We start from the raw sequence: 57671 nt of genomic DNA, 5'->3' as shown, positions 1-57671 counted from the left end.
TAGATTTCCTTGATGACGGATTCTTTACGGGCGTTGTATTGCATGGTGTGTTCGCCTGCTGCCGTAGCCTGCGCTGCGGCTATCCGTTTTGCTTCTGCGTACAACTGTCGCTCGTTTGGGTGCGCACGCAACCAATCACGGAAAATTCGATGTTTGATTAATTCTGGACTGTCATACCCGAAGACATGCAAGTTGCATGGTGGGTTCGAGCCCCGCAGCACACGATGTCCATACCACCACGGTTCGCGGACAACTAGTTGAAAACCGACTTTTTCGAGCGCCGGAACATAGAGCTGTTCTTCATTTGGATCAGCAACCACCAAATCTATGTCAATGATTGGTTTCGCGGGCAGTTCCTGTATAGATGTCGAACCGACATGCTCAATTGTCAGAGCCCGCCATCCCAAGACGTTTCTGATTTGCGTAGCAAGAAACTGGAATTGCCCTGCCCACTTGTCGTTCCACTCGGCAATCTCAACGCCTTGCAATGGTCCAGCTCCAGGCAGATAAGGAGATTGCCCTTCGGGCGGTGCGGGTTCGTGGAATGAGGTAATTTCGGCAAGTTGTGGCATGACAACTATTATCAACTGTTCTATCGTTCTTAGCATTCAGCTTGCCAAAGATCCTTATTCAAATCTTCAACACAGCACTAGCCGTCATCGCCATGTGCGTTCCTAAATGAAAGACACGCAGCCTCTTCCTGCCAATGGATGATTTCATTACTCATGCATTGAGACGTTTCCACCGGCGCAACTGCCAAACATTCAAAGCGAATCCCTGGGGCGCGATGAGGAATAAAAGTGGCACGGGGCTACATAAGCGGTTCCTGATACCAATAGCCACAGCTCAGTATCGGTCCGGTCCGGCTTGCCATTATCGAGACTAGGGAGAAGTGCCAAAACGTAACTTCCATAAATTCTTCTCTCCCAATTTAATCTTTCCGTGCGATCATGACTTTATGGATCGACGTAGCCTCTGGTCAGAGATCGATACCGAGCGTACCGCCTTGGCTCATCAATTAGCATTCATCGATGCGCCGCAGTGGCGAACCCAATCGCTCTGTACCGAGCTGACAGTTCGGGAAGTGTTGGCACACCTGACCGCCAGCGGCACCTTGTCAGGGACAGCTTGGTTTCTTGGTGTCCTGCGAGCGCGCTTTGATTTTGATCTGCAAGTGGCCGACCGGATCAGCGAACAGCTCGGTTCCACCCCGGACGATACGCTGAAACGTTTTCGTGCAACCATCGGCAGTAGGACCTCTCCCCCGATTCCTAAATTAGCCTTACTCGGAGAAATGATCGTCCACGGCAATGATATTCGGCAACCGCTCGGGTTGCATCATAATCACCGGCAAGAAACCCTTGATGCTTTACTTCGATACTACGCAGGCAGCGACCAAATTGTTGTCGCAAAGAAGAGAATCAAAGGATTGCAATTAGAGAGCCTCGAAAGCGGCATCACCATTGGGCATGGCCTGCCCGTTCGTGGCAGAACTCTGGCACTAATCATGGCGATGACCGGAAGGAAAGCGTACTGCTCCGAGCTGTCCGGAAGCGGAGTTTCTCTACTTGCTTCACGCTGCGACTAATCCGCTTCCTGTACCGATCAGACGCTGCTTTTCCCTGGTCAAAATTCCGCTGTAAAGGTCGCTGGCCGCGACCACCTACGGTACGGATCATCAATCCTTGGTTCAGCGCTTACCTGCCGAAAAGACGTGCGAAAAAGCCCTTGCCCGACTTATTTCCTTGAGCCGCATTCGGGTCGCAAGTACAGCGTGAGTTGCGTGGAACGTTAGCCATAACTTGCTCAACATGCTGCCCGCACCCTGCCCAGGTGGTTTTTTGGCACTTGCTACATTTCACGGCACGACACATTTTATGCTCCCTAAAGTCAATGATTCATCCGTATGCAAACTACTAAATTAGCTCACCTTTAGATACCCTATGGGGTATCGAGAAAATACTACCACAATCAAATAAACCCCCCGGGGTATAGGATGGAAGAAATTTCAACATGACAGGAGCGCGCCATGCAGTTAGAAGCAGAAACTATGAAACCTGCGATCAACAGACTCAAAAGAGCTCAGGGGCAGCTTAACGCTGTGATCAGGATGCTCGAAGAAGGCAGTGACTGCCGTGCAGTCGTTACCCAGCTCTCGGCAGCGTCGAAAGCCATTGACCGCGCGGGCTTCTCTATCATCGCCACCGGTTTAGAAAAATGCCTTGAGTCAGATGATCCCACCGTGGACCGCGCCGAAATGGAAAAGCTCTTCCTCTCATTGGCTTAGTCCTGCAGCAGTGAGCTTCCTGATTTACCTGACATAAGTAGACGTAAAAAGTGCCGGCTTCTTCCCTCAGGAAAACCGGCACTTTCCACTGCAGTTGGCCACTACTGGCAATCGTTACTTACGTCCAAACCCACGCAGTCGTAGCGAGTTGGCCACAACAAGCACGGAGCTTGCAGCCATGGCAGCTCCTGCAATCATCGGATTCAGGAACCCGAGAGCTGCCACCGGGATACCGGCGGTGTTGTAGATGAACGCCCAGAAAAGATTCATCTTGATGGTTCCCAAAGTCTTGCGGGACAGTTCAATGGACTGGGCTACCTGATCGATATCGTTGCCCATAATGGTCACATCCGCGGCCTCAATAGCCACATCAGTGCCGGATCCCATCGCGATGCCCAGGTCAGCCTGAGCCAAGGCAGGAGCATCATTAACACCGTCACCCACCATGGCTACAACCTTGCCTTGCGCTTGGAGCTTACGCACGGCTTCGGCTTTGCCCTCGGGGAAGACATCTGCGAAGACATCTTCGGGTGCAATGCCTACCTTGGCCGCCACGAGTTCGGCCACCGCCCTATTGTCACCGGTGAGCAGCACCGGGCGCAGTCCCAAATCCTTGAGCCTGGCGATAGCCGTCGCAGAGGATTCCTTGATGGTATCGGTCAAGTTGACCAACCCCGCGAAGACCCCGTCAACGCCGACTATGATCGAGGTAGCACCGGCTTGTTGCGCAGCGGCCAGATCCGCATGCTGCCCCTCGGTCAACTCAATACCATTGTCTTTCAACCAGCTGACGCGCCCTGACACCACCGTCTGTCCGTCAACTACCGCGCGAACGCCGCCGCCAGCGGCCGAGCTGAAATCGCTTGATCCCAACAGGTCGCCATCAGCTCTAGCAGCCGCGACAATCGCCTGGGCAATTGGGTGCTCGGAGCTGGACTCGGAAGCACCTGCCAGTGCCAAAACAGTGCTTTCTGCAAACCCGTCAGCCGCGGTGGTGGCGGTGACCGCAAGGTTTCCCTCGGTAACGGTTCCGGTCTTATCCAGCAGAACCGTGTCAACCTTCCGCGTGTCCTCCAGAACTTGCGGACCACGAATCAGGATACCTAGCTGGGCTCCCCGCCCAGTACCAACCAGCAAGCCAATAGGCGTTGCCAGACCCAATGCACAGGGGCAAGCGATAACCAGCACCGCAACAGAGGCAGCAACAGCAGCACCCATATCTCCGGCAACAAGCAACCAGGTCACAAAGGTCCCGAGAGCAATAACCAGCACAATAGGTACGAATACCGAGGAGATCCTGTCCGCCAGCCGGGCAATCGGAGCCTTGCCGGTCTGCGCTTCGGAGACCAAACGTCCCATTTGTGCCAACGTGGTGTCCTGACCCACTCGGGTAGCGCGAATGACTAGCGCACCTGAAGTATTGATCGTAGCTCCGGTGACCGTATCATCCGGGCCAACTTCTACGGGGACCGATTCACCTGTCACCAGCGCGGTATCTACCGCCGAGTGCCCGGAGACCACAAAGCCGTCTGTGGCGATCTTCTCCCCTGGACGCACAATGAATTCATCGCCGGGCACCAGAGTAGCGGCCGAAACCTTCGTTTCCACCCCGTCGCGGATCAGGGTAGCTTCTTTGGCTCCCAGATCCAGCAGCGTTTTTAATGCGTCACCTGCGCGGGCTTTGGCGCGTGCTTCCAGCCACCGTCCAAGCAGTAGGAAAGTCGCTACCACGCCGGCAGTTTCGAAGTACAAGGCATGCTCGCTCATCGGCATGCCGGTGTGGGCGGTGATATTAGGATCTGCAATCAACTGCCACAGCGAATACAAGTAAGCGGCCAGGACACCGATGGACACCAAGGTGTCCATGGTGGAGGCGAAGTGGCGTGCATTGATCGCGGCCGCTCGGTGAAATGGCCAGGCCGACCAGAAAGTGACCGGCGTAGCCAGGACCAGCGCCACCCAACCCCAATGCGGGAATTGGGCACCGGGAATCATGGAAATGACAAAGAGTGGGGTGGTGAAGATGGCAGCTACAATCAGCCGTCTCTTCAGGTCCGCACCGACCGCTGGCGCTGCTTTCGCGGGAATTGGTTCAAGCTGCGCCGGAGGTTCGAAAACGTCTTGATCACCGTCAAGCAGCGTTGGAGCCGATGGCTTCGCGTACTGGTCAACCTTGAGGCTGGCTTTATAACCGGCCGACTCCACAGTTGAGATCAAAGTTTCGTCGCTCACGTCTTGCGGAACGGTGATGCGTGCTGATTCCAACGGCAAGTTGACCAACGCTTCAACGCCTTCTATCTTGCCCAGTTTGCGCTCGACTCGACCCACACACGAGGCACAGGTCATTCCCTGGATGTCCAACTCGACTATGCGCTGGTTGGTGGGGAATGCAGTGTCGTTACTCATGATTCCATTTCTTTCTCACATCTGGCTGCGGCTTAATGCACTGGACCTCGCCCCGCAGGGCCACCCTTAGACGTCAACTGAGACGAGGTTATATCCGGCCTCGGAAATAGCTGCTTCGAATGCAGAATTCTCCACCTGCACCTCGGTAGCAACCGTCGCAGTAGATGTTCCACCAACTACAAGGTCAACCTCGACCGCGCTGACCCCGGCGATTTCCTGCAGCTCTTCAGTGACCGAAGAGACACAGTGCCCACAGGTCAAGCCGTCAATTTTCAAAGTGATGCTGGAGCTCATTGCTTCCTCCGTAAGTTGTATTTTGCTCGTAATTTCTTCGTCTTACGAGTTATAATCCTGGCAACCGGAGACCAACGCTCACCAGCCTGCCTATAACTAGAGAATATACCCCTACTGGGTATATTTCAAGTACCCCCTGAGGGTATAGAGAAGTCGCGAACAACCAATCAGGTCGCATCTGCGAAAACAAGACTAGTTAAAAAGTGCGCAGCAGAGGGATCCCGGCCCATGATCTGGGATCAGTTCTGCCCGTAGCACCTTGGCACGGCTAGAGTGCCAGGTCAAAGCCTTAGCGCTTACCGGTCACCAGATCTGCGAAATGAGCGATCGGTGAAGTCTGCGAACGGCCCTTAGTCTCTTGCCGGTCTGCCAGTCCATAGGCGGCATAGAGTCCTTTAGTGGCAATCCATCGCAAAGGTTCGGGTTCCCACAGTCTCGTTTGATGGTTTACCCACGGCAGCTCAACTAACTCAGATCTCCGTCCTAACACCAAGTCCCGCAAGGTACGGCCCGCAAGATTAGTGGTGGCCACCCCGGTACCAACGTACCCTCCTGCCCAGGCGATGCCGCTGTGTGAATCGAGCCCAACGGTTGCCGCCCAATCACGTGGAACCCCAAGTACCCCGGACCAGGCATGATCGATGCTGGTATGCCGTGTTTGCGGAAAGAGAGTATGCAAAATTTCTTTCAACCCTCTAATGCTCGCTTCTGGTGTCTGTCCATCAAGATCCGTCCGGGAACCATACTTGTATGGAACGCCGCGCCCGCCGATGGCGATTCGGTCATCCGCGGTGCGTTGCGCGTACATGTAAACGTGGGCGAAGTCGCCAAGGACTTCGCCTTGGCTCCAATTGACTTCGTCCCAAAAATTTGTCCCTAGAGGCTCGGTGGCGATCATTGACGAATTCATCGGAAGCCAGAGCCGCTTGCGCCCTTTGAGCCCGGCGGTAAATCCTTCTGTCGCCCGGATGATAAATTCCGCAGCCACCTGACCGCCCGCAAAATCCAGTTGATGGGGTCGAATTTCGGTCACCCGGGTATTCTCATAGATTTCTACACCGAGGGACTCGACTACCCGAGCTAGGCCACTGACGAGTTTTGCCGGCTGAATCCGTGCGGCATGAGGATGCCAAGCAGCACCCAGTGCACCTTCGACACCGATTCTCGCTGTTGCATCATGCTGCGACAGCAGTTGCACATCGGTGTGTTCCCAAGAATTTTCGGTCCTAACAACTTCCCGCAGCCGGGCAAATTGTGCTGCGTTGCAGGCAACTTCGAATTCCCCGCCAAGCAGGATATCTGCCTCTATTTGCTCCGCCCGGCAGATCCGGATCACTTCAGCGACGGTGTGATTCATGGCTAGTTGAAAGTCCGCAGCGGCCTGACGGCCATGGGATTTTAGATATTGTGCGCGCCCACCGGTAATAGTGTTGGTTAACCAGCCGCCGTTTCGCCCCGAGGCGCCATAACCGACGTGCCGTTGTTCCAAAATTGCGATGCGCAGGGAGGGTTCGGCCTGCTTCAAATAGTAAGCGCTCCATAGACCGGTAAATCCACCGCCCACGATGGCTACATCAACGTCAAGTGATTCATTCAGCGTTGGGCGTGCAGCGGGCAACCCGATTTGTTCCCACCAATGGGAAACTTGGCCATTGATCATGTGATTCTTTCGTCCGCAACGGATAAATGAACCACGCTCACTTTATGGTTCTGGAATCACTCTAGAGTCGACCCGGAACTCTGGCAAGGCTCTGGACTATTACTCGGAAAGTTCCACCCTGGCCCCTGGAGCAGGAGCAGTGACCATCAGTGTGGCAACGCCTACCTCATCTCCAAGTTGGGTCATTACCTGCCGGGCATGCTCTGCGTCTCGCACCAGCAACGCGAGGGTTGGGCCCGAACCAGAGACCATTGCGCGCAGCGCTCCCGCGCCTTCGGCGAGGTCTCGCACAGTTCCTAACTCGGGAGCCAAAGCCAACGACGCTTGAGTCAGATCATTGACCAGCAATTGCGACAGCGCTTCGGCATCTGCGGCCATCAGCGCCTTGAGCACCTGTGGATCAATCTCTTGCGGTACCTCAACGTCTTGGCCCGCGCGCAATCGGTCCAGCATCGAGTAAACCCGAGGGGTGGACAAGCCAAAGCTTGCGGGAATCAATACCCACTGGGTTTTTGCTCGGGTGAGCAAGGGGGCCAGCTGGTCGCCGATGCCCAAACCTATAGCGGCCCCGCCCATCAGGGCAAAGGGAACGTCGGCTCCTAGCCGTGCACCCAGTCGTCCAAGCTCCTCACGGTCCAGCCCGGTGCCCCACAATTCATTGCAAGCTACCAATGCGGCTGCCGCATCTGCGGAACCACCGCCCATGCCTCCGGCAATGGGAACGCGTTTGGTGATGTGCAGGTTAGCACCCAAGGTGCACCCGGTATGCTCGCGCAGAAGCTGCGCAGCTTTCCATACGAGGTTGTTAGGGCCCAGCGGGAAGTTATCAGGATCAGAGACCACAGGAGAACCCGGTTCAAGGCTCAGCTGCAACTCGCCGTCTTCACGCAGTGTCGCTTCAATCTGCTCCAGCAGGGAGACCGCCACATAGAGGCTAGCGACCTCGTGGTAGCCGTCTTCACGAGGCGGTCCCACCCGAAAATAACAGTTGATCTTCCCTGGGGCGGTAGTGATGACTCGTTGTTTGACCATTATTATTTTTCGGTCTGTTCTAGGGCCGGCACTGTGTGGGCTGCCCGAGCGATCGAGATAAAGCCTTCAACGTCCAGCTTCTCGCCACGTTCCTTCGGATCGATACCCGCGGCCAGCAAGATCTGTTCCGCGCGAGCACCTGAACCTGCCCAGCCTGACAAAGCAGCACGCAAGGTCTTGCGGCGTTGGGCAAAAGCCGCATCGATAATGGCAAAAACTTCTTTGCGGTCTGGCGCATCAGTGCGGTCTTTATCGCGGGTGAAAGCCACCAGTCCCGAATGAATCTTCGGTGCTGGCCAAAAGACGTTCATGCCAATAACGCCAGCCTTGCGCATGGTGCCATACCAGGCGCCCTTCACCGAGGGGACACCGTAGGTCTTATTACCGGGTGCAGCGCACATTCGGTCTGCAACCTCGTCCTGGACCATCACCAGACCGTGCTTGATGGATTCAAAGTGTTCCATCAGGTGCAGCACCACAGGCACCGCGACGTTATATGGCAAGTTGGCAACCAACGCGGTTGGGTTTCCGGGAAGTTCGCTGATCTTCATGGCATCGTTGAGGATCACCGTTAGGTCTTCCTCACGGCCCGGGCGCATTTCCGCTATGGTCTGTGGCAACCGTTTAGCAAGCGGCGGATCGATCTCGACTGCCACCACCTTTGCGGCGGCGTCCATGATGCCGAGGGTCAACGAACCGAGGCCCGGACCGACCTCAAGAACTGTCTCGTCTGGCGAGACATTCGCGGTGGCTACGATCCTGCGGATCGTGTTTCCATCAATCACAAAGTTCTGCCCGAGAGTTTTAGTGGGACGAATCCCAAGTTCCTCGGCCAGTCGACGGATTTCGGTAGCCCCAAGCAGTGGCAAAGATTCCTTAGACATCACAGCTACAATTCTAGTTCAGTCCGCGAGCACTGCGAACGCGACGCGACGCGCCCACCCCGGTGAGGGTGGACGCGTCGCGTCAAAAGTTATTTCAGGGCTTAGCGCAGTCCAAGCTTGGACGAGCAGTGTGGCCAGTGACCCCATCCGCCGTTAGCGCGTAGCTTCTCTGCGGTTGCAATCTGCTCCTGGGCACTTGCCTGGTGTGGCAACGGCGCGTACTTTGTACCGCCGGCTCCACGCCATGAGGAAGCGGAGAACTGTAGGCCACCGTAGTAACCATTACCGGTGTTGATTGACCAGTTGCCACCCGACTCGCACTTGGCCAAGGCTGCCCATGTGGAGGAGATACTTCCGGTTGGTGCCTTTGACTTAGAATCAGAGCTCTTAGAATCCGACTTCGATTCTTCCTTCTTGGTACCAACCTTGATGATCTCGGCGACCGGTTTCTTGGTGACCTTCGACTTCAGGACTTCTTCCTCGCCCTTTTTGCCGTTTCGAGTTTCTTGGCGAAGAGTGAGTTCTCGTTCACCCTTCTCACCCTCGGTCTTTACCTTGGTCTTGCCCTTTTCAAGCTTCGAATCCTTGACCTTCTCGGTCTCAAAATCGATCTTTCGGGTTTCATCCCAGGTCTTCACCGAAACTTCAATGACCTCGATCTTGGCATCTTCCTCGATCTTGGTGCTGGTCTTCGCGTTCTTATCGGTATCCTTACCGATCTGAACGTTGACCTCATCGTCCTTATCTAGCGTGACCTTCTGTTCGTCAAGTAGTTCCTTGACGGTCTGCGCGGTGGTCGAAATCTTCTGCTTTTTCTTATCCGCAACCAGCGTGATGGCCTTGGGGGTGATGATTTCGATTTCTTCGCTGAGGCTCACAAGCTGAATTTCTTCACCGAGTGAAATCTCAGATTTCGCATCAACCTTCAGTTCGTCCATTACATCCGCCACGGTCATCCCGGTGGTGTGTACAACGCGGTCTGTTCCGTCGATACTGACCTGAACCGACTTATTTCGGTTGATCTCGATGCGCTGGTCATCGGAAAGTTCCGAGTCCGCAGGAACATTCAACTCGTCGCGAGCATCTACACTGATACCTTCTTGCTCAAGGGCAGCCTGCACGGTAGCGGCGCGAGTGGTGAAGCTCTGATCCTGCCCATCGATGGCAACAGTCACGGACTTCTGGCCGGAAATATAAAATACTGCTCCGGCGATAACCACAGCAACAGCTACGGCCTGGGCCAGATATTTGACCCAGCTTTTTTTGAGCAAGTGCATCACGGTAGTGAGGTCTCCATCGTTTGTAGGTTGAACGCCGAGGAGATGATCCCGGTACATCTTGCTCAACCTTGGCGGACAATTCCGCCAATCTAAAATTTGGTGTTGGCTTTGCTCGACCTTCAGACCAAAGGACGTGGTCCGCCGATAGGGCAACTCTTTATAGTGCGAACGACACGAAGGCGCGCTCGCAACTCAACGCATTCTGTTAACCGTAACCGAATTGTAATAATTGGCGCAACCTTTATATGGCCTAAAGCACATCCGGCGGTACTACAATTCTCCGTAAACTGCGCCGGTATTCTGAGAAATCTGCTCACAGAACTGCGCGAGATCCGTCGCTCGGGCCTCAGCCATAAAACGAGTCGTATACGGGATCATGTAACTCGCATTAGGCCTTCCCCTAAATGGGTGAGGGGTCAAAAATGGTGCGTCGGTCTCCACTAGCAGGAGCTGTGGGTCCGCTAAGCGTAAGGCCTCCTGCAGGTCAATCGAGTTTTTGAAGGTAACAGTTCCCGAGAACGACATGTACCACCCGTTGTCATTGCAGATCCGCGCCAATTCTGCGTCACCCGAAAAGCAATGGAAGACCACGCGCTCTGGTAACACCGCATCTTTGAGCACTCGCACTACATCGCTGTGTGCGTCACGGTCATGAATTTGTACGGCATTTCCATGCTCCACCGCAATCCGCAGGTGCTCACGGAAGGAATCTTCCTGAGCTTGGTGACCTTCTTCTCCGGTACGGAAATAGTCCAGGCCGGTCTCACCAATGGCCCGCACCCGCTCTTCAGATGCCAAAGCCTCGATTTGTTCGATTGCGGTTTGAAGTTCTCCAGCCTCGGCAAGTCGGGCAGCATCATTGGGGTGGATAGCAATAGCAGCCAGAACATTTGGATATTCCTTTGCTGCTTGCACCGCAAAGCGTGAGGATTCAACATCGCACCCCACTTGGATCAGCCCTTCGACACCCACCGCAGCCGCAGCATCAAGCGCTTGTTGCACAGTGACGTTGAGCGCACCATCCCGGAAGTCTAAATGAGTGTGGTTATCAATCACTGGATACGGCAAAGGCTCCGGTGCGTCCGGATAGCGGGTGTTCCTTTTATTGCCGCCCTTTTCATTCTTAGGTGAGCGGGTACGGTCATTCAACAGTGTGCTGTCACCCTCCGGGAGCGGACGATAGCCCTCCGGAATTGCCGAAAAATCTGAATCGCTCATCTGCTCACCGATATCTTTCATCAAAATGCTGTCAGTTCTTGGGTCTAATTCTTCCACCACCGCCTTAGCAGCAAAGAATCAATACATTAAGATGCTGTTGGTGGAGAAAAGAACCCCATATGATGTGAACACAAGCTATGGAAATCGCTTGGCGTGTCAACGACAACCTCGGCACGATAAGTTGCCCAGCCAGGAGGATGCGCATGAGTGCCCACCCAACACTGCCCTCAGTTGATTCGACCTTTAGGTCGAATTACCAGCGGATGTTTGATGCAATTCAAGAAGTCATCACCGGCAAACCGGAGGCGATTACGAACACCATCGTGGTGCTGCTTGCCCAGGGCCATCTGCTGCTGGAGGACGTGCCCGGGGTTGGCAAAACGATGCTCGCCAAATCACTGGCGCGTAGTGTTAATGGAAGCGTGCATCGAATTCAGTTCACCCCGGACCTATTACCTAGCGACGTCACCGGAGTTTCGGTGTTCTCCCCGCAGGATCATAAGTTCACTTTTCACCCGGGCCCCATTTTCGCAAATATCGTAATCGCAGACGAGATCAACCGTGCCAACGCCAAGACGCAATCCGCGCTGCTTGAATGCATGGAAGAACAACAGGTAACGGTCGATTCCATCACCCATCCGCTGCAAAAACCATTTATGGTCGTAGCTACGCAAAACCCAATCGATTCCGAAGGAACCTTCGCGTTGCCCGAGGCGCAACGAGACAGATTTATGGGTCGGATTTCATTGGGCTACCCCGACAGGGAAGCGGAAATCTCAATGCTTTCCACCCATCACATCTCCGAACCGCTAGATGCGCTCACCCCAGTTCTCGAACTTGATCAGCTTCATCAGATGATTGAGCAAGTAAAACAGGTTACCGTTACCCAGCGGCTGAGCAGCTATATCGTCGATTTGGGCCGTGCCACCCGTGAACACCCATATATTTCCCTCGGTACATCACCCCGAGCACTCGTGCAGTGGGTTCGAGCCGCAAAATCCCATGCTGCTATTAACGGACGCGACCATGTTCTGCCCGAAGACGTGCGAGCAGTAGCACCGATGATTTTGTCCCACCGTCTGATCCTCACCCGCAGGGCATTATCAGAGGGTGTGGAACCGCTGGCATTGATCCAAGATCTCGTGTCCACTACACCTGTCGGATAGCTGAGTTTTTTCATGGCTCAGATACCACGGTTCGATTCCAAAGACTCACTGTCGTGGGCGCGTACCGTCTCGGCACCACAAAACTTAAAAAAGTTCCGCCTGGACTTACTCACCCGGCGTGGTTGGTGCACCGTATTGGGCGGGGCCGCTCTCATTTTTCTTGCCTACATTCTGGGACGTCACGAAATGATGGCTCTCGGAACCGGGCTCATTGCCTTGGTTCTGGTTAGTTGGTTGTTGGTATTGCGTTTGCGAAATTCTTCCACCCTGACGCGCACGCTGCTCAGCCCAAACCCGGTAGTTGGAGACATCACCAGAGTGCAACTAAGTTGCGCGGATCAGGCCACCGTTCAAGAGGGGCTACCAGAGGAATTCGGACCGGGCCCAGAATTTACCGGTCCCGGTGGAAGCACCTACGAATTGGTCTTCCGCAACCGAGGCTTCCACCTGGTGGGTCCAGCAAAACAGATCTTGGCAGACCCTTTAGGCCTGATCTACGGTCTGGTCGACACCGGTCAGGCCACGCCGATACCCGTCTGTGCCCAAATCCACCCGTTGGAACGCTTTGCCGCACTGGGTGAAAAGATGCTCACCGGCGATGCTCGTTTCTCCCGCAGCACCACCGCCGACTACTACGATGTGGCCACCCGTGAATACCAGCAGGGTGACTCAATTCGCCAGGTGCATTGGAAGGCTACCGCCCGCCAAGGAAAACTCATGGTCCGCCAAGAAAACCATGTGGCCACAGCCCAAGCGCTGTTGGTCTTAGACCGAACCTTTGAACACTGGCACAGCAACGGCGCAGATCTACGGCTAAGCATTCCGCAGGGTGAGAAGCCCGCACTTCAAAGCAGCCGCCGCTTCGAAACAGCATTGAGCCTAGCGTGCAGCATCGGTCAGCGTTACGCGTCCAACGGCTATCAGCTGCTCTTTCGAGATTTGTCCGGCGAGCAACTCTTAGACGCTACCAGCGCCTCACTGTCCGGGGCTTCCGCGCGCAGTGGATTTGAAGACTTTCACTCGGCGAGCGCGCAGATGTCCTTAAGTGCGCCGAGCACCGTCGTCCCAGGAGCTGAGATCTTGGGCGAAGAACTTCGCAAGTTACTGCAGGGATTGCCTGATGAACCGGTCATCATGATTCTTGGGGAAATTCACAGCACGCAGGCTGCTTGGCTAGCAACACTTTCACGGTCGGTCAGACATGTAGAACTATTCCTTCTCGTTTCTCACCCGGAGCGCTACCAAGAAATGCAACATATTCTGTCGCACACCGGTTGGAAGGTGCACTGCCTGGCAGCCAACACAAATATTGACGACTTATGGTCCCGCTCATGAGCGCCACGATCACTGACATTCCTGCTTCGAGCCCACCGCCGAAGGCGAAAGAGCCTGTGGTCCCGGAGGCGACAAATAATCTCACTGCGCGTTTACTTGCTGCCAGCACCTTAGCGCTCGCAATGCTCGCGGGTTTCGCGTCGCTTAGTGGTGTGGTTCAAGGTGCTGCTTGGTTGCAGGCGCTGATTTGGCCGGTCTTTTTAATTCATTTCTGTGCCGGATTGCTCCGTGGGGTGCATCGGGTGCGCTGGCTTGCGCTACCGGTTGCAGTGCTCATTGCTGGTGGTGCGGTATTTTTGCATCCAACCATGCGCACCACCATCCCGGGGTTGGGTATTTTTGATTGGTTCGGCGCGGTGCTTTCCGAGGGCACGTTGCAGTTCTCCACGCAGGTTCCACCGGTTGCTTACTCACGTTATGTCGAGTTTGTACTGTTGCTGCTTGCGGTCTTACTCAGCGTCATAGTGGAGGTTTTGGCGACCTTCAGACGTTTGGCACCGTTAGTGCTCTTACCGATATCTTTTGCACCGGTGATCGCTTCCTTGTTCAAACAAGAGGGCGCCGGGATCGGGTATGTGGTTCTGCTGATACTCGCGCTGCTCGGTTATTTTGCGTTACTCCCCTACATCTTTCCGGCGAAGGGTACGGGCCCCGGGCTTCCTTCCAAACGTCAGTTGAATATTTTGTTGCTCACCGCGATGGTCTGCGCCTTGGTGATGGTACTTAGCAGTGCGTTCATGCCGGGGTTTCGCAAAGGCATGCTCCCTGAAGGTACTCGGCCCTCAGGAGACCTTCTAGCAAGTAACGTCGATCCATTGCTGAATCTCGGACGAGACCTGCGAGCAAATAATGGCTCCGTGGCTTTTAGCTACCTGACGACCTCTAACGAGCCGGTATATCTGCGTACCTCGGTGATCGAGGATCTAAGCGCCACCCGGTGGGAACCGGACGAGGGGCTACTGAAATCGGCTTACTTTGGTGACACCGCCATGGACACGGACTCCGATGTTTTTAACGGCAGCGCACAGGTCACCCAACTACGCTGGAACGACCGGGTGAGCAGTCCGAGTCTGCCGATACCGGATCGAAGTTTTTTCATTTCCGGCATTAATGGCCCGTGGAATTGGACCAAGGAAACTTCTGTGGCGCGACTTGGCGGTGACGCGTTAACAAACACCGAAGAAGTGACTGTCGGGCACACACAAATGAATTTGAGTCCGCAGATCGCGCGTAGCCTTGGCTACTACGGCGACGGCATGCAGTCAGAGATCGATGACGTGTACCTGTCAATGCCAGAAGATTTGGATGGACAGTTCGGCCAGTTACTTCAACGCACTCTCGCGGAGGCTTACGAACCACTCCAGGGACCGCCGACCAATGATTTTGACATTGCCGTTGCGATTCAAGATTTCCTGCGCTCGGCAACTTTTGGGTATTCCGAACGTACTCCCCTACGCGAAGGCTATGACGGAGCCAACCGTCAGGTGGTCAAGGCATTCTTAGAACGCCGTCAAGGCTACTGCGTGCATTTTGCGTCCACGATGGCCCTACTGGCTCGGGCCGCGGGAATCCCCTCACGCATCGTTGTCGGATATGCGCCGGGTGAGCCTACGGGAGAAACACTGGAGGCTGGAGATCTGCCGGGCTTCGCAGGGAACGGACTTCCGTCAGATACAGAGCTGACCAAATTTGAGGTGACCGGGCAGCAGGCCCACGCCTGGCCGGAACTATTCCTGCCAGGTATCGGCTGGGTACCTTTTGAACCTACCCCCGGGCAAGGCCAAGCCCCAGATTATGCCCCGGAGCCCACTTCCAGTCAGCCGCCGGCTGAAGTACCCGAGGAACAGAACCCGACAGGCGCTCCGACCGTGGATGATCCCGAAACCCAAGAAAGCCCGGGAGCCAACGTCGAGGAGCCCATGGCAGATACGGCGCAGGATTATGGTTGGTTTATTTTCGCCGGCCTGCTGATCATCGCGCTTATTCTTGCGGCTATCCCTTGGCAGCGCACACGTTTGCGTCACCGCCGAATAGATCGGGTCAGAGCTGGCGGTCAATCAGCTGCCCAAGCACTATGGGATGAATTGTGTGCGGTCGGTGCCGATACGGGCACCCCCGCTACAGAACATGAATCGGTTGGCGACTACACCAGACGCCTGAGCTCCACTCACCCGCAGCACGGCCAGCAATTGCAACTGCTGAGGTCGGTCATCGAAGCGAGCTTTTACGCTCAGCGGCACCCAGATCCAGAAGATACACCGGCTTTCGTCGAGGCGTTAGCGCAGGTGCGCACACAGTTACACCATGAGCTTCCGCTCGGCAAACGCATGCTGGGCTTCTGTTTCCCTGCGTCATTACGTCAGCGGCGGTTACGTCAGGTGGCGTCGGCTCAAACAGTTCGCTGAGTTATCCAATGTAAAAGCTGTGGCCCCAACATCTAGTCAGATGTTGGGGCCACAGCTTACTGTCCTACCGCTGAGCTCAGCGGTTAGTCTTGCGTTGGTATTACTTTACCGGTGCGTATGGATCGGCAATACCGATGTACTGCACGGTGGTGTATTCGCCCAGTCCTTCGGCGCCGCCTTCGCGGCCCAATCCGGACTGCTTCACGCCACCGAATGGTGCTGCAGCGTTGGAGATGACCCCAGCGTTAAAGCCAACCAGACCAAACTCAATCTGCTCCGAGACGCGGAACATCCGGTTGAAGTCACGCGAGTAAATGTATGATGCCAGACCGTACTCGCTGGCGTTGGCCAGACGAATTGCGTCGGCTTCATCCTTAAACGTGGTCACCGGGGCAACCGGGCCGAAGATCTCCTGTGTGAGGATCTTGGCATCATTAGCCACATTGGCCAACACGGTTGGCTGGTAGAAGTAGCCAGGGCCATCCACCGGGGCGCCACCGGTAACGGCGGTTGCGCCATCGGCGATTGCAGCTTCAACCAGTGCGTGGACTTCGTCGCGTGCCTTTTCCTCAACCAGTGGGCCCACGGTGGAGCTTGGGTCGGTGCCTCGGCCTGGCTTCAGGGTCTTCATAGCTGCTGCGAACTTTGCGGTGAATTCCTCGGCAACGTCCTCGTGCACTAAGAATCGGTTAGCCGCGGTGCAGGCCTCGCCCATGTTGCGCATCTTCGCAGCCATGGCGCCTTCAACCGCTGCGTCGAGGTCTGCATCCTCAAAGACCAGGAATGGTGCGTTACCGCCCAATTCCATCGAGGTGCGCAGAACATTCTCCGTAGCATCCTTCATTAACTGCTTACCCACTGTGGTGGAGCCGGTGAAGGAGACTTTACGCAGACGGCTATCTTTCATCAATGGTCCGGAGATCTTCGAAGCAGAAGCACCCGACACCACGTTGAGCACGCCTGCTGGAAGACCAGCTTCCATCATGGTTGCTGCGAAAAGCTGGGTGGTCAGCGGGGTGAGCTTCGCTGGTTTGAGCACCATGGTGCAACCGGCAGCAATGGCCGGGCCGACCTTGCGAGTTGCCATAGCCAGTGGGAAGTTCCACGGGGTGATTAGCAGGCACGGGCCTACCGGCTTGTGGTGCACCAGAAGCTTATTTTTGCCTTCTGGAGAGGTGATGTAGCGGCCGTAGTGGCGCACGGTCTCTTCGGAGAACCAGCGCAGGAATTCGGCGCCATAGGTAACCTCGCCGCGGGCCTCGGCCAGTGGCTTACCCATTTCAAGGCTCATTAATAGCGCAAAATCATCGGCACGCGAGGTGACCAGGTCAAAACCGCGGCGCAGGATTTCGGCGCGTTCACGTGGCGCGGTCAAAGCCCATTCGGCCTGTACGGCATCTGCCGCGTCCAAAGCAGCTAGCGCGTCTTCACTGGTAGCACTAGCCAGCGTCGCCAGCTTTTCACCGGTGGCAGGGTCCAACACGTCAAAGGTGCTGCCGTCTGAGGAATCTCGCCATTCACCGTTAATAAGTAATCCGGTAGGTACCTTGGCGAGCAGTTCTGCTTCGCGCTCAGCGGTAATCGACATAACGCGGTTCTCCTGAAATTCGTAAATGAAAAAAATCTTCGTTGATCACAACGCTAGTGCTGGATCCAACGGACTGTATATCGCCCGGTGCACTACAACTTGGTTGTTTCATTGTGCATTCAGCCTAAATGATTGCGGCTATTTTTTCGCTTCATGACGTTCGGCAAGGACCGCTTCATACAGCTCGCGCTTCTTCACGCCAGCGGACTCGGCTACTTCAGCGACCGCTTGTTTCATCCGCATCCCTTCGCCAATCAGTGCAGATACCTGAGGAAGTAAATCATCAATGGAAGGAGCTTGAGGAGCAGAAGCTCCCGAAATTACCACCACAATCTCACCGCGCACCCCTTCATCTGCCCAGACTTTGAGTACACCAAGTTCATCGCGGCGCACCTCTTCGAACTTTTTAGTGAGCTCGCGTGCCACGGCGGCCTGGCGTTGGGCGCCGAAAACCTCGACGGCAGAGCCCAAAAATTCAGCGACTCGGTGAGGGGATTCGAAGAACACCATGGTGCGCTCCTCATGCAGCAAGGCGTTCAGACGTTTACGTCGTTCTCCCGCTTTACGCGGCAAGAATCCTTCAAAGGTGAACCGTCCGGTGGGAAGCCCGGAGAGAGCCAACGCGGTTAATACCGCAGAGGGGCCCGGTACCGCCGTCACTCGGATGCCCTCTTGCATTGCCGCTGCCACCAACGGGTATCCCGGATCTGAGACTGCTGGCATGCCGGCATCGGAGACCACAAGCACTGTGGAGCCTTGGCGGGCCAATTCGATGACCTCGCCGAGCTTATGCGCCTCATTGTGTTCATGCAGGCTCATTACTCGCCCTGAGGGTTTGATTCCCAGCGCGTGCGCCAAGTGATGGAAGTTGCGAGTGTCCTCCGCGGCGATCACATCTGCGCTTTGCATGATCTCGCGTAGCCGCGGGGATGCATCTGACAAGTTGCCTATTGGGGTGGCGCCCAGGACGATTACGCCCTCTTCGTCTGAATTCTGCACACCCTTTAGCCTACGCGAAGTACCAAAAGCACACATTCTGGTGGTTACGCCGGTAGCATGAACAACGATGAGCACCACTGCAGCAAAGACCCCAGACACCGGCCACGTGCGCTCTGCGCGCGTTGCCTTCACCTTTGAGAGCCTGAAACAACGGTTATTACCGGTGGCAGCACCCTCGGGTGCGTTGATGTGGATTGTGCCGCTGGTGGTGACAATCATCGGCGGCTTGTTGCGGTTCGTGCATCTGTCCCACCCGAATATGTTGATCTTTGACGAGACTTACTATGTCAAGGACGCCTACTCATTGATGCATTTCGGTTATGAAATGGAATGGGTGGACGATAGCAATGACCAGTTTGTTGCAGGAGACCCACAACTCAAAGACACCGCTTCCTTTGTGGTGCACCCGCCCCTAGGTAAATGGCTCATCGCCTTTGGCATGATGGCTTTTGGGGAATTTGACGGGTTTGGTTGGCGTTTTGCCACCGCATTATTTGGTACGCTCGCGGTGCTTTTGACCACACTCTGTGCACGGTTGCTGTTCGGGTCACACCTGTTAGCAGGTATCGCGGGGCTGTTGATCGCTATCGATGGACACTCAATTGTCATGTCGCGCACGGCATTGTTGGACATCTTCTTGATGTTCTTCGTGCTCGCTGCTTTTTACGCACTGCTCAAAGACCGGGTCCACGGGCGTACCCAATTGGCCAAAAAACTCTCGGTTCCTTTAGGGAACCGACCCGATGAATTTTTGCTGGATCTTGGCCCCATGCTTTGGTGGCGGCCGTGGCGTTTAGTCGCAGCTCTCATGCTCGGTGGCGCGGTAGGTATCAAATGGTCGGCCTTAGCCTTCGTTGCGGTGTTCTGTCTCATGGCAGTGTTGTGGGACTTTGGCGCGCGACGTACCGCGGGAATCCAGCGTTGGCAGTCTGCCGCATTCACACGTGATGGTATCTACTCCTTCGTGACCATGATGCCGGTAGTGCTCCTGACCTACCTGGCCACGTGGACCGGGTGGCTGATCACCGCAGGAGGCCGTTACCGCCAGTGGGCCGTGGAAAACCCTGGTGAGGGTGTTACTTGGTTGCCTGCGACGCTGCGTAGCCTCTGGCATTACCATCAGGCAGCATATGACTTCCATTCGGGTCTGAGCTCCGAACATGGTTGGGCTTCGGCCCCGTGGACTTGGTTATTTTCTGGACGCCCCGTACTGATGTATTTCGAGGGCTACGACAACGGCCAAAATGGGTGTGCACTGGATCGCTGCACCGAAGTGATCATGGACATGCCCAACCCGGTGATGTGGTGGGCCTGCACGATCAGCATGATCCTATTAGTTTTCTGGTGGCTTGGTGCCCGCGATTGGCGCGCTGGCGCGCTTCTTTCTAGCGTTGTCGCCGGTTTCCTTCCGTGGCTGATGTACCCCGAACGCACCATGTTTTTCTTCTACACCCTGCCGCTGGTGCCATTTATGGTGCTCGCATTGACCTATATGATTGGCAGGTTCATTCCTCGCAAACCGCGCTCCGACGCGGGCTATCGAACGAGGATCATTTTAGTCGCTGTGTCGTTAGCCTTGCTGTTGCTAGTTTCAGCCTTCTTCTGGTCGGTCTGGTCTGGAGAGCTCACTTCGGATGACTATTACCGCATGCACGTATGGATCCCAAGCTGGGGATAAACCTTCGCGCGACGGTGTCTAGCGCTCTACAGTCGGCGGCCCCTCTTCAGATTTTTAAGAGGGTTCAGGCATTAGTTAACCGTCAGGCATCCGCCTGGCTTCTGCCCTGAAACGAAAGCTACTGTCCTGATGCTTTAGCTGTAGCCTTCCTTCCGTAAAGAACCCCAGCCCATGCTGTCACGCCCTCGGACAGTACGGGACGGGTGCAGAAGCGTTTCTCTAGGTTCTGAAGCTAACGGCTCCGTTGGACAACGGTGGGTTCCGACAGTTTTAGTAGACCAGGCACAGGCTCTGACGAGAAGAATCAAATAGCCTCCGCAGTTGAAGCTGCGCTGTTCCTCCCCCGGTATACAACTGGTGAGGCACCGACCGGTACAGCTAACCGAAAGCACCACACCAGTCACCGGCAACCAATCGCATTGGACTCGTGGAGCCCTAGAACATCCACTATCCGGAGACGAATTCACGACAATAGATATCGAAAAATCCTGCGCAAGCTAGCCGTGCCTTCGCCAAACAGCAAGGCTACTCTCGGACTCTGAATCGAGAATCAGGAATTTTAGCGGCGGCGGAAGACCGTAGCATGAACAAAACCTCGGGTCCCGCATCAAACGGAACCCGAGGTTTAGTTGTTTCTCGCTTAGTTGCTTAGTTGCTTAGTTGCTTAGTCCGAAGACCCTAGCTTCTTGGCGTAGACGTGAGCCTTCGCGACGACGTGCCGTTGGCCAGCAGGTAATGAGCACCATGAGCACGGTCAGCACCATCAGCACACCAATAGCCACGGCCGAGTCCATCCAAAATTGTTCTGGGTAGAGTCGAATGAGCGTGTCACTGACGCTGAAGGTCCAAGTCCCTTCGGCGAAGAACAGGCTGTGGAATCCTGAGAAGAAGGTGTTCCACCCGGTAATTGCAAGGGCCGCGACCGCTGCGAAGAGCACCACCGTCACGATAGCCCCGGCGAACAGTGCACGGCGAACTCCCCCGGCGTATCGGTTAGCTAGGTACACGATGAAAACTATTGCTAAGACAGCAAGCACCGCTCCGATCACATAGCCCAGTCCGATTAAGTTCTTCACGTCTAGCATGTGCTGAACTTCTTGGCTACTGAACATACTTGAACCGGTGGGCAATTTGAGTCCGGACAGGTATTCAGGACCAGCAAAGTTATTGAGGTAGTCCACCCCGTAGCTACCGTAGGTCAACCGTTCGGGGTCTGTGAAGCCAAACCGATCGCTTGGGAAACCGGGACGTGCGTAAGCCATGGCCAAGAATGCCGGGGTGGCGACCAAACGAATCGCCGCGATTAAGGTAAGTACGGGAAAGATGATGGCGAGAAGCACCTGGGCGGTACGCGCCATCGGTGGTTTGGAGTTCAACGCACGTTCCCGGGCGACACGACGCTTTACCGCGGCTTCCGAGGGCACGGACTCGGGGGTGTAATTACCAAAGACGCGAGTACGAGCTTGGGCCACAGCTGCCGAGGAAGTCTCTGGGTTGTCCTTTTGCGGTGCTGCGCTCACCGGAGGGACGCCTTGTTTGGCCTGCGCGACCGGTGCTTTAGCGGTGGCTGCAGGCTTCGAATCTGGCGTAGCCACCTTTTTTTCTGCCTCAATCTCATGCGGAAGTTTGATCGCACGGATGACATCTTCTACAGGTTCCTCAACCTTTGGCTTGGCCGCGCTGGCTGCTACCGGCTTAGAAGGTGCAGGTTTGGTAGCAGCAGGCTTCGCGGCAACAGGCTTCTTCACCGCCGGTTTGGAAGCGGCAGGAGCGGTTGCAGGCTTATCCGCAGCAGGTTTAGCCGGCGCAGCAGCAGGAGCGGTCGCAGGCTTAACCGCAGCAGGTTTGCTGACGGCAGGTTTAGCGGCAACTGGCTTACTGGCAGGTTGAACCGTGGTTGGAGGTGCGGCGGGGCTCGGCTGGGCAACGGTTGCTGCTGATTTATTTTCAGCCGGCTTAGTTTCTGCCGTTTTGGACTGCGCAGGCGTAGCCCCTGTGGGATTCAAAAATGCGGCCTTCGCGGCAGCTGCAGCCTTGGCGGCACGCTCATCTTGAGCAGCCTTAGCCTGTTTTTTGTGCTCTTCTAAACGTGCCGACAATTCCTCGGCCCGCTGGCTCAGTGAGCCTTTACTGGCTTGGTCGCTCGATTCCGAAGGAGTGGCCGCGATGGGCTTATCTGAACCTTCTGGCCCCTTAGCACCGGGGGTGTTCTTCGCCGCCTCAGCCATGAGGAGTCCTCCTGCAAATCGCGCGATTTCTGATTAACATCAATAGACGAAACCTGCAGTACAGGCTCCGCGGTTTCAGCTTATCCAGCAAGCCGTGTCAATCCGCGCATTACCACACCTAAATTAGGACCGTGGTGCGGGAAACGGCTTATTGCACCATTCTCATCCGATTGGTAGGAAGGCAGTCTTTTTCGAGAATTAACGTCGCGGCTTCAAATAGTTCTAGCCGCTTACCGTTCGCTACCGATTTCTTGGCTTAGCGCTCATCGGTTTCAGGTGGAAGCATCGCCAGACGCGGACGCGCATCAAATCGGGTTCCACGTAGCTCACGCGGAGCAGGAGTTTCTGTCGCTTCTCGAGGCTTTCGGTCCTCGCGCACCGCGTTCATCAAGGCATGCAGTTCATCTTCATTTTCAATCACGTCTGGCAACGCGCCACGCAATAAATTCCAGCCACTGGGCACGGTCAATCGGTTAGCGTGCCGAGCACACAAGTCATAACAGTGCGGCTCAGGGTATTGCGCCAACGGGCCAAGCACTGCCGTCGAGTCGGCATAGTTGTAGGTAAGCGTTGCGCGGGCCGATTCACGGCACGCAGGGCGAGAGCAAAGACGAAGACTTTCCACGGCTTCAAGTCTACTCTCGTATCGGTCCCGAGCTCGGTAATCTGGACCCAACGGCCACGTTCGCCAGCACGAACCATTACTCTGGAGCCATGGAGCACAACCAGCACACACCGCCGCAACGTTCACGGCGTAACCGGCATGGCCGTGGACGGCGAGGTCCGCTGATGCCCATGCATTTACCGGCCTATCGAACTCGTCCTGAACGCTTCGATGACGCGGTGATGGCCAGCGCGCAACGCTTGGGTGAACGCTGGGGCAGCAAACTTGCAATCATCGATTTTCGTATCATTCCGGTGCCGGGCGAAAAAGTGATGACGCAGGCGGCGGCCGTCGGAGACCGGATGCCGTTGTCTTCAGCTCGCCCAGCCACCGCGCAACGCCGAGCGCGGATATCCGTTTACCGGTTGCCCTTAGAGCAAGCCAGTCACAATCACACGGAACTAGTCGACCTCGTACACCAGTGTGTGGTGCACGAGGTCGCTAATTTGTGGATGCTGACGCCCCACGATGTTGATCCCGAATATTTTCCCAAAGACCCGGATTTTTAGTTTGTTCAGCCTCCGACGTTGACCACAATGCCGTCACGACCGGCATTTGCCGGTGGCATCGCGGCCCAAGCCAGCGAACGATCCGAACCGAAAATCAACTGACCGATGTAGGCGTTGGCATCTGATGAGAAGATCACCGCTTGGGCGTCTGCGCTGACATCCTTGGGCTTGAAGACCATGCTCTGCCCGGTCTTGACCGTGAGTTTGGTTGGTTTGGACAGCTTGCCATCCTTATCAACAACAACTGCCTCTACCGAAGCATCGGCCGTTGGGGCCGCAATACTAAATTCACCGGTACCGTTGGCCGAAATCGGTGCGACCTGCGTGCCAGCAAGTGGCATCGTGCTTGCTGCCCAGGCAGTATCCGAGGACTGCTTTGGATCTGCGCCACGCACCATACGCACGCTGCTGGTCACTGGGGCATCGGCTTCTACGACCACTGAATACGCGCCAGCGTCCAAGCCGTTGAGGCTGATGATGCTGGTGGCGTCGGAGGAGACTGCGAGGTTAGAACCTAGGTCTGCGGCGACTTCACCGTCGGCACCTAATATTTTCACCTTAAATCCTGCACCCTGCGCGCCAGTGGCCGAGACATGGAGTTGCGGAACAAGTTTCTTATCGGCTTTGCTCAACTTGTCTCGGTCATTCTTGTTACCAATCCATACGCCGGGAATCACCTGGGTATTGGAGGCCGAAGCATTCGCAGCAACCAAGTCCACGCCAGCCGGGGTCAAACCACGCAGGGCAGCTTGTTGTACCGAAGCGGTGATCTTTCCGCCTAAGCTCGTGATATCTGCGGAGACCGAATCTAGGTTCTGGGCGTATCCGCCAAGCACTAGTGCACGCGAAGTGCCCGGGGCGAGCACCACATTTTGCAAGGTGGAGGTATCTATCATTCCTTCTGGACCACGCAAATCTACGGAGACTTGAGCCGTCGTATGTGTGGGGTTCGACAGGTGCAAGACGCTGGTTGCCCCGGTATGGGTCTGTAAGCCGGTGAAGCGCCAATTTGAGGCTGGTGCCTGGCAGGTTGCTGCCGCAAGACCGGCTAGGTCTCCGTCCTTGGCAAGGAAGCTACGCATCGCACTGCCCCACGACGGCAGTTCGCCCAGTGGCTGAAGTGCCAATATTTGCGCCTTGTCTCGGCCGTTGGAAGTATCAACTTTGCCAACTCGACCGGTTAGGCCTTGTTCGTCGGCTCCCAACGATTTACTGGCTTCATCTTCGGCGATCCGCTTAGTCAGCTCGTTTGCTTCTGAACTTCCGAGCTCACTGAGCGTGGCTCCGGGAATTCGCTTGCCTAAATCAGAGATCACGGCCACACGGATATTGCTTGAAATCTTCTTCGCACCGGCGGCGAACTGTGGATCGGTGCCGTCGACACCCTTCAACAGCTGCGGTGTGGCGGCGCAAACTGCTTGGGCATCACCGGCCGGGAGGCTGGTTACCGCGGCCGGCAGTGCAGTTTGAGCTGGTTGCGGGGCAAGAACCGAACCGGCAGCGACCACTGCGCCGGCAGCTACGACGGCTACCACTCCGAGCAATACGGCACCGGTACGGCGGCGCACCACGGCGGATTCTTGGTCCTTACGCGCAGCCTTGGTGGCTTGGGCTAACTTACGGCGTCGACGGTTCGCCGTGGCGTCCGTCGCGGTCGGTTCCACTGTGCTTGCTATAGCGCCGGTAGCCACCGGTACAGGCTCAGCCTTGTGGTCCTCACTAGGTTCCGTTTTAGTAGCCGCGGTGGCCATCGCATCGGCCTTAGGCCGGGTTTTGTTCCGATCCTTGGCCTCTGCCTTGGCTGTGGCCTTGGCTTCAGCCGCCGTTTTGGCGTCAGCTTTGGCCGAAGCCTTTGCAGCGGCTTTGGCCTCTGCTGCAGCTTCTTTCTCTGCCTTGGCCTCAGCACGAAGATCCGACTTGCTCTTCGCGCGACCATCCGCGCGAGCAGGTTCTTTAGCTGCAGAAGCTGGCGGTGTCTGGGCGGCTACCGGTTGTGGCGCAGGTTTCTCAGGCTCCGTGGCGGAGTCTGTTCCCGGCTTGGCATCTTCGGGCTTTACCGTTTTGTCAGCCGAGGAAGTGCCCGGCTCCGATTCCGGTTTGGCAGCATGGGTTCCATGAGGTGCGGGTTGGTTTGCAGCATCATCGGCGGCCGGGGTCTTCTCGTCACTCACTACTTTTTCTCCTGCTCGGTGTCGGTGTCCGAAATACGGTCACCGAGCTTCGGGGTCAAGTTTTCTCGGATCTCGTGATCCCGTTCGCGTGCTTCGCGACGACTCAACGGTGTGGAGTTGGTTGCTGGTTCCGTCTCTTGCTCAACGTCAACGGTGTCGATGGGCTGCTCGGCTAGTAGCTCGTTGTCATCCACCGGTTCTTCGGCGGCACGAAAACGATACTCAGTGTTGCGGTAGCTTGCCAGACGGCGGGTACTTGGTACCGGTATCGCCAGCAAGATGGCAACTAGCAACACTAATCCGCCAAGGATCAGCAGAGGCAAAGCCAATGGTTCTTCGTGTGTCAGCGTCAGTTTTCCACCCTCGGCAGGGACCTCGTAGGCCTGAGCCCAGCGGGTATCCGAGTCTTGTGGGTAAGCTACCGAACGCAGCGCAGTACCATCGATACTCGCACGTATTTTAGGATCTTGGGCGGTGGACAAGACCAGGGTTCGCGAGGCGTCTGCCGCGGGAATTTCAAGATTCTGAATCTTCCCGCGTTGTGTTGGCACTACCTGTACCCGGTCAGATTCATCGATCAAGCGAGCGAAACCTGCTCCGGAATTTTGGTCCGAATCCTGATAGTTCACTCGCCATAGCCAACCATTATCGGTCTGGCCTACGGCGGCTAAACCAGTCGCAGCGTCTAACACTCGGACGCTAGCAGAAACGGATTCTCCGGTTTCGTTGAGCACCACAAATCCAACGCCCAGATCCGCTAATGCCTCACGTGAGTCCAAAGCAGATTCGGAGAGCAACATTGCCGCTGCTTCGCGCTGTAGGTTGTTGGTGACCGACTGCTCATTACGCGCTGGTTTCAGCAGCGAACCGGTCAGCTGAGCTACCTGCGAGGAACGAGACATCGAGTCCAGAGTTTCCCCGGCACCCGAGAGCAGCACGCTATCGATTTCCCCCGAGGAGCGTGGAGTGAGTACCAAGGTACGCTCCGCGGTATCCGAGCGTCCTGCGTCTGCTGCCGTGGCAGGAATCGTGCGCTCTTGTGAAGCCGCGACTCGTTGTTCAGCAGTCAGCGAGGTCAACTCGCCATCCGGATTTTGCGAATTCAATTGCGCAGCCAGACCCACCGAACCGGCGGCCAGCATACTCACAACGCTCAACGCACTCATCAGGCTCAGCGCACCACGATTAGCCGGACGGCGCAGTGCGCGTGGCTGATTTTCATGTCGCAGAGCCGCTAGCGCGTTGGCCGCGGCGGCAAGCATCGCGAAGATCGCGAAGGAAACAAATGGTGCGGTGTACGCACTGACGGTAGTTGAGGAGTCCAACGAGACCGGGATGAACCCAATCCCCCAACCTGCAACCAAGGACAACGCCGCCGCCCAAATAAGTTTGCGCGAGTTGCGGCGCATGGTGGCATCGAGGCTGAAAGCAGATCCAAGTGCACCCAAGACCGCCAAAATTACCAGCGGTGCACCAACAAGAAGTGCAGCGACCAGGGCCCATGGACCGGCCGGTAGAATTCCCCAACCCAGTGGGCTGAGCATCGCGTCAAAAGCCTCGGGAAAACCTAGAACCATCTGCCACAGCGGTGCCGGGTCAAACGCCAAAGGCGCTCCGGGTTCGGTGAACAACAGCCGCGGATTTCCCAACGCTTCGAAGAGCAACGGCAGGTTCCACACCACTGCTGGCAATGGAACCCACCAGAGGGTGCGTGCCCGGCGTGGCGCGGAAATCGCCAGAATGTAAATGAGCACCAAAAGAGTGAGGAAGAACGGCATTGAACCGGTCGAAATAACCCACATGATCAATGCTGCGCAAGCCGAAGCGGTCCACGCGGACGTTTTACGCTGCCCCTCAGTTGCTGCGGGTTTACCTTCGGGAAGCACCCGGGCGTTGAGCGCACGAAGCATAGCCAGGAAGAACAATGGCAACATCACGTGAATCAAAACCGATCCCACGCGACCCGAAGCCAACGCCGAGAACAGCGCTGGTTGCAGTGCCCAAATCACGGCCGCAAAAAAACGTACGGCTCGTGAACGGCTAACGACACCTACACCCCACCAGGCGCTCAACGCAGCCAACGGCATGGCTGCGATGAACAGGATCACGAGGGCTTGGTTGGCGTGGTTGAAACTCACGACAGAAAGTAACCAATAAACAACGTCGGTGTTATCCGGTGCGGCGCTCAGGCCGGTGCCCACATTCTGCCACCAGGATGTGGCGTTGGCGCCGATCTCACTTAGTGAGCGTGATAGTGGGCGGATAGCACCACCGCTGAGTGCGCTAGCACCGATCACCGTGCGCCAAGCTATCAGTGAGGTCGCGGTGGTGATCAGCAAGGCAAGAATAAGTGAAAGCACTGCTGTGGTTCGTGGCGGACGGGCAATACGAACGAAGTCCGAGAAGTTCTCACCACTCGGTTCCACCATGCCCTCGGCCCCGGAGCCATCACCAAATACCTGCGAGTCGTCCTGACCGCTTGAAATGTTGCGACGGTATTCGCGGACCTCGGTATTTGAGGTCATCAACTTGCGCACCTGACGGCGCGGAACCTGACGAGTTTCCTTGACCTGACGCCGCGACGCACCCAACTTCACCGGAGATAACAAGCCTTTAAGCGTGGCAGCTAAATGGCTAAATCCATGTCCCGGGTCTTTGGCTAACAAGGCTAAAAGGAAATGCCCAATACCGCCGAAGAGAATCCCTAACCAGATAAATGGCAGGCCTATTGGGGAGGCGAACTTAAGACGCTGGAACACCTCGGCACGGCGTGCCTCACCTGGTCCGGCCAGTGAATCGACAACATCGATCTGATGATAAATTTTTGCTGCCGGAACCACTACTACGCGGTGTCCAGCAAGTCGGTTACGCCAGCACAGATCCACATCGTCGCCGCGGCCAGGAAGAGCCGGGTCAAAACCACCGAGCTCTTCGAAAACCTCGCGACGAATGAACATTCCGGCAGAGGACACGGCGAAGTAGTCGCTACGTCCGTCGTACTGGCCTTGATCAACCTCGTCCATGTCGATCATCGTCAGGCGCTGTGCCCTACGGTCGACGCTGAGTCCCACCTCGGCCAAGCGGCGCGGGTTGTCGATGTCTAAAATCTTGCAACCAGCAATACTTACAGATTCGGAGGCTTCAACCGTGCGTGTGAGATGTTCTAACGCATCGGGAGCCGGCATCGAATCATCGTGGATAATCCATATCCACTCATCGCGATCGGTGCGTGCTTCGGGCAGCGCATCCACTGCTTCTTGAACTGAAAGCCCCAATGATCCGGCAGGAGCCGAAAGCAAAGTGGCATTAGAAGGAAGATTTGCTTTTAATACCTGATGTGACGCGTCTTGTGAGGACGCGTCCACCCCGAGGTACCGTTCAATCGGCCGCGACTGATTTCGCAGTGCAGCTAAAGTGCGTGGTAAAAAGTCAGCGCCATCGTGCGCAGCAACGATGGCGGTGACATGAATTGGCGGTCGAATTAGATTGCTCGTTTCCGTAGTCGGCGGCGTTCGCGCTCGGAGAGCCCTCCCCAGATGCCAAAGCGCTCGTCGTTGCTCAACGCGTATTCCAAACATTCTGAACGTACAACACAGGCCCCGCAGACACGCTTAGCGTCGCGGGTCGAACCGCCCTTTTCTGGGAAAAATGCTTCGGGGTCAGTTTGTGCACACAGGGCACGGGCCTGCCAACCCAGCTCACCTTCGTCGACTTCTCCGCCGACGCCGAGCCATACCGCCTTGATACTTTCGCGGACCTGCTCGTCTTCATCCAGCTCAGGAGCCCACGAACCGGCACTCGAGCCGCCTTCGGTCTCTGCCGGCGCATGCTCACGGAGGAAGTCCTCTGCAGCTGTCTCCAAATCTGTGGCTACCGCTACCCGTGCGGATTCCCCAGCTTGTGGATCGACAAACCAATCCGACGGTGCGCCTTCAACCCCGTATTGGGCGGATGCCACTGCCGATGTCGAAAAATCGGAGTACCTCTGCTCCAGCTTCGTCATGTTGATGTTGACCTTTCGCTTGGTTTGAGAAGATCGAGCCATCAATGCTCCCGATCCATACGTCTCTCTTTATTCCATCGAAGTAGTGAAATGATGGACGAGCCGAACTCACCATCTAATTACAGCCGTGTAACTCGGTCATAGTCAAGCGGGGAGGTTATTCTATGGAGGGTTCACAGCAAACTCCCGGCACAACACGCCACGAAAAGACACCAATGAATCCGGCGAGTCGCAACTTCCGCGAATTGTCGGTAAATTCTCAGTAAATAAATTAAGGTGGAAAATGCCGTTCAACTCCGCTACCGGAACCTTCGCTGAAGGCTTACTGGCGCCGCGCCGCTCCGATGCCACACCGTGGCTCACCTGGTACTCACAATCCGGAGAACGCATCGAGCTCTCGGGCAAGGTCTTTGACAATTGGGTTGCCAAAAGTGCGAACCTATTGGGCGAGAGTTTCGATCTTGAACAAGAGTCCCTCATCGTTCTAGATTTGCCGTCTCATTGGAAATCACTGGTGCTCGGCTTGGCCGTATTGCATCACGGGGCGACGCTACTGGATGCTGATGATGATCAGGCCGCTAACGCCACCTTATGGATCACCCAAGACCCTAATGATCAACGCATACCCGGGTCATCCGAGATTCTTGCGGTTAATCCCGCCGCCATGGCGTTGTCATTTGGCGCCGACCTAGGCCCGGTCGCCGAGGATTACAACGCAAATGTGCGCACTTACGGGGACCAGTTTTACCCCTCGGCAGTATCGGGGGAAACTACCGCGTTGCGCAACAGCGCAGGCAATGCCCTGTCCTTAGCCGAGCTTTTTGCCCCCGAGGTCAACGCCTTGGGCACTATCTTGGTTCGCGCAGATATCCCGGTATTGCAACTATTGCCCTATGCGGTCGCCCAGTGGAAGTCTGGAGACTCCATCGTGCTTGTTGAGGCGCAAATGGAAGTCAGTGACCGGCTCCGTCAAGGAGAAAAGATCAGTCACGACTACGTGCCAGCTGTTTAGCTCTTGGCGGTAGGAATGGTGCCGGTATCCGGAGTAACACTCTGGGTATCGGCTCCGTTTTCGCGCAGGGTCAGCAGTTCGTGGTCGTGGGCGAATTCTGCGTCTTGGTCCATTTCTGCGCCGAAGACCCAGAAACGGTAGGCAAAGAATCGGAAGATTGTTCCCAACACCAGACCAACCACGGAACCGGCAATAAACACGCTGGTCGGGTCCGTCATATTTAGTACGTATTTGGTGAACCAAACACAGGCTGCGGCGATACCCAAACCGATGGCATTCATAATCAGGAACATCACCAATTCACGGGCCACATTAGCTTGGCGACGATGACGGAACGTCCAATAGCGGTTGGCCACCCAGGAGAACAGGGTCGCCACGATGCCAGCAATGATCTTCGCTTTAACCTGTGAATCGCTCATTGGGCCATGAAGCAACCAGACATAAATTCCAGAGTCGATGATGAACGCGATTCCGCCGACAACGCCGAACTTTGCCACTTCGCGCCACAGCATCGAAATAAGTCCGGTTAGTTTTTGTGTAATGCGCTCGAACATTTTCCTCCAGACAAATCAACGTGGCTCGCGTGTCGATGCAGACATCGATACGACCACAAGATCGTCAGAATCTTGGGAAGTTCAGTTCCCTAGGTCAGTAGTTTGGTGGTGCCCTTTTACGCCAAGGCGCAGGAACACTAGCTACCTATTTTATCCGCATTTCCTGACAAAACCCCGGATTTCGTGAGTAATCAGTCAACGCGAAGACGGGAAGCTGGAACTCTTTCGCTAACCTAGGAGAGTGAGCTTCCCTAAAATTGGTGTGATTGGTGGCGGGCAATTAGCCCGAATGATGGCCCCTGAGGCCCTAAACCTCGGATTTGAACTGCATGTTCTCGCCGAAGGTCCCGACGTATCGGCGGCACGTTGTGTGCCCGATGCGCCCGTTGGTGACTACAAAGACTTGGCCACCCTGCGCGCTTTTGCCCAGGGTAAAGATGTCGTGACCTTTGATCATGAGCATGTTCCTAATGAGTTCCTCACCACACTGATCAATGAGGGAGTCAACGTCCAGCCACGTCCCGAAGCTCTGATCCATGCCCAGGACAAGCTGGTGATGCGTGCGGCAATCGAAAAGCTTGGACTGCCAAATCCAGCGTGGGCGAAGGTAAAGAATGTTGCCCAGTTACTTGCCTTTGGCGAGCAAACCGGATGGCCGATTGTGCTCAAAACCCCACGCGGTGGTTACGACGGCAAGGGCGTACGCATGCTCGATAACGCAGAACAGGCCAAAGACTGCGAGGACTGGTTCGCGCACGGTGCCTTATTGGCCGAAGACAAGGTGGAATTCACCCGCGAGCTGTCAGCCATGGTGGCACGCACTCCCTCGGGCGAAACCAAAGCCTGGCCGGTAGTCCACACCATTCAGGTGGCAGGCGTCTGCGACGAAGTCATTGCCCCCGCCCAAGACATCTCCGATGAAACTGCGGCCACGGCCTCACAGGCTGCCATACGTATCGCCGAAGAATTCGGCGTTACTGGCGTCATGGCAGCAGAGCTCTTCGAAACTCCCGGACAGGGTGCCGGCTTCGTGATTAACGAGTTGGCCATGCGCCCACACAACACCGGGCACTGGACCATGAACGGTTCGGTCACCAGCCAGTTTGAACAGCACCTGCGCGCGGTCTTGGATTTGCCACTGGGCGAAACCCGCGAGCTCGGGGTCACCGTAATGAAGAATTTCCTGGGTGGAGCAAATCAAGATTTGTTCTCCGCCTACCAAGCCGCTTTGGCTGCCGCACCCGAAGTTAAGGTGCATTCCTACGGGAAATCTGTGCGTCCCGGACGCAAGATCGGACATGTGAACGTCGTTGGCACGAAGACGCAGAGCGTCGCCGAACTACGCGAACGCGCCGACGCAGTGGCCAGCTTAATCCGAGATGGTCTGCCCGAGACCGCTTAGGCTTTCACCTAGGCTCATTGAACCGGGCCACGACATTCAAGGATTTTAATTCAAATGACTCAAGCACCACTTGTCGGACTCGTCATGGGCTCAGACTCGGACTGGCCCGTCATGCGCCTAGCCGCCGAGGCACTGACCGAATTCGGCATCCCCTTCGAGGCCGATGTCGTCTCGGCGCACCGCATGCCGACCGAAATGATCGAGTACGGCCAGCAGGCCCACGCTCGTGGACTGCGCGTGATCATCGCCGGTGCCGGCGGCGCCGCGCACCTGCCGGGAATGCTCGCTTCGGTGACGCCACTTCCGGTGGTCGGTGTTCCGGTACCATTAGCCAAGCTTGATGGAATGGATTCTTTGCTCTCCATCGTGCAGATGCCAGCCGGAGTTCCGGTGGCTACGGTCTCCATCGGTGGTGCCCGCAATGCCGGCTTGTTAGCTGTGCGTATGCTGGCGTCGGGAACCGATGAGCTTGCTAAGTCGTTACAGGTTAAGTTGCTAGCCTTTGCAGACTCGCTGCGCGAGTCTGCCTACGCCAAGGGCGCCGCGTTGCGTGCCGAGGTTGCCAACGAGAACTTCTCTTCCTAAGGAAAGTCACTAAGTACATGGGTTCTGCCAGTCACCGCGCTCCAAGTCCGCTTCGGAACCCGGAGAGCATTTCCTCTCCGGCCCGGAGCAAACGCGCCATAATTCTGGTCATTCTGACCATAATTTTCCCCGGTAGCGCTCAGCTCATCGCAGGAAACCGCAAGCTGGGACGGATCGCGGTCACGGTCACCATGCTGTGCTGGGCAGTGCTCATCCTGCTCGCGGCCCTGTACTTTATTAACCGCTCAATCCTGCTTGGCTGGGCGGCACATCCTAACTTCCAGTTGTTCCTGATTGTGGTGCTCTCGGTACTCGCCGTGGGCTGGCTGATCATGTTCATCAACACGCTGTTCATCATCAGGCCACGCATGCTGGCTCCCGGGATGCGCGCGATCGTCACGATCTTCACGCTGGCGGCGGTCATCGCCACCAGCGGCATCTTCGTTTATGGTGCGTCCATCCTGAATACCGGTCGCGAAACCATCGTTAAAGTCTTTGACGAAGGTCCTGCCTTTGACCCGGTCAACGGGCGTTACAACATTGCGGTGCTCGGCGCAGACTCCGGTTCAAACCGTGACGGGGTACGTACCGACTCGATAGCGCTGCTTTCGGTAGACGCCAAAACCGGCAAATCGCTGATGATCTCCGTACCGCGTAACTTCCAGAAGGCCCGCTTCGCCAAGGATTCCCCGATGGCCGAGGTCTACCCTGACGGTTATGACTGCGGCGACGAATGCCTGTTCAACGCCATTTATCGCGATGCGGTAGACAACCACGCCGATGCTTTCCCAGACTCGGTGAAAAACGTTGGCGCCCAGGCGGTCATGGACGCACTATCGGGAACCACCGATCTCAAGGTTCAGGGTTACGTCATGGTTGACATGGCCGGCTTTGCGAACTTCGTTGACGCCTTGGGCGGGGTAACCATCGATTCCGGTGGCTGGGTCCCTTACAACGGGAAGAAGTGGGAAAACTCGCTAGTCAACACCCACTGGTTCGCTCCAGGGGTGCAGACCTTCAACGGCAAGGACGCACTCTGGTTTGCTCGTTCGCGTGATTTCACCGACGACTACCACCGCATCAAGCGCCAGCAGTGCCTGCAGCAGGCAATTATCAAGCAGTTCACCCCGCAGACCATCCTGACAAACTTCAGCAGCATCATGCAGGCCGGCGAGCAGCTGGTTGAAACGAACATTCCTGCAAGCCAGCTCAGTTCCTTCGTTTCAGTCGCCGACAAGGTCGCTGGTACACCATTTAGCCGCCTGACTCTTGGTTCTCCGGACTTCGAACGTTCCTTCTCCACTTACCCTGACTTTGATAAGATTCATGATCGCATCAACGGAATCATCGAAAAGCAGAACGCACCAAAGAAGCCCAAGGAATCCAAGAAGTCCCAAGACCCAGAGAAGTCCAAGGAGACTACCGAGGCTAGTGGCTCGGCAGAACCCACTGAGGAAGCCCCGGAAGAAGCCACAGACATCAACGATGCCCCGAAGCTATCCAACGGTGATGAAGTACCAATGACCAAGCGCGATGGCTCCCCTATCGATGAGCAGTACCTGGTAGAGCTTGAAATGATTGGCCAGAATACGCGTCTGGCTCAGATCGCCGCAAACAACGACGAATGCTCGGTTCCATAAAGAGCCTTCACGGTTACGCCACGGTTACGACCCCCCGACCGTTTTGAAACCATGATCGTTAGTGAAAGTTAAGGGTACAAAACGTGTTTGAGTTGAAAAATTCCATTCGGGATTACCATTGGGGTTCAACGCAAGAAATCACCGAGTTGTTGGGACAACCAGCAACCATCAGCCCTCAGGCTGAACTGTGGCTCGGCGCCCACCCCGGGTGCCCGAGCACGGTGCTGGACAGTGGCGAGCCATTGCACGAGGTTATTGCCGCGAACTCGGCGGCAATGCTTGGTGCGGACCTCGAAGCACGCTATGGCCGGTTGCCATTCCTGTTCAAGGTGCTCTCCGCTTCCCAGCCGTTGTCGATTCAAGTTCACCCGACCCTAGACCAAGCCCGTGAACGTTTCGCCAAGGAAGAAGCAGCAGGCGTCGCCCGCGACGCGGCGAATCGAAACTACAAAGATGACAACCACAAACCGGAAATGCTGTACGCACTCACCGATTTTGTGGCGTTATCAGGCTTCCGTGTTCCACAGGACATCGTTGCTGACTTACGGCTTTTCCTGCCCCGACTTTCTACCAACGACACAAAACTTGTCAACGAACTGATTCGCTTACTGGAGGGTGGCGAACCGCTGGGGCACTCGCTGCGCTACGTGCTTACCGGTGGTCGCGGAATCAGCGATCTAGTGCTCAACCTTTGTGGCGCTATCTCGGCCGATCCGGCACTGCAAGAGAACGTCCAGCTTGCCGAGTTGGTCAGGATCAACGAGATCTATCCAAGCGACGCTGGCGTCTTGGTGGCGCTGCTACTGAATTTGGTGTTCTTAAAGCCTGGCGAGGCGATCAGCCTCGGCGCCGGTAATGTCCACGCTTACCTGCGCGGGCTTGGTATCGAGGTGATGGCGAATTCAGACAACGTGTTACGTGGCGGGCTGACCAGCAAACACATCGATGTTCCCGAACTATTGGAGATCTCCATCGCCGAACCCTCCGCGGCTCCGCTGTTGGCAGGCCTCAAGGTTTCAGATCATTCGCAATTGTTCCAGCCAAACTTTGACGAATTTCAGTTGCAGGTTACCCAAACTCACCAGGCGCAAGTGCGTACCGAGTTGCAGCTCCACGGTGCATCGGTGGTGCTCTGCACCGCCGGGGAGTTCACCTTGGAATCTGCCACGCAGTCCTTGCAGCTGTCCCGCGGTGATTCGGCATTCATCACTGCCGAAGATTTGCCGGTCGGAGCGATTTCTCGCAGTTCCGAACCAGCCACACTTTTTGCCGCCAGTGCACAGGAAAAATCGAACTAATCAGTCATTAAACAATTCAAGCCGCTGGCTTCCTCTCGAGGGAAGCCAGCGGCTTGAATGGTTAACTCGTTTTTAGCGGGTGTAAGCTTCCCACTTGTCTTGCTGGTGCTCACCATCAACAAAGCGGATGGTGCCAGACTTGGCACGAGTCACGATCGACTGGGTGTGGATGCGACCATTCTTGTAACGTACTCCGCGCAACAGATCACCATCGGTGATGCCGGTGGCTGCGAAGTAGCAATTGTCGGAAGTGACCAGATCATTGGTGGTCAAAACGCGGCCTAGTTCGTGGCCAGCGTCGATCGCCTTCTGCTTCTCGTCATCATCGGTTGGCCACAGACGGCCCTGAATCACGCCACCCATTGCCTTGATGGCACATGCGGTGACGATACCCTCAGGAGTGCCGCCGATACCCATCAAGGCGTCAACGCCGGTACCTTCACGGGTTGCCGCGATGGCGCCTGCAACGTCGCCGTCCATCAAAAGCTTGGTGCGTGCGCCGGCAGCACGAATTTCTTCGATGAGTCCGGCATGGCGCGGGCGGTCCAGCAAGGTGACGGTGATCTGGCTGATCTTCTTGCCCTTGGCCTTAGCGATCAGGTGCAAGTTCTGCTTGACCGGCAAACGCAGGTCAACCAGGTCGGCCGCTTCGGGACCGGTAACGAGCTTTTCCATGTAGAACACGGCAGAAGGATCAAACATCGAACCGCGGTCGGCCACAGCCAGAACCGACAGGGCGTTGTTCAGACCAAGTGCGGTCAAACGGGTGCCATCGATTGGGTCAACAGCAACATCGCATTCGGCTCCGGAGCCGTTGCCAACCTGTTCGCCGTTGAACAGCATCGGGGCTTCGTCTTTTTCGCCTTCGCCGATTACCACGACGCCGTTGAAGTTCACTGTGGATAGTAGGCCACGCATGGCATCTACTGCTGCGCCGTCGGCGGCATTCTTGTCACCGAATCCAACCCACGGGGATGAAGCGATGGCTGCCGCTTCCGTTGCGCGCACCAGCTCCAGTGCGAGGTTGCGGTCCGGTTCCGCGTCGGTTACCGACAGTCGCGGAGATAGGTGGGCATAATTGTTGTCTTCGGTCACGAAAGATCCCATCACTGAGTCGTAGTCATTGCGCCTATGCAAACACCTCCATCATATCCCCATCGTTTTTCTGCTTGTAATTCATGTCGCATAAACTGAGCAAGCGTCTACGTGTGATTGGGCACCTCGGTTCGATTTGCACAGGAACTTCGGGGAGAATGGGGATTGTGCAGCCAGAGAATACTTCCCAGAATGATGTCCCGGTAGGCGAACAGCCGATACGTCGTGATTTGAACGACCCCGAAGCAACCTTTGAGGATCTGCCATTCACGCCGCTGCTGACCGAAAAGCAGTCAAAGCGTGCAAACCAAACTTTCAAAGGCATGCTCTTATCGGTAGGCTTCACCATTGCGGTGATCATTCCGTTGTTGCTGCTGAACCCGGCGAACAAGGAAGAATCCTTTCAGCATCCGGTAGATTTGCAGGCCGTGGCCAGCGAGGTATCGGGCGTTGCCGACTTTAAAGTTTTTGCGCCACAGGTTTCTGGCGATGAATACGCAAACTTCGCTCGCTGGAAGAGCAACCAGATCCAGGACGTCTCCTACTGGGAATTCGGTTTGGTGATGGATGAGACAAACTTCGTTTATGTTCGCCAGAGCGCAGATGCGAACCCTACATGGATCGCACTGGTAACCGACAACGCGATTCCAAGCGACGAACGAGTCATCAACGGCCATAATTGGGAAGTCCGCAAGAAGGATCAAACCGTTTACATGATTTCCAATTTCAAGGATTCAACGTTGATTATTTCCAGCGACACCGGCGAGGAAGAATTGATGACGGTCGTTCAGGCCGCCGAAGCTCAGGGTCTGTAATTTTTGCATCTGCGATGTCATTAGGTGGAAAGAACTTCTTGGCACCGGCGTAGAATTCGAATTATGGAATCTGAACACGGCAAATCGGCACTAACACCACAGCAGGCTTGGGAAAAGCTGACCAATGGTAACCAGCGATTCATCCTCGGCAACACTCAGCACCCCAACCAGGATGGCGCTCGGCGAGAGTCCTTGGTCGCCGGCCAGGAACCCTTTGCAGTAATTTTCGGTTGCTCCGATTCACGTCTTGCAGCAGAGATCATTTTTGATGTGGGCTTGGGAGATGTCTTCGTGGTGCGTACCGCCGGTCACGTGCTTGATCCCGCCAGCTTGGGATCTTTGGAATTCGCCGTTGATATCCTCAATATTCCGCTGATCGTCATTCTGGGTCATGACAGCTGTGGCGCGGTAACCGCGGCCATTGATGCCAAAGAGTCAGGCAATATGCCCAAGGGCTTCGTGCGAGACCTCGTGGAGCACATCATCCCGTCGGTATTTGCCGCAGAACGATCAAATATTACCGACGTTAACGGCACCGTTGTCGAACACGTCAAACAGACCACCTCGCGTCTGGTAGATCTTTCCAGCATCATCGAAACCGCCATTGCTGAGGGACGAACTGCTGTAGCAGGCGTGGCCTATAAGCTTGCCGAAGGTGAAGCTCAGTTAGTTTCAAGCATGGGCCTTGAGTAAATTTCAAGCCAAGCAGTAAGTGGTCCGCGGTTCACCCGCGGACCACTTTTGTTTAACCCTAAATTTATTCCCACTCTCTCTAACATCACTAGTGGTTGTGATGTTAGAGGCAGATCCCTTTTGGACATCGTCTTCTCGGCGTAGTGTGAGCCTCATGAGCAACAACGACGAATTCCGCATTGAGCACGACACTATGGGCGAAGTCCGGGTTCCGGCACAAGCTCTCTATCGGGCACAGACCCAACGCGCCGTGGAGAACTTTCCGATCTCTGGGAAAAAACTCGAATCGGCCCACATCAAGGCGCTCGCGCAGGTTAAAAAGGCTGCTGCCCATGCCAATCAGGCCTTGGGCGTTTTGGATGCCGAACGTGCAGACGCAATTGTGGCCGCCGCCGATCTGGTCGCCACCGGCGACTTTGACGAACATTTCCCCATCGACGTTTTTCAAACCGGCTCGGGCACCAGCTCGAATATGAACACCAATGAGGTTCTCGCCGAATTAGCTACCCGTGCTTTGAAAGAGGCAGGCAGCTCGACCGAGGTTCATCCCAACGATCATGTGAACGCCTCACAGTCGTCAAATGATGTTTTCCCGACCTCAGTACACGTAGCCGCCACCAATGCACTGGTTAACGAGCTTATTCCAGCCTTGGAATCATTGGCGATCTCACTTGAGTCCAAGAAAGCGGAGTTCAAGGATGTGGTGAAGTCCGGGCGTACACACCTTATGGATGCAACCCCGGTGACCCTCGGACAGGAATTTGGTGGGTATGCAGCACAGATCCGTTACGGTGTGGAACGAATTGAGGCTGCACTTCCCCGGGTAGCTGAGGTCCCGCTCGGCGGCACCGCCGTCGGTACCGGGATCAACACCCCCGAAGGTTTCCCAGCTCAAGTTCTGGAGTTCTTGCGCGAAGACACCGGGTTAGAGATCACCGAGGCACGCAATCACTTTGAAGCTCAGGCGAACCGTGACGGACTTGTCGAAGGTTCCGCTGCATTGCGGACCATTGCGATCTCGCTCATCAAAATCGCCAATGACCTTCGTTGGATGGGTTCAGGCCCCAATACCGGGCTAGGCGAAATCTCCATCCCCGACCTCCAGCCGGGCTCATCCATCATGCCGGGCAAGGTCAACCCGGTCATTTCCGAGGCCGCCATTCAGGTGGCCGCACAGGTAATCGGCAACGACACCACCATCGCGTGGGCAGGAACCAATGGGGCCTTCGAGCTGAATGTGGGCATCCCGGTGATGGCTTCGAACCTGCTCGAATCCATTCGTCTGCTGTCAAATGTATCGCGCGTGATGGCTGAGAAAATGATCGATGGGATTACCGCAAATGTGGAACGTGCTCGTTTCCTCGCCGAAGCATCACCGTCAATCGTGACTCCATTAAACAAGCTCATCGGGTATGAGAATGCTGCGAAGATTGCCAAGAAGGCTGTGGCCGAGGGTCTGACGGTGCGTGAAGCGACCATTGCTTTAGGGTTCGTAGAACGTGGCGAAGTCACCGAAGCACAGCTTGATGAGCTGCTAGACGTTTCGACGATGACCGGAAAGTACTAAAACCGCATTCCGCATTACCGCAAAGACTAAAAGTTGCTACGAGCCGGCCACCCTGGGACTTCCTAGTGTGGCCGGCTTGACGCGTTGGTCAACGGCACCGGCTTAGAGATCGATCCAATATCTTCGAACGGGCGCAACAGAACCAAATTGGGCGGCGAGCTCCTCGACTGGGAGAATTCTTTCGAGCCGTCCCCCGCAGGCCACAATCGTTTTTGCTGAACCAATATTTGAATCGTCGCAGGTCAGCAGCACCTGTCGCATCCCGCGGGTTCTAGCCACTTCAAGTATTGCCTTGAGTGCTTGTGCGGCAAGGCCTTCCCCGCGGGCACTCGGACGAATTCCATAACCAATATGCCCGCCGACGACTTGAAGGAAATCGTTGATCAGCGCATACCGCAGGCTTACCGCACCGAGGTATTCTTCATCCCGTTCCAGCCAGAGCGTGCACTGGTTAACAAATCCAGTCGGTGGCTGATGCTGTGTATCGGCAAGATCGTTGAGCAAACGTACCCAGCGCGAGAAATCTTTAGGGCTCTTCAGGTCCCAACCGTATTTATCTGCCAAGAAGACCGAAGCGCCCTGTTGGTCCGCTCCATCCCATTCTTCCGTATTGCGAAGCCACGATTCATGCAGATGAGCGCTGGGCGGGAGCAGTCGGAGCGAGGTCATGGATCACAGTCTATTACGAGGCAACACACTCGCGCGAGCGTTCGGCTAACGAGCAGAGATTGTGTTCCCGATAACATAATTTGCACTGAGGTGCCAGTAGGTGCAAAACTGCATCTTGTGAACAATAGTGCAACTACCGGTACTGTCCCGGATACCACTCCCTCCGGGCTCAGCGCACGCATGCAAAAAACACGCCTGTCGATCACCCAACATGCACGCGAACTGACCGCAGAACACGGCTTTGCCGGGTTCACCGTCGACCAGCTCTGCGCTGGGGTGGGAATCTCACGGCGGACTTTTTTTAATTACTTCGCTGCAAAAATCGACGCCGTTTTCGGTCACGACGACGACGGAATCCCAGCCGATGCTTTAGACCGGTTCATGGCCTCGCGTCCGGCCGGAATCCAAGGGATCTCCCCTACCCTGCAGGCAGATCTTGTCGCCTTGTTCGTCGAACTGCTCAATCGAGACGAACAGGCCATCGGTAGCACCCAAGGATTCTTCGCCGCGGTACACCGTGAACCGGAGCTCTTAGAGCGGATGATCAAGGTCGGTCCCGAACGCCAGGCCGAATTCATGAAACTCATCGCCCAACGTGAAGGCGTTGAGGCTTCACACCCGGGACTTGAACTACTGGTTCATTCCCTGCAGTTCGCCACGTTCAAAGCCGTCGACCGGTATTTGGCCTCGGACAGCGAACGTTCATTGGCCGAGGAATATCTCGCGGTGCTCACTATGGGACGCGAGATTTACAGCCAGCCACTGACCCGCTCTTAACCGAGCGCCACCCCGCCCGACTCTCATATCTTGCAAGGATCCCACGCATGACTTCAACCACCGAATCCCGGAAATCCCCGGAATCGGCGCCGTTGCTCCTGACGCAACGAAGGATTTGGATCATTTTCTCCGCGCTCATCGCCGGAATGATGCTTTCCTCCTTAGACCAGACCATCGTGTCCACCGCAATGCCAACCATCGTTGGACAGCTCGGCGGCGTCGAGCACCAGGCCTGGATCACCACCGCCTACCTGCTGGCCACCACCATTGTGATGCCGATTTACGGCAAGTTCGGTGACGTCCTTGGCCGTCGTAATCTCTTCCTTATTGCCATCGCGCTGTTCACCTTAGCTTCCGTAGGCGCAGCCTTCGCCGGAACATTCTGGACCTTCGTCTTCTTCCGCGCCATGCAGGGCCTGGGCGGCGGTGGCCTGATGATCCTCTCGCAGGCAATCATTGCCGACATCGTCCCGGCATCCCAGCGCGGCAAGTACATGGGCCCGCTCGGTGCTATCTTTGGCCTCTCGGCGGTTGCCGGTCCGTTGCTCGGTGGATTCTTTGTCGACCATCTGACCTGGCAGTGGGCTTTCTACATCAACATCCCTATAGGCATCGGCGCGTTCTTGATTGCTTGGTTTGCGCTGACCATCCCGAATAAGAAGTCCACCAAGAAAATCGACATTCTTGGTGTGCTGTTGCTGTCGATCGCAACTACCTGCCTGATCTTCTTCACCGACTTTGGTGGGTCGAAAAACCACGGCTGGACTGCTTTGGAAACCTGGGGTTGGGGCCTTGGCATGCTCACCGCGGCGGTGCTGTTCATCATCGTTGAAGCCCGCGCCGAAGATCCAATCATCCCGCTGTCGCTATTCAAGAACCGCATCTTCATCAACGCTACGGCGATCGGCTTTACGCTGGGTCTAGGCATGTTCGCGGCCATCGCCTTCGTGCCGACCTTCTTGCAGATGTCCTCCGGGACCTCGGCGGCCGTATCGGGTCTGTTAATGCTTCCAATGATGGTGGGCATGATGGGTACCAGCATTTGGTCTGGTATCGCCATCACCAAATCCGGCAAGTATAAGGGCTACCCGATTGCCGGTGCCCTGGTCACCGCCTTGGCCATGCTCGCATTCACCTCATTGAGCGCAAGCACCCCGTTGTGGCTTATCTGCGTGTACCTGTTTGTCTTCGGCACAGGCCTGGGCCTGATCATGCAAGTGGTAGTGCTTGTGGTGCAGAATGCGGTAGATCCGGCGATGGTCGGAACCGCCACGTCGACTAACAACTACTTCCGTGAAGTTGGCGCATCCTTGGGTGTGGCGATCTTCGGTGCGATGTTCACCAATAGACTCTCGGAGAATCTCACCGAGGTCTTTACGGCGTCCGGCGCGAGCGCGGCCGATGCGGGCAACGCGACGGCAACCTTGGACCCGCAGACCTTGGCCCAGCTTCCTGAGCAGCTACGCGATGGCATTGTCACCGCTTACGCTGACTCGTTGGCCCCGGTGTTCTGGTACCTGATTCCGTTTATTCTTCTAGCCTTCGTACTGGCACTGTTCCTCAAGCAGGTTCCGCTCTCGGACACCGCCGGTATGGTGGCACGTGGTGAGGCGATCGGCGGGCTGGAAGCCAAGGAACTTGAAGAGGCCGAGCGCGCTGCCAAACACGGTGGTGGAGTTCTGCTTACTGATCATGACTCACCAGCTAGTGACTCATCGGTGGAACATCCCAAGGAGTAGTCTGCTCTCAGCGGTTCATCGCCCCGTACGAGCGTCGCTATCCCCCAAAATTATTGGGTGGATGCGAACCGCTTCGTGCGGGGCGTTGGCGTTTATCTCAGGCGAAATATCCGCCGGGCTTCGGATTCAGTGCCCAGTCAATGGCTCGCTCATGCAGTGGTGGCAGGCTCGGGCGGTCGGAAAGTTCAAAATAACCGACTTCTAAATTCTCGTCATCGTTGATTCGTGCTTCGCCGCCCAGATGTATGGCCCGAAATACGATATCTAAATACTGCGCGTGGTCACCATTTGGATAGGTCGCTGGGGCGGTCACTCCCACTCCTAATAAATGCGTCAGCTCACAGCGCACCCCGGTCTCCTCCAAAACTTCACGGACCGCGGTATGCGAGGCTTCGTCACCTGGTTCAATGATTCCCGCAGGCAAGGTCCACAGTCCGTTGTCCACCCTGCGCACCAGCAACACCTGAGATCCGTTAAAAACCACGACCTTCACCCCGCTCAACCAGAGCAGGTCATGTCCAATACGAGTGCGCAGATCGGTGATGAATTCCGGAGTTGTCATGGCCCTATGGTGTCATAAGCAAAGCAAGTGCTGCACCTAGGATCATGAACGGGCCAAAGGCCACCGCGGACTTCGCGTTCAGTTTGCCAGCAATCATTCCACTCAGCACCACTAGGCTAGCCAGCACAAACGCGAACACACTGGCCAAGAATAGGGCAGATAAGGAAAAGTAGCCGACGTTCAGACCCAGCACTATCGCAAGCTTCACGTCGCCCATGCCCATGGCTCCACGCGAAATCAGTGCAAGTAGCAGATACGCCCCACCCAAAATGAGCGCTCCCAGCCCGGCATTGAGCAATGGAAGGTACTGCCCACGCACTATGCTCAGCCCCAGTAGAAGCACCGCACTCATTACTACCCAGCGAAGTAACAACCTGTTCGGTAGCCGGTGCTCTTTGATATCTGTTAGCGACAAAAGCACTCCGAAACAAAGGAAACTTGCGCAGAACAGCACCAGAGGTAGAGCGGTCCACAAAGATTCTTGCCAGAGCGTGATCATGTTTAGAGCATAGGGCCAGTACCTCAGGTGCTCTAGTACGATGTGCTGGGTTGTGAATAACGCGGGTGCTTCTACACTGGAAATATGATCACGTCAGCTTCCGAGCAGTTATTTCCCGATCACCCGGCACCTGATTCTGCCGCCCGGCGACGTTTCCGTGCGCTGGCCCGCTCCGCACCATGGTTGAGCACTTCCCTGCGACTGGAGCTAAATGTTCCTGAACACTTGGCCCAATCTGGTCTGCACGGCACGTTGGGTCTAATACTGCGTGGGCGCGAAGCCATCGCGATCAGCAACCACGAAGATACCGTCTGCTATCAACGTGAACTTTTTACTGCAGAACGAGGCCAAGACTACGTGGCTGCCACCGGCTCCTCCTGGTCCTTACCTGCCTCGCTAACGTCCCCGGTCTATACCGAGGACCATCTCATTGCCAGACGCCCGCAAATCGACGGCTATCAAGACTTGTTGCCCCTGGATTTCTTGGCATCCGTACTTGATCCCTATGAACTGGCGGGCACCGAGCCAGCTTCCCTGGATCTAGCTTTTGAACACCCGACCTACATTCATGAGCTCGCCGAAACGCGTAGCTCGCACGGACGCGCGCAACTTTCGGCGGTGCTCACCGCCGGGCATAATTACCATCCACGGAGCCCGGTGTTCGCTTTGGTTCCGGCTGGGACCCAAACACTGATCGTGCTGGATCTTGACACCGGAATATGTGTTGAACGCAGGGTCTTAGGCAGCAGCGAGGCCCCGCTGGGTATCACGGTGTTGGCGAAAAATGAGTACTATATTGACTCTCTGTTTACCAGCCCCACCCCAACGATGACCGATGTGCGCGCACACATCCCGTGGACGGTGCGCGCCACACCTTAGGTCAGCGGACCGTCCAGCATTTCGGTGACCAGCGCGGCGATAGCCGAGCGTTCCGAACGCATCAGAGTCACATGCCCGAAGAGGCTATGGCCCTTAAGCTGCTCAACCACCGCGGAGACCCCATCATGTCGTCCAACATGCAGGTTATCTCGCTGTGCCACGTCATGGGTGAGCACTACCTTTGAGTTCTGCCCGATCCGGGAAAGGACCGTAAGCAGTACGTTGCGTTCCAGCGACTGCGCTTCGTCGACAATCACAAAAGAATCGTGCAAGGAGCGCCCACGAATGTGGGTCAGTGGCAACACTTCGAGCATGCCGCGTTCGACAACCTCGTCTATGACGTTCTTAGACACGATGGATCCGAGAGTATCAAAGACCGCTTGGGCCCAAGGCCCCATCTTCTCCCCTTCGGAACCAGGCAAATAACCAAGCTCCTGGCCACCGACCGCATAGAGCGGGCGGAACACCGTGATCTTACGGTGTTCGCGGCGTTCGAGCACCGCTTCCATCCCGGCACACAACGCAAGCGCGGATTTTCCGGTACCTGCGCTGCCACCCATCGACACAATTCCCACGTTGGGATCCAACAACAAATCCAGTGCAATACGCTGTTCAGCGCTTCTTCCATGCAGACCGAAAGCTTGCTGGTCACCACGGACCAGCTTGACGGTGTCAGCCGTGACCTTGCGCGCCAACGCGCTGCCTCTGGGCGAGGTAATGACAAAGCCGGTATTGATCGGGCTCTGGCTGGCTTCGGGAAGATTGATGAGCTTTTCAGACTCATACAGCGTGGCCATGCTCGCTTCGTCTAGCTCCAATGATTGAACCCCGCTCCATCCGGTGGAGGGGATCAATTCATTACGATAAACCTCGGCGTGGATACCAATCGCGGAGGCCTTGATGCGCATGGGCAAGTCCTTGGTCACCAAAGCCACGTCCTGGCCCTCATCAAGCAGGTGCTTGGCCACCGCAAGAATACGGGTGTCATTTTCTGCCGAGCGCATCCCCACGGGCAAAACATCGGAGGCGATGTTGTTCAACTCAATGCGCAGAGTGCCTCCGGCATCGGAAACCGGAACGGCTTGGGAAAGTCCCCCGTGGCTGGCGATCAGTTCATCGAGCAGGCGCAATGCTTGGCGGGCAAAAAAGCCCAGGTCCGGGTCTTTGCGCTTGTGTTCCAGCTCGGTAATGACTGTCAACGGGATCACCACGTGGTGCTCCTCGAAGTGGAACATCGCTTTCGGGTCCGACAACAACACCGAGGTGTCAATGACGTATGTGCGGACGGCCGAGTTGGTAGTTCGGGTCATAACAGCGCACCCATTCTCGAATCCGGCGTGGGGAATCTCCCCACGCTTTAGTGGGAAGTCCCGCTACCGGATGCCAAGGGTGAACCACGAATCGCTTCGTGAGTACGCCGCATCTTGTCATCTAGTGAGGAACCTTTCGGTCTGCCGGGACTGTGATGTCCCGCCATATGCTCACCATAGACCGCTTACTGCTCCAACAGGTTACAGCAAAGTATCATTTTCGGAAACGATCAATACTTGCCAACTCAGCGGACGTTTTAAGCGCCGAAACGACGCTGCCGATCGGCAAAGTCACGAAGCGCGCGTAAGAAATCGACGCGGCGGAAGTCCGGCCAGAGGGCCTCGCAGAAATAAAACTCCGAGTAGGCGCTTTGCCACGTCAAGAAGCCGCTCAGGCGTTGCTCACCGCTGGTGCGAATCACCAGATCCGGATCCGGCTGGCCTTTGGTGTACAAGTACGATTCAAGTTCATCGATGCACAGCGATTCGCCCACCGAATCCAACGAACGCCCATGTTCTGAGGCATCGCGCAGCAAGGACTTGATCGCGTCGATGATTTCACGTCGCCCGCCGTAGCCAATGGCCACGTTGACGTGGACTCCGGTCCGTTGAGCGGTGCTTGCTTCCAGCGCTGCAAGCTTCGCCGCGAGCTCCTCGGGCAGCACGTCCACCGCACCAACTTGCTGCACCTTCACCTGGTTCGTTTCGCCCAACCGATCCAGCGTGTTGCCGATGACTTCCAGCAAATCACGCAGCTCACTGGGTTCGCGGTTGAGGTTGTCGGTGGAAAGCATGTAGAGGGTGACTACCTTGATGCCAAGGTCCTCACACCATTCGAGGAACTCAAGGATCTTATCCGCGCCGGCCTGATGGCCTGCCATGGTGGGGCTACCTGCTAATTTCGCCCAGCGGCGATTGCCATCAACCATGACACCAATGTGGTGGGGCAACTTGTCACCGGGTAGCGACTTCGCTAGGCGCCGTTCGTAGAAACGGTACACAAGAGAGGGAAGACGCACCGGGTTCCTCGCTTTCGCACACGTTCAAAAGTTTTCTTGAAACTAAATCTATCGTGTTTCCCCCACAACACCGTGCAGCCAAGCATCCGCAGCTAAGGCTTATTCACCTGCCAACAAAGTCAACAACGAGGAAACATCGTGCACCGGAAGATTACATTGCGACAGCCGGCAAGGCTGAATTTCTAGGTCTTGTGTCCCGGAAGTGGTCTGCGCAGAGCTCCGGACTTCGATCCCCAGGCACCGGCATAAGCTCAGCAAATGGTGGCGCTCGGCTGAGCCTGCGCCGTTTAACTTCACATAATGAACCGCCGAGCCGAGTACCGACTGCACCTCAAGTGCGGTCGCTACCTGGGTGGGAGCCTGACCGGCGAGCGCCACACCGTGAGCGCTAAGCCGGTGTGCCAGGTCAAATTGTTCCTGGCCCGAATCATCAAAATTTTCGTCGGCCATCCGCTGGATAGCTAACCGGCTCAATGCCTTGGCATAGAGCGCGGCCGCAGCAGGAATAGCGTCGTCGAGTACCGTCACCGGGGCAATCTGTGAACGTTGCTTGCTCAAGCGTTCATCCAGGGCCAAGGCGTCGCGAGGAATCCCGGTCTCCAGATCGATGAAGCATGCGGTCTTTTCGATCAAGATGCCAGCGCGTTCCTGCCACACGCTGTAGCGCGGACTCTGGGTCAGCGCTAAGAACCCCAGGGTAAGCCCGGCATAGTCTTCTAAGGTCCCCTCATTATTTGCCGAACGTTGACCGGCAAAGCTCACTCGCGCCAACGTTTGGCTCTGCGCATCCCAGTGCACCTCCCATAGCGTGGTGGCAACCTGTTCGGCTAGCTGGGCGAGCTGTGGTTCATCGAGTAGCTCTCCTGCTTCGGCGAGCGCTTCAATGGCGAGACCATTCCATCCGGCGATGATCTTCTCATCGCGTCCCGGGCTTGGCCTGGTGGCGCGCACGGTGCGCAGTTCGGCTCTGAAGGCATCCCAAATTTGTCTCTCGCCGTCAACCGGGATCCGGGTCAACGAGACGTGGTAGTACCCCGGATCTTCGGCGATGCCAGCTAATCGCACCAGGTCCGCGGGCAGCTCGACACCTGCTCGGCGCACCGCCTGAAGGCATTCTTCTCTGGTGAACGTATAGGCTGCACCTTCGACGCTCGACGTGCCGCGCAGCGAGTCTGCGTCCAGCGAAGCGGCAAAAGCGCGGTGGGGCGCACCGGCTTCGGAAGTCAAGAGGTCATTGCTCAAGAAGCTCGCCGTATCCAGAGCCGCTTGGTGGGCTAACTGCGCTAACTGTGTGGCTCGCTGCGACTGCTGGGGATGCTGCTGCGCAAACTGCGTCGCGAAGACCGCGGTCCGCGCGCATAAAGAAAGCAAGCCGGCGTTGTCGTAGAGCATTTTTTCAAAGTGCGGGATCGTCCAATTTTCATCCACACAATATCGGGCGAAGCCTCCGGAGAGATGATCTCGCAGACCCCCCAGCAGTATCGCTTCTAAGCTTGTCGCCAGAGGTTCAAAGGCTTCGGCACCGAGTTCGCCGTCCAGGAGCACCGTGCGCCACATGGTCTTCAGTGCCCAGGTGGGTGGGAACTTTGGTGCAGGGGTGAAGCCGCCCTCGGCTTTGCTCGTTGCGATCCAGTGACGGCTAGCCTGGCGCAGGGCCTTGGCAGCTGTGGAGTCCATGCTCATCGTCAGCAGGGCACCTTGCCGTGACCCCAGTTCGGCGAGGTGCTCAGCGAGCATCTGGGCTTGCTCTTCGAGTCCCTCTCGGTGCTCTTCCCACCCCTGATGGACGGCGTCTACTACTTGGGTGAAGGACGGAACTTTTCCGCGAGGCTCACTCGGATAATAGGTGCCCGTATGGAAAGCGCGTCCGTCGGGCATCGCGAAGATCGTCATGGGCCACCCTCCGGCCCCCGTCAGCGCCTGGGTTGCCATCATGTAGGTGTCGTCGACCAACGGGTGTTCTTCGCGGTCCACCTTGATGGAAATAAAGTTATCGTTGAGTTTCCGGGCGATCTGCGGGTCATCAAAAGATTCATGGCTCATCACGTGGCACCAGTGGCAGGCCGCGTAGCCGATGGAAAGCATCACCGGCACGTCACGCAGGCGAGCCTGTTCGAAGGCTTCATCTCCATAGGGCCACCAGTCAACCTCTTGATGCGAGTGCTGGCGGAGGTAGGCGCTGGAGCTATTGGCGATTCTTTGTCCCATAGCGCCATTCTGCCTCACCACGCCGCCAAGGTGTCCTTGCTCACCTCCAATTCGGCCGAAGGCTGAGCGATTGATGTACCTCGCGGGAAAAAACAGGCCCCATGCTGACCTTTCACAACGCGGTGGGTCAGCATGAGGCCTGTTCCAGGCTCTGTGGCCTAGCTGTCTTCGGAGGTTTTCGGATCCACTGGATCGCTAGGCTCTTGAACTGGTTGGTTCTCGCCCTTGAGCATCAGCTCATTCTGCTTGGATTCGGCTTCCGAGGCGTAACGGACACGACGGACGCGGCGCACCATGTCACGAATCAGGAAGATCACTGCCAGTGCCAGAAACGCGGTGAACACAAAGCCGAGGAAACCCGGGCCATAGCTGTTCTCCTCCAGCGCTTCGTTCTGTACGTTGGTACTCGCAACCATCATGGTCGCGTAAATCGCATTCACGGTGTGGGGACAACTCTTTTCTGGAACTGGAAGGTACGTGGTTCTATCTTAGTCCGGCAAACAGATCTGTTTCGGGCAGTTGTGTAGCAACCTTCGACGAAATCAGCGTGTAATCCTCCCACGGCCATGACTCGGCGTAAATATGTTCTGGCACCGCGAAGAAGAATCCCTCCGGGTCAATCTGTGTTCGGTGCGCTAAGAGTGCCTGATCTCGCAACGTGAAATAATCTGCGCAGTGCACCTGAGTGGTCGTGGTGTGTGGCGAAACCCACTTGAACATTTCGTTCTCTTCGTCGTTTTCCCACTTTGCGACGCGTTCGGTGTACGGGGATTCGTAGCCACCTTCCAACATCGCATAGTGCAGGGTACGCAAGCGATCCGAGGAGAACGCACGGTCATAGTAGAGCTTGTCGACCTCCCAAGGCTCCCCCAGCTCGGGATACAACTGTGCGTTGCCAGCCTGTTCGAAAGCGAAAGCTGAGACCTTATGGCAGTGGATATGGTCCGGGTGAGGGTACCCGCCGTTTTCGTCATAGGTGGTGATGACGTGCGGGCGGAACTCGCGAATCAACTTGATGATGCCGGCCGCGGCAATTTCTACCGACTGCAAGGCAAAGGCACCGAATGGGAGTTCCGGCAGCGGGTCACCCTCGGGCAGGCCCGAGTCGACATAACCCAGCCAACGGTGTTTGATGCCCAAGACCGAGGCGGCTTCAGCCATTTCGGTGCGGCGGACCCCCGGTAGATCACGATGCGCGTGCGCGAGTTCGCCAACGGCAGCGTTCAGGATGTCCCCGCGTTCGCCACCGGTGCAGCTGACAACCATCACCTCTGCGCCGGCATCAACATAGGCGGCCATGGTGGCAGCACCCTTTGATGACTCGTCATCTGGGTGGGCATGAATCGCCATGAGACGCAGCCCCTGGGACGGCGCTAACTTCTTCACGTCGTGAATCTCCACGTAAACTCTTCCTTCTGCACTGTGAACAGGCCGGCATGCCGGCATGGCATGCCATCAATGACAACTCTCACGTAGCCCTACGTTATTCCCTGAAGGCCCGGCCGGTAGACTAGAGACACCTCATAGTCGACGGCAGAGAGTAGTACAGGGCAAGCAATGTCTGATCCAAGCTTAACGGCTCGCTACAACAACCCCAACAAACGCCCGCTGGCTAAGCGCACCCGTAATTTGCTCATCGGTGGCGCGTTGAGCCTCGGAGTCGTCGGAGCGGCCTGGGTTGGCTTCAGTAATTTTAGTGCCATCACCGCCCAAGACATCAATTTTTCGGTGCAATCCCCCTCGCAAGCCACAGCGGTCTTCGAGGTCGAATACAACTCCAAGCACCGACTGCAGTGCGATGTCCGCGCAATGAATGAGTCAAAGGCCACCGTGGGGTTTAATACCGTCCTGCTTGAAGCGACCGACCCCGGGGTACTGACCACCAAGCGTCTGACGGTGCCGATGCACACCGATAATCTTGCGGTAACCGCCGGCGTTGAGTCTTGCTACAAGGTGCCGAACGAGTTCACCAAGTAATAAAGCAGGCAATCTTCAACCTCAGAGCTGAACGCATTGGGATTATTTCCCAATCGCGACTATTATCGTGGGAAAGTACGTTTCACCCCGCATCGGTTTGTGCGCCCAGTTGAAGATCAATTGGAACAGGAGCCTAGCGGGGTCTTTGCTTGCATCCGCCGAATTTCGACAGATCACTAATTCGTACCGAATCTGATTTCTTCAACGCCACCGCAGGGTGGCGTTTGGCTTTACCGCCCAACATGGACGGTACACATAAGAAATCCCTGACTGACCAAAGGAAGTACAACGTGAGCACCAACAGCAACGAACCTGTCGTGTGGCTGACTCAGGAGGCCTTCGACCGCCTTCAGACTGAACTGACCTTCCTCTCCGGTCCAGGTCGCACCGAAATCGTCGCCCGCATCGAGCAGGCACGTTCGGAGGGCGACCTCAAGGAGAATGGTGGCTACCACGCTGCTCGTGAAGAGCAAGGCAAGGCCGAGGCCCGTATCTTGTACCTGAAGGATCTACTACGCCGCGCCCATGTTGGCGACGCGCCTGCAGATGACGGAGTCGTCGAGCCAGGCATGCTGGTAGTTGCCACCATCGCCGGCGATGAGACCACCTTCTTGTTTGGTTCCCGCGAGGTTGCTGGCGACAGCGACCTCGAGGTCTACTCCGAGCAGTCCCCTATCGGCCAGGCTGTTCATGGCAAGAAGGTTGGCGACAAGCTGACTTACACCGCGCCTAACGGACGCGAGATCGCCGTGGAGATTGTTTCTGCGACACCTTTCGAGGGCTAATCCTCCTCCTATTAAATGAGTGGCTCGACACCCCGGGGTGTCGAGCCACTTTTTTAGGCTAATTTTGTTCTGCTAGGCGACCGAACCACCGGCACTATTGGTGATGTGCGGATCAAAGCCCTCTGCCCGCAAGTTATCCAGTACCTGCTCGGAGTGCTTATGCCCCTTGGTTTCCAAGTCGATGGTGATGGCCACGTCCCCCATGGACAGCGAGCCGCCGATCCGCGTGTGGTCCAAACGCGTCACGTTGGCATCGGATTCGGCAATCACCCGGGAGATGGTGGCCAGTGCGCCGGGGCGATCTGGCAGCATGATGCGCACGGTGAGGAATCGTCCCGCGGCGTTCAAACCACGCTGGATTACCTTGAGCATCAGCAGTGGATCAATATTGCCGCCGGAGAGGATCACCACGGTCGTGGCCGGGTTGATTCCATGCTCCTGCAAGCGGTCTTCCAAGAGCGCGGCAACTCCCACGGCTCCAGCTGGCTCCACGACGAGCTTGTTGCGCTCCAGCAGTACTACCAGTGCTTGTGCAAGCGCGTCCTCGGAGACCGTAACAACCTCGTCAACGAGTTCCTTGATGATCGCGAAGGGCAGCTGGCCTGGCTTGCCGACGGCAATGCCGTCGGCAATGGTGTGCACGGTATCCAACGGGACCAGCGCATCGGCGGCCAACGACGGCGGGTAGGCTGCGGCGTTTTCGGCCTGCACACCCACAACCTTGATTTCGCGGCCAAGCTGGCGGGCCTTTTCCTTGATCGCAATGGCAACACCGGCAAGTAAACCGCCGCCGCCGACACCCATCAGCACGGTCTCCACCTGGGGAAGCTGCTCCAGGATCTCCAGGCCAATGGTGCCCTGTCCGGCAATGATGTCCGGGTGGTCAAAGGGATGCACAAACACGGCACCGGTTTCATCAGCGAATTTCTGCGCCTCGGCCAAGGCCTCATCGACGGTGTCACCGTGCAGTACCACCTGCGCTCCGTGGTCTTCGGTGGCCGCCAATTTTGGCAATGCCACCCCTCGGGGCATGTAAATGCGTGCCTTGATCCCCAGATGCGATGCCGCTTGAGCCACACCTTGGGCGTGGTTGCCCGCCGAGGCAGCAACCACGCCACGGGCGCGCTCTTCGTCGGTTAGTTTGGCCATGCGTACGTATGCGCCGCGGATCTTGAAGGAGCCTGCACGCTGCAGGTTCTCGCACTTCAAGAATACTTCCGCTCCCGCGTGCAGAGAGAGGACTCGGGAGTGCTCAATGGGGGTGCGGGCGATCACTGGCTGGAGCACCTTCGCGGCTTGTTCAATATCGGCCAATGTCACAGGTAGTTCCGGCTTGCTACTCATCTATCTAGTCCTCAGTTGCGATGTGCTCTGGGCGCTCACGCGCCGGCAAAAGTTCGGGGGATTTTTCGGTGGATGGCTCCGGAGGGGCGTGAGGGTCTTCGCCTACCCCATATTGATCGCGGACGAACGGGTCATCGTCCCATCCGCGTCGAGCCAGATATTTCACCACCGCATTTAATACGGCCATAATGGGTACCGCGAAAAGGGCGCCGGGAATGTCAGCAACCATGGTGCCTCCGGCGACAGCCAGGACAACCGCCAGCGGGTGCAGGCTCACCGCTTTACCCATAATCAGCGGTTGCAGGATATTTGATTCAGCCTGCTGCACCAGCAAAACTACGCCGAGCATGATCAGGGCATTGACCCAGCCGTTGGCTACCAGCGCCAGCAGGACAGCTAGGGCGCCGGTTACCAGTGCACCGATAATTGGAATGAAGGAGCCGATAAAAACGATGATTCCCAACGGCATGGCCAAAGGTACGCCCAGGAAGAAGGCACCAAAGCCAATGCCGACCGCGTCAATGAATGCCACCAAGAGCTGCACTCGGACATAACTGACCAATGCGGACCAACCGCGGGTCATCGCGCCGTCCATGGCAGGCCGCGCACGGCGTGGCAGGAGGTTGATCAGGAAAAGTCCAATCTTCCGGCCGTCGAGAAGCAGGAAGATCAAGGTAAACAGCGCCAGCAATACGCCGGTGAGGATCTGGCCTAAGGCCGAGCCCCAGCTAATGGCTTCGCTGAGGATATTTGTCGCGTTGGAACGCAGTTCTCGCAGTGCATCGTCGAAGACGTTTTGCAGGTCAGCGTTGGTTAGTTGCAGAGGTCCGGTGAAGAGCCACGTTTGAATCTGTTCCACGCCGACAATGGCTTGATTCCACAGCGCAGCAAATCCGGCGGTAAGCCGTTGTCCTGCCATCGACAGTCCGCTGATCACCAGCGCCAGGAAAGCAATGACGGTGATCGCTACGGAAAGTACACGCGGTAGCGCCAGTTTGCGGTTCAGCACGTGGACGACAGGTGAAAGCAGGCCAGTGATTAGCGCCGCAATCATTACCGGGATGAGCAGCAAGGACAGCTTTGAAAGCAACCATACGAGCACGCCAACGGCGGCAACCACCACGAGGAAACGCCAAGACCACCAGGCCGCTAAACGCATCCCGTAGGGTGTATCTTCGGCCTCGCGGAAATCCAGGTTCGCCGATACAGGGGCCGGATGCCCAGCCGTTTTGGCCGGCAACACCACGCGGAACCGACGCAGTCGAGACAGCCGATTACTCTTCATCCCTCTAAGTTACCGTGACTTCGACACCCAACCGGGATCCATGTCGGAATTGTGACATAAAAAATAGAACCAGTACCCTTATTGGGCACTGGTTCTAGAAATTTATTTCAATATGCTTATTCGTCGCCACGCAGAATAGCCAGAATGCGCAGAATCTCCAAGTAGAGCCAGACCAAGGTCATGGTCAGGCCGAAAGCACCGCGCCAAGCCATGATGGCCGGGGCTCCCTCACGGGAAAGCTGCTCAATCATGGTGAAGTCCGAGACCAACGCATAGGTTGCCAGCAGTACAGCCACAGCTCCAATGACCAGACCCAAGACACCGCTGCGCATGCCGAACATGCCGTCGACGGTGCCGGTCATCATCATGACCATGTTGGCCAGCGAGAAGACAACCATGCCGATCATCGCGATCATGAACATCTTGTTCAGTTTCGGCGTCATCCGGTACTTACCCGAGCGGTACAGGGCCAGGGTCACGCCGGCGACACAGAAGGTCGCGACGATTGCTTGGATAGCGATGCCCTCGTACCTCCGCTCAAGGAACCCGGACAGTCCACCCAGGAACAGGCCTTCGGCTGCCGCGTAAAGAAGAATCAAAGCCGGTGACGGCTTTTTCTTGAAGACGTTCACCAGACCGAGTACGAAGCCAATCAATGCACCTGGCAGCATCAGTGCTGGTACGGTCCAACCTACGGCGGCACCTACAACAACCAGCGCCAAGCACAGGATGGTCTTGTTGATGGTGTCGCCAATGGTCATGCGACCGGTGTCTTGGCTGTTGGCCGACGGCTGCTGGTACATTCCCTGCAACTGTTCGGCGCTGAGGTTGCCGGATTCGTGGAATCCGACCGGGCTGCCTGCATTGGAGCCGGTGCCCCAGCTTGCAGACTGGTTCTTGGAACCGAAGATCGGGTTACCGCTCAACCTAAATTCCCCCATAAGTCGTAAGTTTAAGTGCAGAATGGTGTTCTGCTGTGTATAGATGATCTTATTTGGGTTTGCTGTGAATCGGCTCAGCCATAGGGATGATATCGATATATTTCAAGCGAATTATGCCTAGAGCGTGCCAGTGAGTCACGCTCGGAAGAAATCCTGCCCGCAGCACTTGATCATGAGTCTATTCCGGGCAAAGCAAAAGGCCTCTGCATCCTCATAAACAAAGGGATGCAGAGGCCTTTTTCACAAGTGCCCCCAGTGGGACTCGAACCCACAAGCCTTTCGGCAGCTGATTTTAAGTCAGCCGTGTATGCCAATTCCACCATGAGGGCAAGACTCTAAAATCTTACGCGATAACTTCGCAATTTCTGAAATTACCGCACCGCTTGATGCCACAGGAGCCAGAATTCCTTCCGGCTCCTGCGGCCAGCGATCGTCGATCAGCGAAACTTATTTAGCGGCTGGAGCCTTTTTTGGCTTAGCCGATTCTTCGAAAGCCGCACGCGGGGTCTCAAGGTTGTTCAGCTGCAGTGCATCGCGCGAGAAGAACCACGCAACCATCCAGTCGCCTACGACGCGGAATTTGCGTTCGAAGGTTGGCATGGCCATACCGTGGTAACCGCGGTGAGCCATCCATGCTGGCCAGCCCTTGAGCTTCAGGCCAAGAACCTTTGCCACGCCCTTGTTGCGGCCAAAGCCTGCAACTGCGCCGAGGTTCTTGTGCTTGTATTCCTTGACGGTGCCCACACCGTAACGCAAAGCGTAGAGGTTCTTCGCCAGCAACTTCGCCTGGCGTACCGCGTGCTGTGCGTTTGGCACGCAGGTACCGTCCGGCAGGCCGCCGGTGACGTCCTTGACGGCCGAGATGTCGCCGGCAGCCCATGCGCCTTCCAGCGGGTTGCCGTTCTCGTCCTTGATACGCAGGTCGGTGCGGGTCTCGATGCGGCCGCGCTGCTCGATCGGGAAGTCGGTGGAACGGACCATTGGGTTCGCCATCACACCGGCGCACCAGATCAAGGTGTCTGATCCGAAGGTTCCTGCTGGGGACTTGTCAGCCATGTTGATCAGCTGCAGGACACCGTCGGTGGCATCTGCCAGCGAGGTGTTCAGCAGAACCTCGATACCGCGGCTACGCAAGTGGTCAACAACCCACAGTGCCTGCTCTTCGGTAACTTCTGGCATGATGCGGCCCATGGCCTCAACAAGAACGAA

General features: G+C 56.4%; 49 protein-coding genes and 1 tRNA gene (2 of these 50 cut by a window edge). 20 read left to right on the top strand and 30 right to left on the bottom strand.

Annotated features, from left to right (window positions below; all coding sequences use genetic code 11):
* Positions 1–572 carry the 5' portion of a GrpB family protein gene (locus tag CIK74_RS12915; protein WP_096256611.1) on the bottom strand. Its footprint begins 40 nt before the window's first position, so the window shows 572 of its 612 coding nt (coding positions 1–572); its start codon is at positions 570–572; its stop codon lies beyond the left edge, outside the window.
* A 320-nt stretch (positions 573–892) separates the two neighbouring features.
* On the opposite strand from CIK74_RS12915, the gene CIK74_RS12910 reads away from it, so the two are divergent.
* Both CIK74_RS12910 and CIK74_RS12905 read left to right on the top strand, forming a co-directional pair.
* Positions 893–1588: a maleylpyruvate isomerase family mycothiol-dependent enzyme gene (locus CIK74_RS12910; protein ID WP_240520540.1), complete on the top strand. Its 696-nt coding sequence runs from the start codon at positions 893–895 to the stop codon at positions 1586–1588.
* Between the two features lie 441 nt (positions 1589–2029).
* On the top strand, positions 2030–2287 hold the full coding sequence (locus CIK74_RS12905; RefSeq protein WP_096256609.1) for a metal-sensitive transcriptional regulator: 258 nt from the start codon (positions 2030–2032) through the stop codon (positions 2285–2287).
* Between the two features lie 114 nt (positions 2288–2401).
* On the opposite strand, the gene CIK74_RS12900 is transcribed toward CIK74_RS12905, so the two are convergent.
* The 7 genes from CIK74_RS12900 to CIK74_RS12870 all read right to left on the bottom strand — a co-directional run bounded on the left by CIK74_RS12900 (position 2402) and on the right by CIK74_RS12870 (position 11061).
* Positions 2402–4693 (bottom strand): heavy metal translocating P-type ATPase, encoded by a 2292-nt coding sequence (locus tag CIK74_RS12900; RefSeq protein WP_096256608.1) that lies wholly within the window; start codon positions 4691–4693, stop codon positions 2402–2404.
* A gap of 66 nt (positions 4694–4759) precedes the next feature.
* Positions 4760–4987: a heavy metal-associated domain-containing protein gene (locus tag CIK74_RS12895; protein WP_096256607.1), complete on the bottom strand. Its 228-nt coding sequence runs from the start codon at positions 4985–4987 to the stop codon at positions 4760–4762.
* A 289-nt stretch (positions 4988–5276) separates the two neighbouring features.
* Positions 5277–6647, bottom strand: a complete 1371-nt coding sequence (locus tag CIK74_RS12890) for an FAD-binding oxidoreductase (RefSeq protein ID WP_096256606.1) — start codon at positions 6645–6647, stop codon at positions 5277–5279.
* A gap of 99 nt (positions 6648–6746) precedes the next feature.
* Positions 6747–7679 (bottom strand): 4-(cytidine 5'-diphospho)-2-C-methyl-D-erythritol kinase, encoded by a 933-nt coding sequence (locus CIK74_RS12885; protein WP_096256605.1) that lies wholly within the window; start codon positions 7677–7679, stop codon positions 6747–6749.
* A gap of 2 nt (positions 7680–7681) precedes the next feature.
* Positions 7682–8563 (bottom strand): 16S rRNA (adenine(1518)-N(6)/adenine(1519)-N(6))-dimethyltransferase RsmA, encoded by an 882-nt coding sequence (rsmA, locus tag CIK74_RS12880; protein WP_096256604.1) that lies wholly within the window; start codon positions 8561–8563, stop codon positions 7682–7684.
* A 101-nt stretch (positions 8564–8664) separates the two neighbouring features.
* Positions 8665–9900 (bottom strand): resuscitation-promoting factor, encoded by a 1236-nt coding sequence (locus tag CIK74_RS12875; protein ID WP_275542574.1) that lies wholly within the window; start codon positions 9898–9900, stop codon positions 8665–8667.
* Between the two features lie 213 nt (positions 9901–10113).
* Positions 10114–11061, bottom strand: a complete 948-nt coding sequence (locus CIK74_RS12870) for a TatD family hydrolase (protein WP_096256781.1) — start codon at positions 11059–11061, stop codon at positions 10114–10116.
* A 203-nt stretch (positions 11062–11264) separates the two neighbouring features.
* Between CIK74_RS12870 and CIK74_RS12865 the strand changes: the two genes are divergently transcribed.
* From CIK74_RS12865 to CIK74_RS12855, 3 genes are read left to right on the top strand one after another with little or no spacing between them, the layout of a single operon-like run.
* Entirely contained in the window at positions 11265–12227 is a 963-nt protein-coding gene (locus tag CIK74_RS12865; protein ID WP_096256603.1) for a MoxR family ATPase, read from the top strand.
* Between the two features lie 12 nt (positions 12228–12239).
* The gene (locus CIK74_RS12860) at positions 12240–13562 is read left to right on the top strand and encodes a DUF58 domain-containing protein (RefSeq protein ID WP_096256602.1); all 1323 of its coding nucleotides are present in this window, start codon (positions 12240–12242) and stop codon (positions 13560–13562) included.
* Positions 13559–15967, top strand: coding sequence for a DUF3488 and transglutaminase-like domain-containing protein (locus tag CIK74_RS12855; RefSeq protein WP_170947876.1), 2409 nt, complete (start codon positions 13559–13561; stop codon positions 15965–15967). Before CIK74_RS12860 ends, CIK74_RS12855 begins: the two co-directional genes overlap by 4 nt.
* Positions 15968–16067: 100 nt before the next feature.
* Here CIK74_RS12855 and CIK74_RS12850 read toward each other — a convergent pair whose 3' ends face one another.
* Together CIK74_RS12850 and rsmI are read right to left on the bottom strand one after the other, a co-directional pair.
* Positions 16068–17555 carry an NAD-dependent succinate-semialdehyde dehydrogenase gene (locus CIK74_RS12850; protein WP_096256600.1) on the bottom strand — a complete coding sequence of 496 codons (1488 nt, stop codon included), beginning with the start codon at positions 17553–17555 and terminating at the stop codon, positions 16068–16070.
* A gap of 138 nt (positions 17556–17693) precedes the next feature.
* Positions 17694–18554: a 16S rRNA (cytidine(1402)-2'-O)-methyltransferase gene (gene rsmI, locus CIK74_RS12845; RefSeq protein WP_096256599.1), complete on the bottom strand. Its 861-nt coding sequence runs from the start codon at positions 18552–18554 to the stop codon at positions 17694–17696.
* 67 nt (positions 18555–18621) lie between these two features.
* On the opposite strand from rsmI, the gene CIK74_RS12840 reads away from it, so the two are divergent.
* Positions 18622–20232: a phospholipid carrier-dependent glycosyltransferase gene (locus tag CIK74_RS12840; protein ID WP_096256598.1), complete on the top strand. Its 1611-nt coding sequence runs from the start codon at positions 18622–18624 to the stop codon at positions 20230–20232.
* A gap of 656 nt (positions 20233–20888) precedes the next feature.
* Here CIK74_RS12840 and CIK74_RS12835 read toward each other — a convergent pair.
* Positions 20889–22460, bottom strand: coding sequence for a TIGR01906 family membrane protein (locus CIK74_RS12835; RefSeq protein WP_096256597.1), 1572 nt, complete (start codon positions 22458–22460; stop codon positions 20889–20891).
* Positions 22461–22716: 256 nt separating this feature from the next.
* A complete protein-coding gene (locus CIK74_RS12830; protein ID WP_096256596.1) occupies positions 22717–23085 on the bottom strand; it encodes a DUF3499 domain-containing protein in 369 nt (122 codons plus the stop codon).
* A 164-nt stretch (positions 23086–23249) separates the two neighbouring features.
* On the opposite strand from CIK74_RS12830, the gene CIK74_RS12825 reads away from it, so the two are divergent.
* Entirely contained in the window at positions 23250–23633 is a 384-nt protein-coding gene (locus CIK74_RS12825; protein ID WP_205738285.1) for a metallopeptidase family protein, read from the top strand.
* Positions 23634–23638: 5 nt separating this feature from the next.
* Here CIK74_RS12825 and CIK74_RS12820 read toward each other — a convergent pair whose 3' ends face one another.
* From CIK74_RS12820 to CIK74_RS19180, 3 genes are read right to left on the bottom strand one after another with little or no spacing between them, the layout of a single operon-like run.
* Positions 23639–25804 carry a DUF5719 family protein gene (locus tag CIK74_RS12820; protein WP_096256594.1) on the bottom strand — a complete coding sequence of 722 codons (2166 nt, stop codon included), beginning with the start codon at positions 25802–25804 and terminating at the stop codon, positions 23639–23641.
* Positions 25804–29382: a glycosyltransferase gene (locus tag CIK74_RS12815; protein WP_096256593.1), complete on the bottom strand. Its 3579-nt coding sequence runs from the start codon at positions 29380–29382 to the stop codon at positions 25804–25806. Before CIK74_RS12815 ends, CIK74_RS12820 begins: the two co-directional genes overlap by 1 nt.
* Positions 29286–29807: a WhiB family transcriptional regulator gene (locus tag CIK74_RS19180; RefSeq protein ID WP_096256780.1), complete on the bottom strand. Its 522-nt coding sequence runs from the start codon at positions 29805–29807 to the stop codon at positions 29286–29288. Before CIK74_RS19180 ends, CIK74_RS12815 begins: the two co-directional genes overlap by 97 nt.
* Positions 29808–30090: 283 nt before the next feature.
* Between CIK74_RS19180 and CIK74_RS12805 the strand changes: the two genes are divergently transcribed.
* On the top strand, positions 30091–30819 hold the full coding sequence (locus tag CIK74_RS12805; RefSeq protein ID WP_096256592.1) for a TIGR03089 family protein: 729 nt from the start codon (positions 30091–30093) through the stop codon (positions 30817–30819).
* Here the strand turns inward: CIK74_RS12805 and CIK74_RS12800 are convergent.
* Entirely contained in the window at positions 30816–31373 is a 558-nt protein-coding gene (locus tag CIK74_RS12800; protein ID WP_096256591.1) for a GtrA family protein, read from the bottom strand. The two genes, CIK74_RS12805 and CIK74_RS12800, sit on opposite strands and share 4 nt — an antisense overlap.
* 241 nt (positions 31374–31614) lie before the next feature.
* On the opposite strand from CIK74_RS12800, the gene CIK74_RS12795 reads away from it, so the two are divergent.
* The 4 genes from CIK74_RS12795 (at position 31615) to manA (ending at position 36298) form a co-directional block, all read left to right on the top strand.
* The gene (locus CIK74_RS12795) at positions 31615–32775 is read left to right on the top strand and encodes a 5-(carboxyamino)imidazole ribonucleotide synthase (RefSeq protein WP_096256590.1); all 1161 of its coding nucleotides are present in this window, start codon (positions 31615–31617) and stop codon (positions 32773–32775) included.
* 54 nt (positions 32776–32829) lie between these two features.
* The gene (gene purE, locus CIK74_RS12790) at positions 32830–33360 is read left to right on the top strand and encodes a 5-(carboxyamino)imidazole ribonucleotide mutase (protein WP_096256589.1); all 531 of its coding nucleotides are present in this window, start codon (positions 32830–32832) and stop codon (positions 33358–33360) included.
* Between the two features lie 17 nt (positions 33361–33377).
* Positions 33378–35000: an LCP family protein gene (locus CIK74_RS12785; protein WP_096256588.1), complete on the top strand. Its 1623-nt coding sequence runs from the start codon at positions 33378–33380 to the stop codon at positions 34998–35000.
* A gap of 83 nt (positions 35001–35083) precedes the next feature.
* Complete coding sequence (gene manA / locus CIK74_RS12780; RefSeq protein WP_096256587.1) at positions 35084–36298, top strand: mannose-6-phosphate isomerase, class I; 1215 nt, start codon at positions 35084–35086, stop codon at positions 36296–36298.
* A gap of 72 nt (positions 36299–36370) precedes the next feature.
* Here the strand turns inward: manA and glpX are convergent, their stop codons facing one another.
* Positions 36371–37405: a class II fructose-bisphosphatase gene (gene glpX / locus CIK74_RS12775; protein WP_096256586.1), complete on the bottom strand. Its 1035-nt coding sequence runs from the start codon at positions 37403–37405 to the stop codon at positions 36371–36373.
* A gap of 146 nt (positions 37406–37551) precedes the next feature.
* Here glpX and CIK74_RS12770 point away from each other — a divergent pair, with 146 nt between their 5' ends.
* From CIK74_RS12770 to CIK74_RS12760, 3 genes are all read left to right on the top strand, one after another.
* Positions 37552–38208, top strand: a complete 657-nt coding sequence (locus tag CIK74_RS12770; RefSeq protein WP_170947875.1) for a DUF4245 domain-containing protein — start codon at positions 37552–37554, stop codon at positions 38206–38208.
* Between the two features lie 63 nt (positions 38209–38271).
* Positions 38272–38901: a carbonic anhydrase gene (locus tag CIK74_RS12765; protein ID WP_096256584.1), complete on the top strand. Its 630-nt coding sequence runs from the start codon at positions 38272–38274 to the stop codon at positions 38899–38901.
* Between the two features lie 154 nt (positions 38902–39055).
* A complete protein-coding gene (locus CIK74_RS12760; protein WP_096256583.1) occupies positions 39056–40468 on the top strand; it encodes a class II fumarate hydratase in 1413 nt (470 codons plus the stop codon).
* A 102-nt stretch (positions 40469–40570) separates the two neighbouring features.
* Here CIK74_RS12760 and CIK74_RS12755 read toward each other — a convergent pair whose 3' ends face one another.
* Positions 40571–41137, bottom strand: a complete 567-nt coding sequence (locus CIK74_RS12755) for a GNAT family N-acetyltransferase (protein ID WP_096256582.1) — start codon at positions 41135–41137, stop codon at positions 40571–40573.
* Positions 41138–41254: 117 nt separating this feature from the next.
* Between CIK74_RS12755 and CIK74_RS12750 the strand changes: the two genes are divergently transcribed.
* Together CIK74_RS12750 and CIK74_RS12745 are read left to right on the top strand one after the other, a co-directional pair.
* Positions 41255–41914, top strand: coding sequence for a TetR/AcrR family transcriptional regulator (locus CIK74_RS12750; protein WP_240520539.1), 660 nt, complete (start codon positions 41255–41257; stop codon positions 41912–41914).
* A 47-nt stretch (positions 41915–41961) separates the two neighbouring features.
* Entirely contained in the window at positions 41962–43653 is a 1692-nt protein-coding gene (locus CIK74_RS12745; protein ID WP_096256581.1) for an MDR family MFS transporter, read from the top strand.
* 97 nt (positions 43654–43750) lie between these two features.
* On the opposite strand, the gene CIK74_RS12740 is transcribed toward CIK74_RS12745, so the two are convergent.
* Entirely contained in the window at positions 43751–44215 is a 465-nt protein-coding gene (locus CIK74_RS12740; protein ID WP_096256580.1) for an NUDIX domain-containing protein, read from the bottom strand.
* 4 nt (positions 44216–44219) lie between these two features.
* Positions 44220–44714, bottom strand: coding sequence for an A24 family peptidase (locus tag CIK74_RS12735; RefSeq protein ID WP_096256579.1), 495 nt, complete (start codon positions 44712–44714; stop codon positions 44220–44222).
* 84 nt (positions 44715–44798) lie between these two features.
* Between CIK74_RS12735 and CIK74_RS12730 the strand changes: the two genes are divergently transcribed.
* Positions 44799–45593 (top strand): hypothetical protein, encoded by a 795-nt coding sequence (locus CIK74_RS12730; protein ID WP_096256578.1) that lies wholly within the window; start codon positions 44799–44801, stop codon positions 45591–45593.
* On the opposite strand, the gene CIK74_RS12725 is transcribed toward CIK74_RS12730, so the two are convergent.
* From CIK74_RS12725 to mca, 5 genes are all read right to left on the bottom strand, one after another.
* On the bottom strand, positions 45590–46903 hold the full coding sequence (locus tag CIK74_RS12725; protein ID WP_096256577.1) for a PhoH family protein: 1314 nt from the start codon (positions 46901–46903) through the stop codon (positions 45590–45592). The genes CIK74_RS12730 and CIK74_RS12725 overlap by 4 nt on opposite strands.
* Before the next feature lie 257 nt (positions 46904–47160).
* Complete coding sequence (locus tag CIK74_RS12720) at positions 47161–47922, bottom strand: isoprenyl transferase (protein WP_096256576.1); 762 nt, start codon at positions 47920–47922, stop codon at positions 47161–47163.
* 99 nt (positions 47923–48021) lie between these two features.
* Positions 48022–50130, bottom strand: coding sequence for a DUF255 domain-containing protein (locus CIK74_RS12715; protein ID WP_096256575.1), 2109 nt, complete (start codon positions 50128–50130; stop codon positions 48022–48024).
* Positions 50131–50288: 158 nt separating this feature from the next.
* Positions 50289–50570 carry a hypothetical protein gene (locus tag CIK74_RS12710; protein WP_096256574.1) on the bottom strand — a complete coding sequence of 94 codons (282 nt, stop codon included), beginning with the start codon at positions 50568–50570 and terminating at the stop codon, positions 50289–50291.
* A gap of 43 nt (positions 50571–50613) precedes the next feature.
* On the bottom strand, positions 50614–51480 hold the full coding sequence (gene mca, locus CIK74_RS12705; RefSeq protein WP_240520548.1) for a mycothiol conjugate amidase Mca: 867 nt from the start codon (positions 51478–51480) through the stop codon (positions 50614–50616).
* Between the two features lie 207 nt (positions 51481–51687).
* Here mca and CIK74_RS12700 point away from each other — a divergent pair, with 207 nt between their 5' ends.
* A complete protein-coding gene (locus CIK74_RS12700) occupies positions 51688–52107 on the top strand; it encodes a DUF4307 domain-containing protein (protein WP_096256572.1) in 420 nt (139 codons plus the stop codon).
* Positions 52108–52397: 290 nt separating this feature from the next.
* On the top strand, positions 52398–52892 hold the full coding sequence (gene greA / locus CIK74_RS12695) for a transcription elongation factor GreA (protein ID WP_096256571.1): 495 nt from the start codon (positions 52398–52400) through the stop codon (positions 52890–52892).
* Between the two features lie 72 nt (positions 52893–52964).
* On the opposite strand, the gene ilvA is transcribed toward greA, so the two are convergent.
* From ilvA to CIK74_RS12670, 5 genes are all read right to left on the bottom strand, one after another.
* The gene (ilvA, locus tag CIK74_RS12690) at positions 52965–54236 is read right to left on the bottom strand and encodes a threonine ammonia-lyase (protein ID WP_096256570.1); all 1272 of its coding nucleotides are present in this window, start codon (positions 54234–54236) and stop codon (positions 52965–52967) included.
* Positions 54237–54240: 4 nt separating this feature from the next.
* Complete coding sequence (locus CIK74_RS12685) at positions 54241–55521, bottom strand: AI-2E family transporter (RefSeq protein WP_096256569.1); 1281 nt, start codon at positions 55519–55521, stop codon at positions 54241–54243.
* 116 nt (positions 55522–55637) lie between these two features.
* Positions 55638–56447 (bottom strand): Bax inhibitor-1/YccA family protein, encoded by an 810-nt coding sequence (locus tag CIK74_RS12680; RefSeq protein ID WP_240520538.1) that lies wholly within the window; start codon positions 56445–56447, stop codon positions 55638–55640.
* 262 nt (positions 56448–56709) lie between these two features.
* A tRNA-Leu gene (locus CIK74_RS12675) sits at positions 56710–56791 on the bottom strand.
* A gap of 118 nt (positions 56792–56909) precedes the next feature.
* Positions 56910–57671, bottom strand: the 3' portion of a protein-coding gene (locus CIK74_RS12670; protein ID WP_096256567.1) for an FAD-dependent oxidoreductase. 621 nt of this gene lie beyond the right edge of the window; the window shows 762 of its 1383 coding nt (coding positions 622–1383); its start codon lies off the right edge, out of view — the gene reads right to left on this strand; it ends in the stop codon at positions 56910–56912.

Source organism: Glutamicibacter sp. BW77 (assembly GCF_002332285.1).
GTDB classification, from domain to species: Bacteria; Actinomycetota; Actinomycetes; order Actinomycetales; family Micrococcaceae; genus Glutamicibacter; species Glutamicibacter bergerei.
The sequence above is the reverse complement of the archived record's forward strand: the minus strand, read 5'-3'. Positions and strand labels throughout refer to the sequence as shown.

Excerpts from the sequence above, each read along its gene's own strand:
- CIK74_RS12905 (WP_096256609.1), top strand. The coding sequence starts at position 2,030 with ATGCAGTTAGAAGCAGAAACTATGAAACCTGCGATCAACAGACTCAAA.
- CIK74_RS12900 (WP_096256608.1), bottom strand. The coding sequence starts at position 4,693 with ATGAGTAACGACACTGCATTCCCCACCAACCAGCGCATAGTCGAGTTG.
- CIK74_RS12895 (WP_096256607.1), bottom strand. The coding sequence starts at position 4,987 with ATGAGCTCCAGCATCACTTTGAAAATTGACGGCTTGACCTGTGGGCAC.
- CIK74_RS12890 (WP_096256606.1), bottom strand. The coding sequence starts at position 6,647 with ATGATCAATGGCCAAGTTTCCCATTGGTGGGAACAAATCGGGTTGCCC.
- CIK74_RS12885 (WP_096256605.1), bottom strand. The coding sequence starts at position 7,679 with ATGGTCAAACAACGAGTCATCACTACCGCCCCAGGGAAGATCAACTGT.
- rsmA (WP_096256604.1), bottom strand. The coding sequence starts at position 8,563 with ATGTCTAAGGAATCTTTGCCACTGCTTGGGGCTACCGAAATCCGTCGA.
- CIK74_RS12875 (WP_275542574.1), bottom strand. The coding sequence starts at position 9,900 with ATGTACCGGGATCATCTCCTCGGCGTTCAACCTACAAACGATGGAGAC.
- CIK74_RS12870 (WP_096256781.1), bottom strand. The coding sequence starts at position 11,061 with ATGAGCGATTCAGATTTTTCGGCAATTCCGGAGGGCTATCGTCCGCTC.
- CIK74_RS12865 (WP_096256603.1), top strand. The coding sequence starts at position 11,265 with ATGAGTGCCCACCCAACACTGCCCTCAGTTGATTCGACCTTTAGGTCG.
- CIK74_RS12860 (WP_096256602.1), top strand. The coding sequence starts at position 12,240 with ATGGCTCAGATACCACGGTTCGATTCCAAAGACTCACTGTCGTGGGCG.
- CIK74_RS12855 (WP_170947876.1), top strand. The coding sequence starts at position 13,559 with ATGAGCGCCACGATCACTGACATTCCTGCTTCGAGCCCACCGCCGAAG.
- CIK74_RS12850 (WP_096256600.1), bottom strand. The coding sequence starts at position 17,555 with ATGTCGATTACCGCTGAGCGCGAAGCAGAACTGCTCGCCAAGGTACCT.
- CIK74_RS12840 (WP_096256598.1), top strand. The coding sequence starts at position 18,622 with ATGAGCACCACTGCAGCAAAGACCCCAGACACCGGCCACGTGCGCTCT.
- CIK74_RS12835 (WP_096256597.1), bottom strand. The coding sequence starts at position 22,460 with ATGGCTGAGGCGGCGAAGAACACCCCCGGTGCTAAGGGGCCAGAAGGT.
- CIK74_RS12825 (WP_205738285.1), top strand. The coding sequence starts at position 23,250 with ATGCCCATGCATTTACCGGCCTATCGAACTCGTCCTGAACGCTTCGAT.
- CIK74_RS12815 (WP_096256593.1), bottom strand. The coding sequence starts at position 29,382 with ATGTTTGGAATACGCGTTGAGCAACGACGAGCGCTTTGGCATCTGGGG.
- CIK74_RS19180 (WP_096256780.1), bottom strand. The coding sequence starts at position 29,807 with ATGACGAAGCTGGAGCAGAGGTACTCCGATTTTTCGACATCGGCAGTG.
- CIK74_RS12805 (WP_096256592.1), top strand. The coding sequence starts at position 30,091 with ATGCCGTTCAACTCCGCTACCGGAACCTTCGCTGAAGGCTTACTGGCG.
- CIK74_RS12800 (WP_096256591.1), bottom strand. The coding sequence starts at position 31,373 with ATGTTCGAGCGCATTACACAAAAACTAACCGGACTTATTTCGATGCTG.
- purE (WP_096256589.1), top strand. The coding sequence starts at position 32,830 with ATGACTCAAGCACCACTTGTCGGACTCGTCATGGGCTCAGACTCGGAC.
- CIK74_RS12785 (WP_096256588.1), top strand. The coding sequence starts at position 33,378 with ATGGGTTCTGCCAGTCACCGCGCTCCAAGTCCGCTTCGGAACCCGGAG.
- glpX (WP_096256586.1), bottom strand. The coding sequence starts at position 37,405 with ATGGGATCTTTCGTGACCGAAGACAACAATTATGCCCACCTATCTCCG.
- CIK74_RS12770 (WP_170947875.1), top strand. The coding sequence starts at position 37,552 with ATGGGGATTGTGCAGCCAGAGAATACTTCCCAGAATGATGTCCCGGTA.
- CIK74_RS12765 (WP_096256584.1), top strand. The coding sequence starts at position 38,272 with ATGGAATCTGAACACGGCAAATCGGCACTAACACCACAGCAGGCTTGG.
- CIK74_RS12760 (WP_096256583.1), top strand. The coding sequence starts at position 39,056 with ATGAGCAACAACGACGAATTCCGCATTGAGCACGACACTATGGGCGAA.
- CIK74_RS12755 (WP_096256582.1), bottom strand. The coding sequence starts at position 41,137 with ATGACCTCGCTCCGACTGCTCCCGCCCAGCGCTCATCTGCATGAATCG.
- CIK74_RS12745 (WP_096256581.1), top strand. The coding sequence starts at position 41,962 with ATGACTTCAACCACCGAATCCCGGAAATCCCCGGAATCGGCGCCGTTG.
- CIK74_RS12740 (WP_096256580.1), bottom strand. The coding sequence starts at position 44,215 with ATGACAACTCCGGAATTCATCACCGATCTGCGCACTCGTATTGGACAT.
- CIK74_RS12735 (WP_096256579.1), bottom strand. The coding sequence starts at position 44,714 with ATGATCACGCTCTGGCAAGAATCTTTGTGGACCGCTCTACCTCTGGTG.
- CIK74_RS12730 (WP_096256578.1), top strand. The coding sequence starts at position 44,799 with ATGATCACGTCAGCTTCCGAGCAGTTATTTCCCGATCACCCGGCACCT.
- CIK74_RS12725 (WP_096256577.1), bottom strand. The coding sequence starts at position 46,903 with ATGACCCGAACTACCAACTCGGCCGTCCGCACATACGTCATTGACACC.
- CIK74_RS12715 (WP_096256575.1), bottom strand. The coding sequence starts at position 50,130 with ATGGGACAAAGAATCGCCAATAGCTCCAGCGCCTACCTCCGCCAGCAC.
- mca (WP_240520548.1), bottom strand. The coding sequence starts at position 51,480 with ATGGCGATTCATGCCCACCCAGATGACGAGTCATCAAAGGGTGCTGCC.
- CIK74_RS12700 (WP_096256572.1), top strand. The coding sequence starts at position 51,688 with ATGTCTGATCCAAGCTTAACGGCTCGCTACAACAACCCCAACAAACGC.
- ilvA (WP_096256570.1), bottom strand. The coding sequence starts at position 54,236 with ATGAGTAGCAAGCCGGAACTACCTGTGACATTGGCCGATATTGAACAA.
- CIK74_RS12685 (WP_096256569.1), bottom strand. The coding sequence starts at position 55,521 with ATGAAGAGTAATCGGCTGTCTCGACTGCGTCGGTTCCGCGTGGTGTTG.